The sequence below is a fragment of the Variovorax sp. genome (genome assembly GCF_965279555.1).
Taxonomy (GTDB): domain Bacteria; phylum Pseudomonadota; class Gammaproteobacteria; order Burkholderiales; family Burkholderiaceae_C; genus Variovorax.
Genome location: NZ_OZ257247.1, coordinates 4878344 through 4936014 on the forward strand (window position 1 = coordinate 4878344; position 57671 = coordinate 4936014).

The window sequence follows — 57671 nt, forward strand, 5'->3', positions numbered from 1 at the left end:
CGCCGCGCGTGCAGAAGCTGGTCGATCTGCTCAAGAGCGCCGGCATCGACACCACGCTGTCGCCGCAGATCCAGAAGGACGTGTGGTTCAAGCTGTGGGGCAACATGACGGTGAACCCGATCAGCGCACTGACGGGCTGCACCACCGACCTGATCATGGGCGACGACTACGTGCGCGGCTTCATCTCGGCGGTGATGCTGGAGGCCAAGGAAATCGGCCGGCGCATCGGCATCGAGATCACGCAGAGCCCCGAAGACCGGCACGCCGTCACGATGAAGCTCGGCGCGTTCAAGACCTCGATGCTGCAGGACGTGGAAGCCGGCCGCTCGGTGGAACTCGATGCGCTGGTGACCGTGGTGCGCGAGCTGGGCGAACTGACCGGCGTGGCCACGCCGTTCACCGATGCGCTGCTGGGGCTGGCGCGCCTGAGGACACGGCAGCTCGGCCTGTACTGAAGCGCACCCATCGCAAAATCGCTTGACCCGGCCCCTGCGGCCGCCTTGATAAAGGCGCTGTCCGTTCCAAGCCAATAGGTGATTTTGTGAATTCTCCAGCCGTCCGATTCCTGAACCCTGCCGAGGCCGCCCGGCGGCTCGGCGTTTCCGCCAAGGCGCTGCGCCTGTACGAGCAGCGCGGGCTGCTCACGCCGGCCCGCACCGAGGCCGGCTGGCGCTCCTACGGACCCGGCGAAATGGCCAGGGGCGCGGAGATCGCCGCGCTGCGCACGCTCGGCCTGAGCCTTGCGCAGGTGGCGCGTGTTCTGCAAGGCGACGCCGAGGGGCTGGAGCCGGCGCTGGCGGCGCACCAGGCGCTGCTCGAGGAGCGCGTTCGCCAGCTCGGCGACACCGTGGAGAAAGTGCGCGGCCTGCGTGCCGACCTCGCCCGTGGCCGGGCGCCGGGTGCCGGCGAACTGGCGCGCCTGCTGAAGCCGGCCGAGGGGCTTTGCATCGCCTTCGAACTGCCGTGGCCCTGGGGCGGCGAACGCTTCGAGCTGCGCGACATACGGCCGCTGAACTACATCGTCGGCCCGTTGGGGAGCGGCAAGACACGGCTGGCACTGCGCCTGGCCGAGACCATTCCCGGCGCTGCGTTCCTCGGGCTGGACAGGACAGCGAGCCCAGGCGCGGCGCTCGCGCCGGCGGTCGCCGAAGCACTGGCGTGGCTGGCGGAAGACGGCGCCACGGCCTCCGATGCGCTGGTCGCCCTGCTGGCCGGGCTGGCGGCAGAAGAACCATCGGCGCTGGTGGTCGACCTGGTGGAACAGGGGCTGGACCACGCGACCCAGCAGGCGCTGGTAGCGCACCTGCGCCGGCGCGGCGCCGGGGGCAGGCCGCTCTTCATGCTCACGCGCTCCTGCGTGATCCTTGACCTTGCCGCGGTGGGCGAAGACGAATCGATCATCCTCTGCCCCGCCAACCACAGCCCGCCGACGCTCGTCGCGCCGTACCCGGGCTGCGCGGGCTACGAAGCCGTAGCTACCTGCCTCGCCACGCCGGAAGTGCGGGCGCGCACGGAGGGCGTCATGGCCTGGCGGCCAGAAAGAGAAGCCGCCTGAATCAAAGGCGATCCGGCCGGGGCAGCGTCACCCACCACGCCGCCGCCACGATCAGCAAGCCCCCGGCCCATCCCCAGGGCCCGATGCGCTCGCCGAACCCGTACACCGCGATCAGCGCGCCGAACACCGGCTCGCTGCCCATCAGCAGCGACACCCGGCTCGGGCTGGAGCGCGAGGCCGCATGGTTCTGCGCGAAGAACGCGAACACGGTGCACAGCAGCACCAGGTACGCCATGCCCCACCAGAAAGACGCGGTGGCCGGCGGCACGTGCCACGTGCCGTCGGGCGGCGAGGCAACCAGCGCAATCGCCGCCGCGCCGAGCGCCATCACGCCCGACTGCACTGCCGTCAGCGTCAGCGCCGGCAGCGCGTGGCGGCCGGCCAGCCGCCGCGTCAGGCACACCATCACGGCGCGCAGGAAGGCCGCAGCCACCATGAGCCCGTCGCCCCAGCCGAGCGACAGGTCTGCGGGCGAAGTGGCCGACAGCATCGCCGCGCCCAGCGCCGACAGGCCAGCCGCCCAGAACACGCGCCGCGCCGGCCGCCGACCCAGCAGCCACCATTCGACGAAGGGCGTGATGGCCACGCACAGGCTGATGAGGAAGGCGGCGTTGCTAGCGCTGGTCAGCGACACGCCGAAGGTCTCGCATACGAAGATCGCCAGCAGGTTCGCACCGAGCAGGCCACCCACCGCGAGGCCCTGCCGCCACTGCGCATCGAACAGCGGCCTCAACGCGGGCAGCAGCACGACGAAGGTCAGCCCGAAGCGCAGCGCGATGAACTCCAGCACCGGCAACTGCTGCGTCGCCTGCTTGGCCACCGCATAGCTGCCGCCCCACACCGCGGCCACGAGCAGCAGCATGACTTCAGCAATGCCGATGCCCGCCCACCTCCCGCCGCCCGGGCCGCCCCACGCGGCCGCGCCATTCCCCTGCTTTGAATCCATACTGTCGGCCCGCCGTCCATGAACAACACACAAGGAAGAATTGTTCTGGGCATCACACGGGCCGGGTAGCCATCGGCCGGAACAGGACCCTTGCGTCGTGGGAACGAATTCATTTCTCAAAGTGCTGCCGGAGATGGTGACCTTCCTGCGGGTCGCCGAGCTGGGCAGCTTCTCCGCGGCGGCCGATCTGCTGGGCATGACGCCCTCGGCCGCGAGCCGGCAGGTGAAGCGGCTCGAAAAGGAAATCGGCGTGCAGCTGCTGCAGCGCACCACGCGCCAGTTGCGGCTGACCGAGCCCGGCGCCGAAGCCTTCGCGCGCTGCCGCGAACTGGTGCTGGCGGCGCAAGGCACGATGGACATCGCGCAGCGCTTCTCGAAGAAGCCGGCCGGGCTGGTGCGCATCAGCGCGCCGAAGGCCTTTGCGCGGCGCGTACTGCATCCGCACATCCTCGATTTCCTGGAGCGCTACCCCGAGGTCGACGTGCAGCTCATCGTGGCCGACCGCGACGTCGACCCGATCCGCGAGGGCGTGGACCTGGTGGTGCGGCTGACCACCGAGCCGCCAGAGGGGCTGGTGGCACGCCGGCTGATGCCGGTCGAGCACATCCTGTGCGCGACACCGGCCTATTTGGCTCGGCACGGCGCCATCGCGCATCCGCTCGATTTGCCGGCGCACAGCTGCCTGTCGCTGGGCGAGCACGAGCGCGACAACCACTGGCGCTTCAGGCAGGGCGACGAAGAGACCGAGGTGGTGGTGCGCGGGCGCTATGTGTCGAACCACAGCGAGGTGCGGCTCGACGGCGCGCTCGCGGGGCTGGGCGTGGCCTGCCTGCCGGCGTTCGTCGCCAGGCCTGCGCTGGACGACGGCAGCATGGTGCGCGTGCTGGCCGACTGGGAGTTCCAGGGCAACTATCGCGGGCACGCATACATCCTGTACCCGCCCGATCGCTTCATGGCGCCCAAGTGCCGGGTGCTGATCGAGCACCTGCTCGGCGCGCTCAGTGCGTCTTCGTCAGGACGCGCACGGCCTCGGGCAAGGAGTTGACCTGCGGCATGAAGTGATCGAGCAGCGCGCCGAGCGCGACGGCGCAGATCACCGAGCCCAGCAGCGGCTTCCAGGTGAGCCGCACGGCGGCCATGAGCCAGCCTTCGCGCGCCACGCGCACCGCGGCGCGGGCCGACACGTAAGAGAACGCGATCTCGATCGCCACGGCCAGCAGCGCGTCCCAGCTGAAGTACAGCAGCACCAGCGACCCCGCGCCGAGCACCACGGCCACGCAGATCAGGAAGACCGCGACGATCGGCACGACGATGATCGCGCCCTCGTCGGCACTGCCCGCGACTTCGAGCGCGCCGCCGGCCATGTCGGATAGGCCGCCGTCGCTTCCGCCGCCTCCTCCATCCCCCAGGTTCACGTGGCTGTGCGAACTGCTGCCGCCGCGTCCGCCGCCGAAGTCGACATCGGGCGCATCGAGGTCGACATCCAGCTCCCGGCCCTCGACCAGCCGCTTCGCCCACCAGCGCAGCACCAGCAGGTAGCCCAGGTATCCCACGCCCAGCGTGAGGAAGTAGCGCACCGCCAGCGAATCGACGTGCAGCAGGTGCATCTGCAGCGCCGACACGCACCACATGAGCAGCAGCGTGAAGCTGCCGATCAGGATGCCGTGCGTGCGCAGGCTGTAGTTGCGATGCAGGTCGCGTTCGACCTGCGTTTCCCAAAGGCGCACGGAGCGCCAGTTGGAAAGAACCTTCATTCGCCTTCGGTGGCGGGGGCGAAGGGCACGCGCTGGGCCACGGCGCACATCAGCTCGTAGCCGACGGTGCCGGCGGCCCGCGCGACTTCGTCGATGGGCAGCACCGCGCCGGTCTTCGCCGAGTTGCCCCACAGCGTGACCTCGCTGCCGAACCTGGCGTCGGGCACCGGCGTGAGGTCGACGGTGATCATGTCCATGCTCACGCGCCCGACCATGCGGGTGCGCACGCCGTTCACCAGCACCGGCGTGCCGGTGGTGCAGTGGCGCGGATAGCCGTCGGCATAGCCGACCGCCGCCACGCCGATGGTGAGCGGGCCCTCGGCCGTGAAGCTGGAGCCGTAGCCGATGGTGTCGCCGGCCTTCAGCGTCTGAACCCCGATGAGCTGGGTCGACAGCGTCATGGTGGGCTGCAGCTGCCAGTGCGCGGCGTCGTGTTCGGGGTAGTCGGGAGCGCTGCCGTACAGCACGATGCCGGGGCGCACCCAGTCGCCGCGCGTCAGCCTGGCGTGGCGCAGCGTGGCCGCGCTGTTGGCGACGGAGCGCTCGCCCGGCAGGTCGCGCGTGAAATGCTCGAACACCTCGAGCTGGTGGGCGATGCCGCGCGGGCCGTCGGCGTCGCTGAAGTGCGTCATGAGCGAAATCTCGTCGACCTGGGTCAGCGCGTTGAGGCGGGTCCAGGCGGAGCCGAAGCGCTCGGGCGTGAAGCCCAGGCGGTTCATGCCCGAATTCATCTTCAGGAACACGCGCTGCGGCTTCAGGGTCTTGTGCGCGGCGAGCATGTCGATCTGCTCGTCGCAGTGCACCGCGTGCCAAAGGTCCAGGCGCGAGCACAGCTCGAGGTCGCGCGCGTCGAACACGCCTTCGAGCAGCAGGACCGGGCCGCGCCAGCCGAGCGCGCGCACGCGTTCGGCCTCGGCCAGGTCGAGCATCGCGAAGCCGTCGGCCCCGCGCAGGCCTTCGTAGACCCGCTCTATGCCGTGGCCATAGGCATTGGCCTTGACGACGGCCCATACCCGGGCTTCGAGGGCCGAGCGGCGAGCGCGCTCGAGGTTGTGACGCAGCGCGTCGGTGTGGACGGTGGCGAGAATGGGGCGCGGCATGGGGTCTCTGGCAAGTCGGAGAAAATGCAGACCACGTTTTAGCACCTTCGGGAATGGGGTCGAACACCGTGGGGATGCGCAATTGCGCGTCGCACCCCCGTGCTATAACCGCCCATTCGCCTCGGACGCGACACTTTTTCACTACCGCCAGCAGACCCTCTGGCCAGCCAGCCCATCGATGAAGCGCGGTTTCTACACGATCATGTCGGCCCAGTTCTTTTCGTCGCTGGCCGACCAAGCGCTCTTCGTTGTTGCGGTCGACCTGATGCGAACTTCGGGCGCACCCGAATGGCAGCGCGCCGCCCTGGTACCGATCTTCGCCGTCTTCTACGTGGTGCTCGCCCCGCTGGTGGGCGCCTTCGCCGACGCCTTGCCCAAGGGCAAGGTCATGTTCATCAGCAACGCGATCAAGGTGCTCGGCTGCCTGATGATGCTGTTCGGCTCGCACCCGCTGCTGTCCTACTCCATCGTCGGGCTGGGCGCGGCGGCGTATTCGCCGGCCAAGTACGGCATCCTGACCGAGCTGCTGCCGGCATCCCAGCTGGTCAAGGCCAACGGCTGGATCGAGGGCCTGACCATCGCCTCGATCCTGCTGGGCATCGTGCTCGGCGGCACGCTGGTGGGCCACGCGGTGTCCAGCAAGCTGCTGGCGTTCGACTTTCCGTTCATCGACACCGGCGTCAACTCGCCGGCCGAGGCCGCGATCAGCGTACTGATCTTCGTCTACGCGCTGGCCGCCTGGTTCAACACGCGCATTCCGCACACCGGCGTCGAGATGCGCCCGCTGCGCTCCAACCCCGAGCACGGCCTGGCGCGCAACATCGCGGCGCTGCTGCCCGACTTCTGGCACTGCAACGCCCGCCTCTGGCGCGACCGCCTCGGCCAGATCTCGCTGGCCACCACCACGCTCTTCTGGGGCGCGGGCGGCAACCTCAAATACATCGTGCTGGCCTGGGCCGCGCTGGCGCTGGACTACAACACCACCCAGGCCTCGGCGCTGACCGGCGTGGTGACCATCGGCACGGCCGTGGGCGCGATCGTGGCGTCCATGCGCATGCGGCTCGACATGGCCACCCGCGTGATCCCCATGGGCATCGCGATGGGGCTGATGGTGATCGCCATGAACTTCATCGGCAACGTCTGGCTGGCGGTGCCGTTCCTCATCATGCTGGGCGGCCTCGGCGGCTTCCTGGTGGTGCCGATGAACGCGCTGCTGCAGCACCGCGGCCACAACCTGATGGGCGCGGGCCGCTCCATCGCGGTACAGAACTTCAACGAACAGGCCTGCATCCTGCTGCTGGGCGCCTTCTACAGCGTGTGCACCGGCCTGGGCCTGTCGGCCTACGGCGCGATCAGCGCATTCGGCCTCGTGGTGGCCGGCTGCATGTGGATCATCAAGCGCTGGCACGAGAACAACCTGAAGAAGTACCCGGAAGAAGTCGAACACCTGCTGGCCATCGCCCGCAGCGACAAGCATCATTGAACTCCCCCAGGCTGCGCGCACTTCGTGTCGCTTCGCCTCCCCCCTCGCCGGGGGCGACACCGGCGGCCCGGCAAAGCCGGTTCCGCAGTGTTCCTGAAAAATACGCGCCGTCATGCCAGCCATAGCCCTGATGTTCAACGCCTTCGTCTGGGGCGTTGCCTGGTTTCCGTTCCGCCAGATGGCCGGCCATGGGCTGCATCCGCTGTGGACCACCTGCCTGATCTACCTGGCGATCGCGGTCGTGATGGGCCTCGTGCGACGCCACGCCTGGCGGGGCTTCGCGGCTTTTCCGGGGCTGGTGCTGCTGGGGCTGGCGGCCGGGCTCACCAACGTGGGCTTCAACTGGGCGGTGACTCAGGGCGACGTGGTGCGCGTGGTGCTGCTGTTCTATCTGATGCCGCTGTGGAGCGTGCTGCTGGGCTGGCTGCTGCTGGGCGAACGGCCCACGGGCGGCGCGCTTGCGCGAGTGGCGCTGGCGCTCACCGGCGTGGTCGTTGTGCTGAAGGCGCCGGGCACCGACTGGCCGGTGCCGTCGAGCCTGCCCGACTGGCTGGGCGTGGGCGCCGGCTTCAGCTTCGCGGTGACCAACATCGTGCTGCGCCGCCTGCGCGCGGCACCGGGCGAATCGCGCGCGCTTGCCATGTTCTGCGGCTGCTCCGCGGTGGCAGGCGTCGCCGCGCTGGCGGGCACGGCCTTCGGCGCCATCGATTCGCCGATGCTGGCGTCGCCCGGCTGGCTCGGCTGGGCCGCACTGCTGGGCACGGGCTTCATCGTCGCCAACGTGTGCCTGCAATATGGCGCGTCGAGGCTGGCTGCCAGCGCGACCTCCGTGATCATGCTGTCGGAAGTGCTGTTCGCGAGCGTCTCGTCGGTGGCGCTCGGCGCGGCCACGCTGGACTCGCGCATCCTGACGGGCGGCGCGCTGATCGTGCTGGGCGCTCTCTGGTCGGCGTTTGCACGAACGCCTGTGCCGCGCGATGATCGCGCTCCCGCTCCCACCTGAGGAAAAACCGCATGACCAGCATCTACGACTTCGAGGCCAACCAGATCGACGGCAAGCCGGTGAAGCTCTCTGCCTACAGGGGCAAGGTGCTGCTGATCGTGAACACGGCCAGCAAATGCGGCTTCACGCCGCAGTTCGCCGGCCTCGAGGCGCTGCACGAGAAGTACGCGGACCAGGGGCTCACGGTGCTGGGTTTTCCGTCGAACCAGTTCGGCTCGCAGGACCCGGGCAGCAACGAGGAAATCGGCGCCTTCTGCACCAGGAACTACGGCGTGAGCTTTCCGATGATGGAGAAGATCGACGTCAACGGCAGCAATGCCGCCCCGCTGTACCAGTGGCTCACCAAGGAAAAGCCGGGCCTGCTGGGCAGCACCGCCATCAAGTGGAACTTCACCAAGTTCCTGGTCGGGCGCGACGGAACGGTGCTCAAGCGCTATGCGCCGCTCGACACGCCGGCTTCGCTCACGCGCGACGTGGAAGCAGCATTGGCGGCGGCGGGCTGAGCCGGCCGCAAGCCGTCAGAAGCGGAAGTCGGCGGTCTTGGAGCCGCCACCCACCGTCACTGTCTGGGACTTCGCGGCGCCACCGGCCGTGGAAGCATCGATGACATAGCGCCCGGCGGGCACGTCGACCAGGCAGACCGGGCCGTTGGCGCGGAACGCCAGCGCCGCGGCGTTGTTGGCGTCGCCGCCCTTGATCGTGACTTCCACATTCGCCAGGTAGGCGCCGTCGGCGCGTGCGAACAGCAGCGCCAGCGGATGCTCCTTCATGGCGGCGCGCATGGCTTGCGATTCGTCCGAGCCGATGCCGCCGCACACATAGCGCGCCGAGCCCGCGCCCTGCCACGCCGGCATGGCGCCCTGTGCCTGCGCCGCCACGGCGCCGGCCGCGCAGATGCCTGCGAGCAGCATGCGCCGCAGCAGCCTGGATGAAACGAGGGGGACGGAAACATGGGACATGGCACTGGCTCCTTGCGAATTCGGTGCCGTCATGATGCGCCGCCGACCGCTTTCGCGCGAGTCGGACCGCGCCCTCCCCTGCTGTGCGATCAGGCCGCGTCCAACGCGGCGTCCAGCAGCTCGATCCAGTGCCGCACCGGGGTGTCGCCGCTGCCGCTTTGCAGGTGCGTGATGCAGCCGATGTTGGCCGAGGCGATGACGCTCGGCTGCAGCTGTTTCAGGTGCCCGAGCTTGCGGTCGCGCAGCGGATAGGCCAGCTCGGGCTGCAGCACCGAATAGGTACCGGCCGAGCCGCAGCACAGGTGCGATTCGTTCATGGCCACGCGCATGTCGAAGCCCAGCGCGCGCAGCTGCGTCTCGACGCCGCCGCGCAGCTTCTGGCCGTGCTGCAGCGTGCAAGGCGGGTGATAGGCCACCACGCCCGCAGGTGCCTTCACGCGGGCCTTTAGCAAGGGCACGAGGTCGGGCAGCAGTTCGCTCAGGTCGCGCGTGAGTTCGCTGATGCGAGCGGCCTTCAGCGCGTAGGCCGCGTCGTGCCGCAGGATGTGGCCGTACTCGCGCACGGTGACGCCGCAGCCCGATGCGTTCATGACGATGGCCTCGACCTCGTTGCGCTCCACGAAAGGCCACCAGGCGTCGATGTTGGCGCGCATCTGCGCCTTGCCGCCATCCTGGTCGTTCAGATGGAACTTCACCGCGCCACAGCAGCCGGCCTCGGGCGCGATCACCGCCTGGATGCCGGCCGCGTCGAGCACGCGCGCGGTGGCGCTGTTGATGTTCGGCATCATCGACGGCTGCACGCAGCCAGCGAGCATCAGCACCTTGCGCGCATGCGTGGCGGCGGGCCAGGCGCCGGCCTCCTGTTTCGCGGGCACCTTGGCCTTCAGGGCATCGGGGAGCAGGCCGCGCACCGCCTGGCCGAGCTTCATCGCGGGGCCGAAGAGCGGCGACGGCAGGCCTTCCTTCAACAGCCAGCGCTTCGCCGATTCAGCCGCGGGGCGCGGCACTTTCTCGTCGACGATCCTGCGGCCGATGTCGACGAGGTGGCCGTACTGCACGCCGCTCGGGCAGGTGCTCTCGCAGTTGCGGCAGGTAAGGCAGCGGTCGAGATGCAACTGCGTGCTGCGCGTCGGCGCCTTGCCTTCGAGCACCTGCTTGATGAGGTAGATGCGGCCACGCGGGCCATCCAGTTCGTCGCCGAGCAACTGGTATGTCGGGCAGGTGGCCGTACAGAAGCCGCAGTGCACGCATTTGCGCAGGATGGCTTCGGCTTCGCGGCCTTCATCGGTGCCACGGAATTCGGGGGCGAGTTCGGTTTGCATGGTCGTTCTTGTTTTGCTCAGGTGGGCGCGAGCAGGCGGCCGCGATTGAAGAGTCCGTGCGGATCGAACTCGCGCATCAGCGCGCGGTGGATGCGTTCGATGGGCGCGCTCATGCTGTCGAAGCGCGGCACGCCGTGGCCCGGCGCGCCCGCGGCGGGCAGGCGGAACAGCGTGGCATGGCCGCCCGCCGCGCGTGCGATCTCGCGGATGCGCGAGGCCTGCCCGGGCGGCGCCTTGTACCAGCGCTGCCCGCCATGCCATTCGACCAGCGGCGCGGCGGCGCCGTCGAGCGCCAGCACGGGCGCGGTCTGCGGCACGCTGAGGCGCCACAGCGCGTCGCCGCCTTCGTCGGTGGAAAACCACGGCAGTTGCTGGTCGCGCAGCGACTGCCAGTCGGCGGCCGCGCGCATGTTGTCCTTGCGCTCGCCGCCGAGATGCGCGCATGCGGCCTCGACGGCAGCGACAGCGCCGCGCAGCCGCAGGTACAGCACGCCCGCACCGGCGTATTCGAACCAGCAGCTCGCATTCAACGGCAGCGGCCGGCCGCCCCATTCGTTGAGCAGCCGCAGCGCATCGGCCTGGCCGCAGGCGAATTCGAGCGTCGCCTCGGCCGGCGGAACCGGCAGCACCTTGAGGCTCACCTCGGCGATCACGCCCAGCGTGCCGAGCGAGCCCGCGAGCACGCGCGACACGTCGTAGCCCGCGACGTTCTTCATCACCTGCCCGCCGAAGCTCAGCACCTCGCCGCGTCCGTTGACGAGCGTGGCGCCGAGCACGTAGTCGCGCACTGCACCCACGCTGGCTCGCGCAGGCCCGCTGAGCCCCGCCGCGACCATGCCGCCGACGGTTCCGTCGTTACCGAAGCACGGCGGCTCGAACGGCAGGCACTGGCCTTTTTCGGCGAGCGCCGCTTCGAGCTCGGCGAGCGGCGTGCCGGCGCGCACGGTGACGACAAGTTCGCTCGGTTCGTAGCTGGTGATGCCGGTGAGGCCAGCAGTGCTCAGCACTTCGCCTTGCGGTGCTTCGCCGTAGAAGTCCTTCGTGCCACCGCCGCGAATGGACAGGGGTGTTGCGTCGGTCGTGGCGGCACGGATACGTTCGACTATCTGGTGGAGGGCGGTGTCGATGCTCATCGGGCTTGTTGTCTTTGATGTTGTTCTTCGGGGGGCGTGCACAGGCCACCGGGTACTCCCCTCCGCGAATGTCCCCCGCCTTCGGCTCCTCCTTTATTTCGCTGCGGGGAGCACCCGGCGCCCTGTGCACATCGGGCGCTCTCCTCGTGCTGTCGGATCAACCGCTGCGTCCATCGATCACGCCGGCGGGGTACCTTGCGCAGCGAAATAAAGGAGGAGGCCGCAGGCCGGGGGACATTCGCGGAGCAAGGTACCCCGTCGGCGTGAGCGCGCCCCGAACGCCCCCCACGGCAAGAAACAAGACGAGCCCTCATCAGAACCTCGGCAGATCCGGATGCGACAACTTCCCCCCCCGCACCACCTGCTTGCCGTACTCGGCGCAGCGCTGAAGCGTGGGAATCACTTTGCCGGGGTTCAGCATCCCTTCGGGATCGAACGCGCGCTTCACCCCGAACATCTGCTCGTTCTCCGCTGCGGTGAACTGCACGCACATGCTGTTGAGCTTCTCCACGCCCACGCCATGCTCGCCCGACACCGTGCCGCCCATCGCGACGCTGGTCTCCAGGATGTCCGCGCCGAAGAGCTCGCAGCGGTGCAGCTCGTCGGGGTCGTTGGCGTCGAACAGCACAAGCGGGTGCAGGTTGCCATCGCCAGCGTGGAACACGTTGCAGCAGCGCAGGTTGTATTTTTTCTCCATCTCCTGAATGGCCAGAAGAATGTCCGCGAGCCGCTTGCGCGGAATCGTCGAGTCGAGGCACATGTAGTCCGGGCTGATGCGGCCCGACGCGGGAAACGCGTTCTTGCGTCCGCTCCAGAACTTCATGCGCTCTTCTTCGCTGTTGCTGCACGTGATGGCAGTGGCGCCACAGCCGCGCAGCACGTCGGTCATGCGACCGATTTCTTCTTCCACCTCTTCGGGCGTGCCGTCCGATTCGCACAGCAGGATGGCGGCGGCATCGAGGTCGTAGCCCGCGCGCACGAAGTCTTCGACCGCGGCGGTCATGGGCTTGTCCATCATCTCCAGCCCGGCCGGGATGATGCCGGCCGCAATCACCGCGGCCACCGCGTCGCCAGCCTTTCGCACGTCGTCGAAGCTGGCCATGATGCAGCGCGCGAGCTGCGGCTTGGGCACCAGCTTGACGGTGACCTCGGTGGTCACGGCCAGCATGCCTTCGCTGCCGATGACCAGCGCGAGCAGGTCGAGCCCCGGCGCGTCGAGCGCGTCTCCACCGAACTCGATGGGCTCGCCCTCGGCCGTGAAGCCGCGCACGCGCAGCACGTTGTGCAGCGTCAGGCCGTACTTGAGGCAGTGCACGCCGCCCGAGTTCTCGGCCACGTTGCCGCCGATGGTGCAGGCGATCTGGCTCGACGGATCGGGCGCGTAGTAAAGGTTGAAAGGCGCAGCGGCCTCGCTGATCGCCAGGTTGCGCACGCCGCACTGCACCACCGCCGTGCGGCTCACCGGGTCGATCTTCAGGATGCGGTTGAACTTGGCGAGCGACATCGTCACGCCCATGGTGTGCGGCATGGCACCGCCCGACAGCCCGGTGCCCGCGCCGCGCGCCACCACGGGCACGCCGAGCTGGTGGCAGGCCTTGAGCACGGCGGCCACCTGCGCCTCGGTCTCGGGCAGGGCCACCACCAGCGGACGGGCACGGTAGGCGGTGAGGCCGTCGCACTCGTACGGCGTGGTGTCTTCGGCGTGCCAGATCAGCGCGTGGGCTGGCAAGTGTGCCTGCAGCGCGCGGACCACCTGGGACTGGCGCTCTGTTTTCTGTAGCAAATCTTGTTGCGTGGGGGTGAGCGGCGCGTTCATCGGCGGGCCTCTTTTCTTCTGTTCGCGGATGTCTCGGGTGTACCGCACTCTACGGACATTCCGGCAGCCCCGGGTTGATGGATTTTTGCCGGGTGCTTGAGAGAACTTTGCCGGCGTCGTCAGCGCAGGCTCTGTTCGAGCCAGTCGGCAAAGGCCGCGCACTCCCAGCGCTCCAGCGTGCCCGGCTGCCAGCAGATGTAATGCCGGTGCGGCGACGCCACCGCTTGGTCGGACAGCGCCACCAGCCGCCCCGACTCGAACCACGCCGCGCCCATCTTCTGCCGCACCAGCGCCACGCCGAAGCCGCTGGCGGCGGCGTCGTACACCAGCCCCAGGTCGTTGAACTGCGAGCCGACGTGCGGCTCTGGCTGGTCGAGCCCGCAGCTCGCGAACCAGGTGCTCCAGGGCTCGAGCGGGCTGCGGATCAGCCGCGCGCTCGCAATCTCGGCCGCGCTGCGGAAGCCATGGAACGGACCGAATTCGTTGAGGTAGCTCGGGCTGCAGGCGGGCACCACCTGCTCCTCGAGCACGAGGCGGTGCTCGCAGTCGGCGTAGCCGCCAGGGCCGTAGCGCACTTCAAGGTCGGCCTGCTCTGCCGTCACGTCGAGCAGCGGGATCGACACCTGCAGCACCAGCTCGATGTCGGGGTAGATGTTGCGAAACAGCTCGAGCCGGGGCATCAGGAACTGGCGGCTGAAGGTCGGCGTGACGGCGATGCGCAGGCGCGTTGCGCGCTGGGCCGCGCCTGCGCCCAACGGCGTGGCCTGCAGTGCGGCAAGCCCGGTGCGCACGTTCGCAAGATACGCCGCGCCGTCGGCCGTGAGGCTGAAGTCGCTGCGCCCGAACAGCTTGAAGCCCACGTGCGCCTCGAGCTGACGAATGCGGTGGCTCACCGCGCTTGGCGTGACGCACAGCTCGTCGGCCGCACGGCCCGCATGCCGCAGCCGCGCCACGGCCTCGAAGGTCAGCAGGCACTGGATGGGCGGGATGTGCTGCAGGGCCATGCGCGCCTGGGAACCCTCGTCGGCCTTCAGTCTTCGAAGAAGCTCACCGGCAGGCCCGGCGTGTCGACCCGCATCGCGATCACCGTGCCCGAGGCCGGGCGCTGCGCGATCTCGTCGGCGGGCCGGCCCTTGCGGGCGCTGGTGACGAACAGGGTTTTCAGGTCGTCGCCGCCGAAGCAGGGCATGGTCGGGCACTGCACCGGCACCGCAACGGCCGCCACGCGTTCTCCCGAGGGCGAAAAGCGCAGCAGCTGCGCGCCTTCGAACATGGCCACCCAGTAGTGGCCCTGCGCATCGATGGTGGCGCCGTCGGGGCGGCCGTCATAGTGCAGCGGCGACGCGGGCGTCCAGCCTTCGGGCTTGGCGTCGAACTGCTGGAACACGCGGGCATGCGAGAGCGAATTGGCCTCGGCGTCCCAGTCCCATGCGTGCACCACGTGCGCCGCGGTGTCGGCCCAGTAGAGGGTGCGGGCGTCGGGCGAGAAGGCGAGGCCGTTGGCGGTGGTGGCCTGGTTGGCCATCTGCGTGATGGTGGGCGAGATGCCCGTGTCGCTGCGCGCGTCGAGGCAGTACAGCGCGGCGTTGGGCCGGTCCTTGGCCTCGTTGAGCGAGCCGCCCCAGAAGCGGCCCAGCGCGTCGCACTTGCCGTCGTTGAAGCGCATGGTGCGCACGTCGTGCTCCACGCGCGCCATCGCGACCAGCTCGCCGCCCCATTCGCGCGCGCGGTAGAAGCCGTCGCGCAGCGCAATGACGAGGCCGCCGCTGCGCGCCGGTGCCATGCAGCCGGGCTCCGTGGGCAGCGCCCAGCGCTCGACCGTGGCGCCCGTCGTGCCGATGTCGCCGCGCGTTCGCAGCACGGCGCGGCCAGGAATGTCTAGCCAGTAGAGCGATCGTTCCTGAGGGTGCCAGAACGGCGATTCGCCGAGCTCGCAGAGGCTGTCTTCGATGGAGGTCCACATGGTGGGCTGATTGTGCTCCCGCCCATTGCGTCGACGGGCAAAAAAAAGCCCGCCGGCGCCGGAGCGCTTGCGGGCTGAACATCCAAAGGAGACCTCGCTTGAAAAACTCGTTCTTCAATTCAGGAGCACCGCGGAACCGGCTCCGCCGGGCCGCAGGTGCTGCCCCCTGCAAGGGGGTTGGCGTAGCGACACGAAGTGCGCGCAGCCTGGGGGTTTACCTGTTATATGCGGTCTCGCCGTGCGAGGAGATGTCGAGGCCTTCGCGCTCTTCTTCTTCCGACACACGCAGGCCGAGGGTCAGGTCGGCGATCTTGTAGGCGATGAAGGCCACCACGCCGGACCACACGACCGTGAGCGCCACGCTCTTGATCTGGATCCAGACTTGCGCGCCCATCGAGAAGGTGTCGGGCGTCGCGCCGCCGGTGCCGCCGAGGCCCTTGGCAGCGAACACGCCGGTCAGGATGGCACCCAGGATACCGCCCACGCCGTGCACGCCGAACACGTCGAACGCGTCGTCCGCACCCAGCATGCGCTTCAGGCCGCCCACGCCCCACAGGCAGACCAGGCCGGCCAGCAGGCCCAGCACGATCGAACCCATCGGGCCGACGAAACCGGCGGCGGGCGTGACGGCCACGAGGCCGGCAACGGCACCGGACGCAGCGCCCAGCATCGAGGCCTTGCCCTTGTGCAGGCTCTCGCCCAGGATCCACGACAGCGCGGCGGCAGCGGTGGCGAGCACCGTGTTGATGAAGGCCAGGCCGGCCAGGGCGTTGGCGGCACCAGCCGAGCCGGCGTTGAAGCCGAACCAGCCGACCCACAGCAGCGAAGCGCCGACCATGGTGAGCGTGAGCGAGTGAGGCGTGAACGCTTCCTTGCCGTAGCCGACGCGCTTGCCGACCATGTAGGCACCCACGAGACCGGCCACACCGGCGTTGATGTGCACCACGGTGCCGCCGGCGAAGTCCAGCGCGCCGTCCTTGCCCAGCAGGCCGCCGCCCCACACGATGTGGGCGATCGGCACGTAGCTGAAGGTGAACCACAGCACCGAGAACAGCAGCACGGCCGAGAACTTGGCGCGTTCCGCGAAGGCGCCGACGATCAGCGCCACGGTGATGGCCGCGAAGGTGCCCTGGAAGGCGACGAACACGTATTCAGGAATGGTGGTCAGCGCACCGAAGGTTTCCTGCGTGATGCCCTTCATGAAGATCTTGTCGAAGGTGCCGAAGAAGTTTCCGTCACCCGAGAAGGCCAGGCTGTAGCCGTAGATGGCCCACAGGATGCTGATGAGCGAGAAGATCACGAAGACCTGCATCAGCACCGACAGCATGTTCTTCGAACGGCCCAGGCCGCCGTAGAACAGCGCGAGGCCGGGGATGGTCATCAGGATCACGAGGAGGGTCGAAGTCAGCATCCAGGCGGTGTCGCCGGAGTCGATCTTCGGAGCCGGTGCAGCGGCGGGTGCGGCTGCAGGCGCAGCAGCAGCGGGTGCCGCAGCTGCATCGGCCGCCGGAGCCGCAGCGGGCGCTGCCGCTGCGGGAGCCGTTGCGGCCGGTGCCTCGGCAGCAGGCGCTGCCGGGGTCTGTGCGAAGCCGGAGGTACCGGCGGCGAGCACGCTCAAGCCGAGCGCAAGAGAGACAAGCAGTTTTTTCATAATCGTTGTTCTTTCGGGCCTGGACTCGATCAGAGGGCTTCGCGGCCCGTTTCGCCGGTGCGGATGCGAACGACCTGCTCGAGGTTGTAGACAAAAATCTTGCCGTCACCGATCTTGCCGGTGCGGGCGGCGCCTTCGACGGCTTCGATCACGCGATCGACGAGGTCGTCGGAGACGGCCGCTTCGATCTTGACCTTGGGCAGGAAGTCGACCACGTACTCCGCGCCGCGATAGAGCTCGGTGTGGCCCTTCTGGCGTCCGAAGCCCTTCACCTCGGTGACGGTGATCCCCTGCACGCCGATGGCCGACAGTGCTTCGCGCACCTCGTCGAGCTTGAACGGTTTGATGATGGCTGTGACCAGCTTCATGAGTTTTCTCCTTTGGATGGAAATGAAACGATGCGGCAGCTTGGGCCGCACCTCGTTGTTCTGCTGCTTACAGCGTCTTCGTCAGCGTGAGGATGAAGCGCGCCTTGTTCGGCGAGTAGGTGGTCTGGCCGATGGGGCCGAAGCCGAGGTCGACGCCGGGGTTGGACACCGCGAGGTACGAGCTCTGCTTGTTGGCGCCCTGCACCGAGCCGGTCAGCGACAGGCCGTTGCCGAAGTCGTAGCTCGCGCCCACGTTGTAGTCCACGTAGCTCTTGTAGCCCAGGCTGCGGATGTCGCTGGACATGTTCGTGTAGCCCACGGCTGCCTTCAGCGTGACCTTGGGCACGATTTCCTTGCTGTACGACAGGTTCAGGTAGCCGGTGTTGGTGCCCTTCAGGCCCGAGCCGGCCTTGTTGCCGGCGTAGCCGAAGTAGTCCTTCGACACGGTGTGCGAGTACTTGGCGGTGAACGAGCCGAAGGTTTCGTTGGCATAGGTCGCGCCGACGTACAGCTCGGTGGTGTTGCCCGCCGAGTTGCCCGGGTAGATATAGGTGAGCGCGCCCACGTCCATGTCGAGCGGACCGGCCTTGAACTTGTAGCCGCCGTAGAGGTCGCTCTCGATGCTGTTGCCCTTCTGCCAGTTGACGCTGGAGTTCCAGTTGCCCACGTAGAAGCCGCTGCTGCCGAAGGCATAGTCGAAGCCGCCCTGGATCGCGGGCTTGAAGCCCTTGGTCTTGGCAAAGTCGTTCTTGCCAATCATGTCCTGGTCCTGGCCGCGGAACTTGTAGTTCGAGGTCAGCGAGATGTTGCCCGTGAAATCCGGGGCGGGCGCGGGCGCTGCTGCTGCGTCGGTCGTCGCCTGAGCCAGGGCTGCGCCCGAAGCGGTCAATGCAGCGGCCAGAACGATCATCGCCTTGGCGGCGGTACGGTGCGTCATCGGGAAACTCCTCGCGTGTGAAGTGTGTTGTTGGACCTGAGAGGCTCAAAGCAGGGAGCGTGCCAAACTGCACAAATACCTGTGCCCCATGCGACTCGCTTGCGTCGCGTTGTGAGCGAAATCGTTACAACGCTTGTTTCGAGCGGTTGCGGCTTTCAACAGGTCCGCACCACCGCGGACACACCAAAGATGGACGCACCATCTTGGGGACAGGGAGAGAAATGAGTTTGTCTTTGGTGCAGGGCCGAGCCTTGCTGGGGCTGGAAGCGGCCAGTGTCACGGTCGAGGTGCATCTGGCCAACGGCCTGCCCAGCTTCACGCTGGTCGGCCTGGCGGAAACCGAGGTCAAGGAAGCCCGCGAACGGGTGCGCTCGGCCATCCAGAACGCGGGGCTCGAATACCCCAACAACAAGAAGATAGTGGTGAATCTGGCCCCCGCGGACCTTCCCAAGGACTCCGGGCGCTTCGACCTGCCCATCGCGCTGGGCATCCTCGCGGCCAGCGGGCAGATCGACAACGCCAGGCTGGCCGGGCATGAGTTCGCGGGCGAACTGTCCCTGTCGGGCGAGCTGAGGCCGGTGCGCGGCGCCCTGGCAATGGCGCTGGCCCTGCACACGCGCGGCGTGGCGACGCGGCTGGTGCTGCCCCTGGACAGTGCGCACGAAGCCGCGCTGGTGCCCGACAGCGAGGTCTACGGCGCACGGCACCTGCTGGACGTGGTGCGGCAGTTCGTGGTCGACACCGAAGCGGCCTCGCAATGGCCCGATCCGCCGCCCGACGGCTGGGCGCGGGTCCACGCGGCGCCCGGCGCGAACGCACCGCGCTACGCCGACCTGGCCGACGTCAAGGGCCATGCGGGCGCCAAGCGCGCACTGGAAATCGCCGCGGCCGGCGGACACAGCCTGCTCATGATGGGCGAGCCGGGATCCGGCAAGTCGATGCTCGCGCAGCGCTTTGCGGGGCTGCTGCCGGCGATGAGCATCGACGAGGCGCTGGAGAGCGCGGCCGTGGCCAGCCTGGCTGGCCGCTTCGCGACGGAGCGGTGGATGCTGAGGCCTACTTCTGCGCCCCATCACACATCCAGCGCGGTGGCGCTCGTAGGTGGAGGCTCTCCGCCCAGGCCCGGAGAGATTTCGCGCGCGCACCACGGCGTTCTCTTTTTGGACGAATTTCCGGAATTCGCCCGCTCGGCGCTGGAGGCACTGCGCGAGCCGCTGGAGACCGGCACCATCACCATTGCCCGCGCCGCGCGAAGCGCCGAATTTCCGGCGCGCTTTCAATTGATCGCCGCGATGAACCCCTGCCCTTGCGGTTATCTGGGTTCCGCGTCGAAGGCCTGCCGCTGCACGCCCGACCAGATCTCGCGCTACCAAGGGAAGCTCAGCGGCCCGCTGCTGGACCGCATCGACCTGCACATCGAGGTGCCCGCGGTGTCGGCGCAGCAACTGCTCGATGCGCCTCCCGGCGAATCGACGGAGAGCATCCGCGGCCGGGTGATCGCCGCGCGCGAACGCGCGATGCAGCGCCAGGGCTATGCCAACCAGTCGCTGCAGGGCAGCGCGATCGACAAGCACGCCGGGCTCGACGATGCGGCCCGCAAGTTCATGTTCAACGCGGCGGCCAAGCTGGGATGGTCAGCGCGCAGCACGCACCGTGCGCTGAAGGTGGCGCGCACGATCGCGGACCTGGGGTCGGCGGAGGCGGTGCAGGTGGAGCATCTGGCGGAGGCGGTGCAGTATCGGCGGGCGCTGCGCGGTAGCGCCTGAATCCGGACGCAGCTGCAGCCTCCTACTTGAACTCGTGGCTCACCACAGGCGCCGACTTGCTGTCCTGCACAGTCACCCGTTGCCGATACACCTCGAGCTCGCCGTTGCGCACCTCGATGTTGTAGATGCCGGGCCGCAGCGGCAGCGACTTGAGCGGCGGGCTCACGCCGCGGTCGGCGCCGTCGACGAATACCTGGCCCCACGGGCGGATGTTGAGCACCACGCGGCCCATGCCCGGTGCGGTGGCGGTCGCGTCGGGTGCGACCGCCACCGCGGGTGGCGACAGCCGGTTCAGCTCGGCGATGGCGTTGCGCGCGTCGCGGGCGTGCAGCCCGCGGCGGTAGCGGCGCAGGTAAGCCTCGTAGCCTTCGCGCGTGTTCTCGGCCTGGGCCAGGCTCCAGTCTTCCGCCTCGGCGGTCGCGAGCGCTGAATCGGCTGGCGTCGTGGTCGGCGGATTGACCGGCACGTTCTCGATGGGGGTCAGCGGTGTACCGGCCGGCGTTGCAGGCGCGGCAGCCGGCGCACTGGCGACCGTTGTGCCGGCACTGCCGCCAACAACGGCAGGGGCAGTGGTCGGGCCGGCATCGGTGACAGGCGCGGTGGCTGGTGGCGTACCGGATGCAGCACCCGCATCGGTGGCCGGCGGCGGCATCACAGCAGGGGGCGACGTGTTGCTCGACATCGGCCCAGCCGGCGGCGGCACCGGCACCATCGCGGTCGAGGTCTGCTGCTGCTTCATGCCCGAAGTCAGGCGCAGGCCGATCCAGCCACCCACGGCCACGAGCGCGATGAACAGCACACCCACCATGACCCAGGGCGGACGGCGCGATGCGGCCTTCCGCGCCTTCGTCTTCTTCACGGCGGGGGCCGGGGCCGGCGCCTCCACGGCAGCCACCGGCACGGGCTCCAGCGGCACCGGCGCCGACATCGGCGAGAACTGCTGCGGCACCAGCGGCGGAGGCGGCGGCGTCGCCGACACGGGTGCCGCGGGAATGATCACCGCCGGCACGCCCATGCCGCTCACATAAATGTCGCCCAGCTTCACCAGCCCCAGCTCCGCGGCGAAGGTAGCCACGGTCTGCGTGCGGTCCTTGCTGTGCACGGCCAGCGTGTGGTCGACGGCGGCGCAGAAGCCCGGGCTCAGGTCGTCGCGGCCCATCGAAGACAACGGCACATAGGCATCCTGCACGCTGCGCACCACGGCCGAGGGCGGCGGATGGCCGGTCACGGCACGGTAGAGCACGGCGCCCAGCGCGTACAGGTCGGTCCAGGGCCCCTGCAGCAGGGTGTTGTCGTCGGCGTACTGCTCGATGGGCGAGTAACCCGACTTCACCATCACCGCCACCTCGTCGACCAGGTCGGCGATCGACTTGCGCGCCGCGCCGAAGTCGAGCAGCACCGGCAGGTCATCGGGCTGGATGAAGATGTTGTCGGGCGCGATGTCGCGGTGAAAGCACTGGCTGCGATGCAGCGTTTCGAGCGCGCCCAGCAGCGGCCCCAGCATGCCGAGCAGCCAGGCCTCGTTGATGCGGCCGGGCTCGTCCTCGGCGAGGCGCCGCAGGGTGCGGCCCTTGTAGAGCTGGATCGCCATGTAGGCGGTCGAGTTGGCCTCCCAGAAGCGATGCACGCGCACCAGCGCGGGATGGCTGAACTGCGCGAGGGTGCGCGCCTCGTTGATGAAGCTGCGCAGCCCTGCCTGGAAGGTGGCCGTGAGGCGCTCGGAGCGCACGAGCACGCTGTCGTCGCCCACGCGGCGCGCGAGCATCGACGGCATGTATTCCTTGATGGCCACTTCGCGCTGCAGCGAATGGTCGTACGCGCGGTAGACGATGCCGAAGCCGCCCTCGCCGATCACCTCGAGCAGTTCGAATTCATCGAGCCGGTGGCCCAGCTCCAGCGGATGCGGGCGTTCGTCGGTTGGCGTGTCGGCCGCAGTGCCTGCGGTGCCGTGCGTGGTGCTCATGCGTCTTCTCCTCCCTCGGGATGTCGGCTTTTCATGCCCATGGCACATGCCCCTGCGAAAACAACTTGGAAAACAGCGGTGTGTTGAGCCCGCCGCCATGGGCCGCGGTGCGCAACGGCGAACCGTCGGCCTGGTTGGTCCACCAGTAGCTGGTGCTGCCGGACGGGTCGAAGCACAGTGGAAGCTCCGGCCAGCCGAGCCGCTGCTGGGCGCTCGCGCCACCCGCTGTAGGCCCGAGGATCGAGAGAATGTCGTCCGAGCCGCCGCTGGCGGTCTGGAAGCCGGCACGGCCAGCGGCCAGCACCTGGCTGTCGAACTGGTCCGGCGCCACGCCGTGGCGTATGGCCTGCAGCAGCGCGCTGCCGCATTGCCAGTACCAGGCGGCCGAGCCCTCTAGCACCGACGGCCGGTAGTTGCGCGCGGCCACCTGCAGGGTGACGCACACCGGGTAGTAGCGGCCCACGCGGTCGCAGCTCGGCGCGATACAGCCGAACTGCACTGCATCGACGCCCTGCGTGGCGGGTATCGCGAAGTTCCACACCGGCGCCACCGCGTAGTGCCGCGTCATGGCGTCGGGCCAGCGCTTGAAGCTGCCCAGGCCGTTCTGCATCCAGCGATCCCACCAGGCCTGCAGTTCGTGCGGCATGCGGCGGTAGAGAAAGTCGCCGGCGGCGGGCAGCTTGCCGTACCAGCCGATCTGTTCGTCGACGGGCACCCAGGCCTGCGGGGGAATGCTGCTGTTCATTGCGTATGCCTCCCGACAACCTCGCGGCATATGCCAGGAACACCACGGAACCGGCTTTGCCGGGCCGCTGGTGTTGCCCCCTGCAAGGGGGGAGGAGAAGCGACACGAAGTGCGCGAAGCCTGGGGGTGTTCATGATTTCCCGGGGCACGAGAAGCTGGTCATCTGCGGCAACCGCAGCGGGTTGTAGACGCTGTTGGCCGTCACCGCCAGCACCACCTTCTTGCCTTGCAGGTCGAAGGTCGCGTTGAAGGATTCGGGCGAGCTGCCCGACGAGATCGATGCCTTGTCGAACAGGCGGTGCAGCGCCCACGGCCCTTCGGTCACGATGCCGCCGGCGGGCGTGCCGTTGGCCGTGGTCACCTGCAGGCGCACCTGGTTGCTGTTGCGCGGGCCCGGCCACTTGACGGTGCTGGGCGCCTGCGGGCCATGTGCATAGCGCACCGTCTGGCCGTCGACGTCGAGCGTGAACTGCGTGAGAGCGGCGTCCATGTCCTCGGGCCGGATGTCGAGCGTGAACGACGGCGTGCGCCCGCCCGCCATGCCCGAGAAGAACACGTCGCGGATCGCCTGCGCCTTCTGGAACGAATCGAGGTAGGCCGAACGCCCCGCCGCGCTGCCGTCCACGCCGCGCTTGAAGGCCCATGGGTTGACCGAGGTGTCGACCTGGGTGATGAGGTTCTTCTGGAAGAAGTCGTCCATCATCCCGCCCGGTGCGAACAGCTGCGCGAAGTCGCCCGAGGCCACGTCGCGGTTGGAGCCGCGCGTGAACGGGTAGCGCCCCGCGATGGCCTGGTTGCAGAACGAGCCGATGCTGGCCGCCGCGCTCTGCCCGATGTTCTGCCGCGTCACCGCCGCCGCCTTCGACGACGCGGTGGCCGACAGGTCGTTCAGCATGCCCTGGAACGGCACCGGCAGGCGTCCCGCTTCTGCCTGCACCTTGGTGACGGCGTCGCTCGACGGCGGGATGTTGCCGCTGCGCAGCGCGGTGTCGGTGGCGGTGAGGAAGGTGTAGAGCTCGTTGATGAGCGCGGCGGTCGCGTCGATGGGGGCCTGCCCGCCCTGCTTGGGCGCGGTCACCATGCGGCGCAGCGGTTCGAAGTGGTTGTCCACCAGCGACTCGGGCCGGTCCACCTGCGCATTGCGGCGCTGGCTGCCATCGGGCTGGCCGATGAGTTGCTCGATGCGCTCGCGCGTGCTGGCCACGCGGTTCTGCGCCTGGTCGAGCAGGCCGCGCGCAGCCTCGTCGTGGTTGCGCAGCAGGTCGGTCTCGCGCGCCGCGCCGCGGATGATGCGCGACATCGGCGACTCCGAGGTCGAGAGCACACGCGTCATCTGGATGCTCTGCAGCAGCGAGCGGCTGTCGGCCAGCCGGATGTCGGTAAGGTACTCGTCCCACACCCGGATGTAGTCGGTGAGATAGAGCCGGCGCACTTCGCGCAGCAGCAGCTCGCGCGAGGTGATGTCGGCAATGCCCGGCGCGCGGATCTGCAGCACCCAGCGGTCTTCCTGCTCTAGCGACAGCGTGGTCTCGGCCATGCGCTTGTCGAAGATGTCCCAGTAGCCGCGGTAGGTGAAGAGCGTGGGAATGCCGTCGGTCAGCGGCTTCCCGCTCGCACGGCGGATCACCAGCGCCGACTCGGCCCCGCCCGCCTCCGCGATGGTGAAGGCGTTGGGCGGGCTGGTCTGCAGCAGGATGCGCCGCAGCCGTGCATAGGAGCGCTGGGCCAGCGGCACGCCGGCCAGGCGCTCGCGAGTCTGGGTGACGAGGCGCTCGTCCTTCGCGAAGGGCGAGGTCAGCACACGGCCCGCGAACAGCGCCTTCAGGTGCGACTCGAGGTTGGTGCGCTGCTCGCGCGTGAGCGACGCGCCGATCTTGCGGTCCACGTCGCTCAGCAGCCAGGCCTGCAGGAAATCGGCGTCGTAACGCTCGGCGTCGAACAGCATGAGATAGGCCTTGAGCGCCTCGTAGCTGTATTCGGCGTCGTTCTTCGAGGCTTCGCGCAGAGACTGCTCCACGCGCTGCGCGGCCTGCGGCAGCAGAACGGTTTCCAGCGCGCGTTGATAGACGCCGTCGGTCGCGGCCTGCAGCTTCTCGCCCTGGTAGAGGCCGAAGCGGTATGACAGCGGCGGATCGCCGACGTCGAAGTGGCTCGACTTCGGCAGGTCGCGCAACCGGTCGAGGATCAGCAGCGAACTCGCGATGTCGCCGCCCGAATCGACCACCGTCGGCAGCTCGCCGCGCGCCGCCGCCTTGTTGAAGGCCTTGGCATTGCCGTCGACCTCGGCCACGTAGTCCTTGTTGTTGCGCCAGCTGTTCACGCATGCGCCCAGCAGCAGCACCAGCAGCACGCCGATCAGGCTGTAGCCCGCGATGTCGATGGCGCGCTTGCGCCGGTACCAGCGCAGGTTGGTGCCGGCCACGCCCGCGTCGCGGAAGATCACCTGCTGCAGCAGTTCCTTCAGGAAGTAGCTCTTGCCCGGGCCCGGCGGCGGCGCGGGCGGCGCGTTGACCTGCAGGTAGCGCTTGATGGCGCCCATCACGCGGTCGAAGGCCGTGCCTTCCTGCGTGCCGCTGGTGAAGTAAACGCCGCGCAGCATCGACGCGGCCTCGAACTTCGACGGATTGAACACGTCGGCCAGGAAGGTGCCGAGGATGTCCTCGAAGCTCGCGAACTGCTGCGGCAGCAGGTAGGCCTGCGCGCGCCGCATCGGGTCGGGCTCGGCGGCCAGCAGTTCGGGCAGGCGTTCGTCGAGCCGCTGGTGCAGCAGCCTGTATTCCTGGTGGAAGCGCTCGCGCAGGTCGCCGCCTTTCAGCGGGGCAGCGCCCTTGCCGGCCTTCGCGCTCTTGTTTGCGGCATTGCCTTCGATGGGGAAGGTGAAGCCCCACACCTGCTGGCGCTCGGCACGGCCCAGCGAGCCGAAGTATTCGTTGAAGCCCGCCAGCAGGTCGGTCTTGGTGACCAGCACGTAGACCGGGAAGTCGATGCCCAGGTCGTTGCGCAGCTCCAGCAGCCGCTTGCGCAGTGCCATTGCGTGGCGCGCGCGCTGTGCGTCGTCGGCCAGCGGCAGGTCGGCGATGCTGATGGTGAGGATCGCGCCGTTGATGGGCTGGCGCGGGCGGAACTTCTTCAGCAGTTCGAGGAAGCCCTTCCACTCGCTCTCGTCGGTCTCGCGGTTGCTCTCGTGCGTGGTGTAGCGCCCGGCGGTGTCGATGAGCACCGCCTCGTTGGTGAACCACCAGTCGCAGTTGCGCGTGCCGCCGATGCCACGCACCGCGGCCTTGCCGAGCTGGTCGGCCAGCGGAAAGTCGAGGTCGGAGTTGACCAGCGCCGTGGTCTTGCCCGAGCCCGGCGCGCCGATGAAGATGTACCAGGGCAGCTGGTACAGGTACTGCCGGTCGAACACCGAGAAGCGGCTCGCGGGCTTGCCGTCTGCCCCCTGCCCGAAGCGCATGTTCTTGAGGATGGCCGTGGCGTCGGTGAAGCCGCTCTGCAGCTCCTTGATCTCGGGCGCATCCTCGGGCTTGGCCTCCTTCTCCTTCTTGGAAGGCGTGCGCAGCTGGTTCAGCAACTGCGCATTGAGGCGGCGCTCGCGCCACTTGCGGTACACCAGCCGCGCGAGCCAGACCACGAACATCAGCGCGATGAAGGCGATGCGCACGATCTCGTCTTCGAGCGGACGGTAGCGGCCCACCGCGATCGCGGGGCCGATGATCCAGATCAGGAACGCGAGCGCGATCAGCCCCAGGAAGACCCAGAGATCGCGGCTGATGAGAAAACGGAAGATGGCGCGCAGCATCAGCGAGCTCCTCCCGGCTGTTGTGATGCAGGCGCGGGCACGCCGGCCACCGGCGCCACCAGCAGCGTGACCTCGACGCGGCGGTTGCGCGCGCGGTTGGCCGGCGAGTCGTTGGGCGCGATGGGGTCGGCGTCACCCCGGCCTTCGGCGCGCAGGCGCTCGGGCTTCGAAAGGCGCGTGGCGATCATCTTCTTCACCGCGTCGGCGCGGGCCTGCGAGAGTTGCCAGTTGGACGGAAAGCGCACGCTGCGGATCGGCTGGTCGTCGCTGAAGCCGCTGACCAGCACGTTGCCTTCGACGGCATTGAGCGCATCGGCCACGCGCGCGAGCACCGGGGCGTAGCGGTCGAGCACACGGTCGGAGCCCGATGCGAACAGGCCGTCGCCGCGCAGCACCACCACGCTGCGGTCGGCCTCGTCGCGCACGGTCAGCAGGCCGTCGCGGATTTCGGGTTCCAGGAAGCGCTGCAGGCGTGGCGTGGGCGCGGGCATGACCACGGCGCGCGCGGTCTGCGGCAGCCGTACCGCATTGACGGCCGCGAAGGCGCCGTCGGAAGTGCCCGCCAGGTTGAACGTGAGCAGCGCGAACGCGACGAGCAGCAACACCGCCGCCACCGCCCCCACGGCCCAGACCGGCAGCCAGTTGCGCGTGCGGCGCACCGGCGCGCTCGCGTCCTGCCAGTGCGGCGACAGCGGCACCGCGATTTCGCCGCGCGTCTGCCGGATGATCTGCAGCAGCCGCTGCTTGAGCGTCTCCAACTGCGAGCGACCGTTGTCGATGACGCGGAAGCGCCCCTCGAAGCCCAGGGCCAGGCAGAAGTAGATGAGCTCGATCAGGTGCAGGTGCTGCTGCGGGTTCTGCACCAGCCGCGACAGCAGCTGGAAGAATTTCTCGCCGCCCCAGGTCTCGTTGTGGAACATCACCAGCAGGCTCTGCGACGACCAGATGCTGCCGCCCCACGGCGTGAGCGCGGCGGCCTCGTCCACCGCCGTGCACAGGCAGTAGCGCGCGCCGATGATCACCTCGGGCGCGATGCCCGCCTGCTGGGCGCGTGTCTCGAAGCGGCGCACTTCGTCGACCAGGTGTTCGCGCAACTGTGCCGGCGCAGGGTGATGGCCGGTCGCGCGGATCTGCGGGATCAGGTCGAGCAGCGGATTGGCCGCCGCCACCAGCGGGTTGTTGCCCGCGAGCGCCGTGTCGCCCGCATGCGGACGACGCGCGTCATGCCATGCGGTGAAGGACTCGGGCTGCGCGCCCATTCCGCGTTGCGCCGCGGGCATGCCGCCCTCGTCAGCAACTCCGCCGCCACCTGGGTTGGGCGGCACGAAGCCTCCCGCGCCGACGGCCATGTCGTTCACACCGTTCATAGAGTCCCTCACGGACGGATGGCCCAGAACTCCATGGCCAGCCCGGGAAAGTCACCGGCCAGGTGCATTGCCACGCCGCCCGACTTCTCGAGCTGGCGCCACATGTCGCCGCTCTTGTCGAGTTCGAAGTAGTGGTAGCCCGCGTTGTACGGAATCTGCCGCGGCGCCACCGGCAGCGGACGCACCGTCACGCCCGGCAGTTGCAACTGCACGAGGTCGCGGATGCGCTCGACCGAGCCGATCTTCACCTGCGTGGGGAAGCGCTGCTGGATGGCGTCGGCCGGCAGGTCGGCATGCACCGCGAGCACGAAGCCCGCGTTGCGCACCAGCACCGGGTCGGGCATGCGGCCCACGCGCACGCCGTGGCTGCGCTCCTCGAGCTCGATGGCGATCGCGCTCTGCTCGAGCACGGCCGACAGCGAACGCCGCAGCTCTTCCATCAAAGGACGAATGCTTTCGTTGAGGTTGTCGTGGTCGTACACAGGCCACAGCACCGGGCGACGCGTGGGCGAAGTGTGCGTGGCCAGGTGGCAGGCCAGCTTGAGCCAGTCGATGAACAGCTGCTCGGGGTGCACCTGCACCGCCTGCTGCGCATGCCACGTGAGCGCGAGATAGCGATTGACCAGCTCCAGCAGCAGGAAGTCGGACACCTCGCTCACGCCGCCGCGCCCCGGCTGCGACAGCCGCGAGGCCAGTGCTTCGGAGCGCTGCGTGAGCAGGCCGTGCAGCTCCGCGATCATGCTGCGCAGCATGGTGTGCGCGGAAGCATCGAGCACCGGCGGAATGTAGTTGGCGTCGATCACCAGCTTGTGGTCGGTGCGGCGCTCGATCACGCGCACCGCGCCGATGGCCTGCCACTCGGCGGTGAGCGAAGACGCGCGCGCAAGGCGCAGGCGTGGCGCGGCAAGCTGCAGCACCGCGGGGCCCAGCGCGACTGCGTTGCCGTCGTTCACCTCGCGCTCGATCACGCCGAAGCGCGCGGCCGAACCTTCGTCTTCCGAGAAGATGACCTCTTCGCTTCCTGGCCTGCGCAGCGGCAGCGCGAGCACGATGAGCTCATCGGTCAGGTCATTGGGCACTTCATAAGGCAGCGGCGCGTCTTCGGCACCGAATGAAAACGGCGTTCCATCGGGCAGCACGCCTGCGCCGCCGAGCAGCGACACGCGGCCGAGCGCATAGGCATCGCGATCTATCTCGAGATGCAGCCAACCCCAATAAGCGCCTTGCAGGCCGGCAGTGCGACGCGTCACGTATTGCTCGACGTAACGCTCCAGCTGCTGGAAATGCTGTGGCCGCAGGTACATGCCTTCGGACCACACCACCCTATTCGCCAACGCCTGCGGATGAGCGCCGTTTCTTCCAGCGCCCTGATTGCGAACTGTCACCAAAGAACCTCCTGGGAGTGCTCACATGGAAGCGGAAGGCGCATGCACGGACGCCCTCCCATCGAACGATTTTTTTGCTCCGATGCTACACGGCGCGTCTTACGATTTGCACCGCATTTCGAGCGCGAATTTCTCGCACTTTCGTACTAGGGAGTACAGAAAATTAACGACTTGGTAGCACCTCGATGCCACTCTTGCGGACCACGACCTGCACAGCCTGTTCGCTCGGAGAGAACTGCCAAACCTTGTACAGGTTTGTTTGCTTTGGCTCCTTGAGCGGCAGCACGATGCGCCAGCGCGCGGCTTCCAGCTTGCGATAGCCCGCGATGATGCCGATGGCGCGTGAATCGAGACCCGCCTCGCGTTTGAAGACACGCTCTTCGCCGCTGCGCATGATGGCCTGGTCGGCGTTCACGAGTTCCGCAGCCAGCGTCTCGCGGTCGCGATCCTGTAGTGCAAAGTAGTCTGCTGTCTCGAAGTTACCGGAAGATTTCAGCTCGAAGACCTTCACCAGGATGGGTGCGGCCTGGCCGCGTCCGTCGGGGTTCACGCCGTCGTCGATGCGCACTGTGACGGCATAGGGCGTGGGCAAGGACTTGGCTGTGGAAGCGCATCCACTGAGGCCCGCCAACAACGGTGTGGATGCAAGTGCGCCTTGCAGCAGGCTTCGTCGATGCATTGAGATCTCCCCGGCTGGTTCGCGGCCTATATTATCGAAGTCATGCGCATCCACGAAGCGCATCGCGTCGTTGTCGCAACACTGCGGCACACTGCCTCAAACATTGCTTTCGCAAAGTAGGAGAGAAGATTGAAGTCATGTCTGCCTGCTCTGGCGTTCACACTTTGCGTGATAACGGGTTGCACGACCCCGCCGCCGCCCGAGCCCGCACCGCAACCCGAGCGCCTGAGCCAGCAGGTTGCGCGCACGACCCTCGAGCGCGCGCAACAGACCTATGACGAAGGCGACTACGCCAAGGCCATCAGCACGCTCAAGAGCGGAGGCGTGTCGGTGTTCGAAGGCGCGGAGCCTGCCACGCGCCTCGACGCGATGAAGCTCGAAGCCTTCAGCTACTGCGTGGCCAACCAGGTGCCCGAGTGCCGCGCGCAGTTCCGCAAGATCCTCGACGCCTTCCCGAGCTTCGACCTCAACGTGGCCGAGCGCAAGCACCCCGTGTGGGGCCCGGCCTTCGAAGCCGCGAAGCGAATGAAGCGTTGACCGGCTACGCCGGTCCCCGCGCCCTGCGCACCTTGCGCGGGCGCCACAAGAACATGGAGATGCCATGCGTTGGACGGTGATCGAACATGCCGGCAAGCCGGTGGCCTCGGGCCCCTCGGCACTGCTGGCCGCACCCGGAGGAACGATCGGGCGCAGCCCCGACAACCACCTCGTGCTGCCCGACGAGCAGCGACAGATCTCGCGCCTGCAAGCCACCGTGCGCTTCGACGAAGACGGCGCGGCGGTGCTTCGCAACATGAGCGCGGTGCTGCCCATCAGCGTCAACGGGCAGACGCTGGTGCATGAGCAGGAAGCGCGCGTGGCCGATGGCGACCGCGTGGCGATCGGCAGCTACGTGCTGGAGGCCGCGAGCGCGCTGTGCGCCGCGCCGGCCGTGGTGGCTGCGCCGCCACCGCCTTCTCCTCCGATGCCGGCGCCACAGCCGTTCGCGCAAGCGCCGGTTTCGTCCGCGCCCATCGACGCCTTGCTGCCGGCTTCTTCAGGCTCCGACGTGTTCTCCGACCTGTTCGGCGAAGGCGCGCTGCCCATCGGCGATACGCAGCCCACCGTGGCAATGCCGCCGCCGATGCCCCGCGCGCCCGTGCAGCCGCCACCTCCTTCGCCTGCTGTTCAAGTGCATGCGCCGGTACCGCCTCCGCCACCCATGCCCGTGCAGGTACCGCCGAAGGCAGCCCCGGCCTCGTCGCAGATTCCTTCCGCCGAAGATTGGGACGCCATCCTCGCGAATGCGCCGCGCCGCATCGACAGCACGCCCGCGCCCATGCCAGACCCGATGGCGCACGAGCCCTTCGAGCTGCCGTCGCAGGCGCGCCGCAACCCGGTCGATCCGCTCGCGGAAATGAACCCGCAGGCGGCCCACGACATGTCCGGCATCGCGCTCAGGCGCGGGGTCGATCCGCTGTCTTTCTTCGCGGCCGACGACAGCGCGCATTCGCCGCTGTCCGACCCGCGCCCGACCGCGCTGACGCAACACGACGCAGGGCTGCCCGGCGACGTGCATCCCGCGCTCGACCTGCTGCAGAACAACAAGCCGGCCGCGCCGGGGTACAGCCATTCGAACCATGCGCGAGAGGTGACGGCGCAGTTCCGTCCGCCGTTGCCGGTGGCGCCCGTGCCGGCGCCGCCTACTGCGCCTGCGCCGGCACCTGCCGTCGCCGTGGAGAAGATCGACCAGGCGCCTCCGCCTCCGCCTCCGCCTCCGCCTCCGCCACCCCCACCACCACCCCCTCCTCCTCCGCCGCCCGCGCCACCACCAGTGGTCGCCGCACCGGTCACGCCAGCTGCCGCCATCTCGCCGCCGCCTGCAGCCGTTACCGCGCCATCACCGCAGCTCATTGCGCCCACCACCGACCCGTCGTCGTCCGAAGCCCTCTTCAAGGCTTTCCTCGAAGGCGCGGGCGTGCCCGAGATCGCCGGCCAGCAACCGCTCGACATCGAAGCCATGCAGCGCCTGGGTCGCATCATGCGGGCGTTCACCGACGGCACCATCGAGCTGCTGTCCTCGCGCGCCATGCTCAAGCGAGAGGTCCGCGCCGAGATCACGATGATCGTGGACGAGGAGAACAACCCGTTCAAGATCCTGCCCAATGGCCGCGCGGTGCTGATGCAGATGTTCGGCGCGCGCATGCCCGGCTTCCTGCCGCCCGAGGCCGCCGTGCACGACGCGCTCGGCGACCTGCAGTCCCACCAGCTCGGCATGGTCGCCGGCATGCGTGCAGCGCTGCTCACGCTGCTGCAGCGCTTCGACCCCGCGGCGCTCAGCCGCGACACGCCGAACGACGGCGGCATCGGCGAGAAGCTGCTGCCCGGCGGCCGCGAGGCGCGCCTGTGGCGCCAGCTGCAGGCGCTGCACGCCGAGACCACGTCGGCCGTCGAGGACGACTTCCAGGCCGTCTTCGGCCGCGCCTTCCAGCAGGCCTACGACAAGGAAATGGAACGACTGAAGGAGGCGCGCCGTGGTTGAAGCCGCCCGCTTTTCCTCGTCGTCCTTCGCCGTGCCGATCTCGACCTCGCAGTTCTCCTGCGTGGGCGAGCGCAGCGGCAACCAGGACGCCATCGGCTACCACCTCGACGAGCGCAACGGCTGCTTCGTGGTGAGCGACGGCGTGGGCGGCAACGCCGGCGGCGAGCTGGCTTCGCGCATCGCGGTCGACACCGCGCTCGACACCTTCGTCGACGACCCGTCGCTGGCCGCCGACAACATCCAGCGCTGCGTGAAGGCGGCCAACGACGCCATCCTCGCCAAGCAGCGCGAACTCGCCGACCAGAGCCGCATGAGCGCGACCTTCGTGTCGCTGTTCGTCGACCGTGCGAGCAACCAGGCCTGCTGGGCCCACGTGGGCGACAGCCGCCTCTACTGGTTCCGCCGCGGCGCGCTGATGCAGCGCACCGAAGACCACAGCCTGTCGGAACGCTCGGGCGACGCCGCCGCGAGCCAGCACCACGGCGGCGAGCGCCTGGTGAAGACCAATCTGCTGTATCGAGCCCTCGGCGCGCGCGCCACGGCCGAGGCCACCATCACCGCGACGCAGCGCCTGGCCGACGGCGACGCGTTCCTGTTGTGCACCGACGGGCTCTGGCAGCTGATCTCCCAGCAGGTGATGGAGCGCTCGCTGCAGTTGGCCGACAGCGCGGAAGAATGGCTCGCGCTGCTGCGCCGCGCGGCCGAGGCCAAGGCGGACGAGACGCAGGACAACTACTCGGCGCTGGCCGTGTGGGTGGGGTTTCCGCAGCAGGTGACGCTGGCGGGGGCCGCGACCACAACGGCCACGGCAACCAGAACACCGCCGGTGGAGTTCAGGCCGCCAGTATCAACACCTTGAACTGGCTCGGCACCAGCCGCAGGCCGACGATGTTGCATCGGTTCTGCGTGGTGATGCTGGTCATGCGCGTGGCCGGAGTTCCCTTGAGCAGCATCGTGAAAGCGCCGGTGATGTGGCGCGCCTGCTGCATGAAGGTCTGGGAGATCATGCCGCCGAGCGCGCCGGGCTGATCGCCCAGCGTGATCGGGATGAAGGTCGCCATGTTGTGGGCGGGCATGCCCATGTACAGGATGTTCCAGGCGTTCGGGATGGCCATGAAGCCCATGCCGAAGTTCGGGAAGGGAAAGGGAACGGGTGTTCTGCAGACATCGGGAATCGCGAAGTCCATGCCCATGAGCTGGCAGTTTCCGAACATGCGGGTCTCCTTCGTCTTCAGCCCATGTGGATCTGCGCGGCGTCGACCTTCACCAGGTCCTGGCCGGTCACCACCGTGTGTTGCCCGTGCAGGCGCACCGTGCCCGTGGCCTCTTGGTCGAGATGGCCCACGCGCGCGCGGTCGGTCTCGTCCACCAGCCGCAGCGCATTGCGCGCCATCTGCACGACGCGGTCGGCCACGCTCTCGAACACCTTGCCTACCAGCCGCAGATGACCGATCGTCGCATCGGCGGCTTCGCTGGTCAGGCGCGAGTGCGCGAATCGCGCTTCGGCGCGCTCGGCCCGCATTTGCAGCATGGCGGTGCCGTGCAGACGCAAGTCGGCATCGCTCTCGATCGACACATTGCCGCCCCGCGTCGTGGCCAGCGTCAGGTCGCCGGCGGCCTCGATGCGGCTGGCCGATGGATCAGCCTGTTCGATCACGGCAATCAGGTACACGCGCAGCCGGTCGGGGCCGCTGAGCATCACCGTGTCGCCGGTGCGGGGCACGAGCAGGCAGCTGGCCGCCCGGCGGCAGGCCCAGGTGGTACCTGCTTCGTCCTCCACGAGGATGCGGCCATCGGCGCGAAAGCCGGCCAAGCGGCCGATGAAGTGGACCGGCTCCTGTGCTTGCGCACGAGAGGGCGGCTCTGCATGAAGTGCGACGACGTTCATGGCGTTTTCTTCCTTTCTTTCAGTGCTTGCGTTGCTTGCATGGGGTTCCCGCGCTCGCCTTGCATCATCCCGGGGCCTGCCGGCCGCCGCGCGTGTCGGACCAGGACTGCGCCTTGTGCAGTTCCACGTCCTGTTCGATGAGACCGCCGCGCCCCGAGAAATGCGCCCCCTCCTGCAGCGCGCGATGCATGCGCGTGCGCAGGAACTGCGCGCCCCGAAGGTCTGCCCGCGTCAGGTCGGCATGGGAGAAATCTGCATCCTGCAGTGCGGCGCGCGCAAAAGTCGCGCCGGCGCAACGCGCTCGGTGCCACACGCTCAGCGCGAAGGATGCATCGCTGAAATCCGCGCCCTCGGCCTTTGCATCGGCCCAGATCGACTGGTCGAAGCGCCCGCCAGTGAACACCGCGCCCGCCAGCTGCGCCTGCGGGAACAGCGTGGCGCAGGCGTTCGCACCCGCAAATCGCGCCGCGTTCAGCGTTGCGCCCTTGAAGTTGCTCTGAGTCAGTACCGCGTCGCTGAAGTCCACCTCGTCCATCCGGCTGTCGGTGAACTGGCACAGCACCAGCTCCTGGGCCGCAAAGCGCATCCCGCGCAGGTCGCACTCCATGAAGGTCGTGCTCTCGCAACGCGCACCGGCAAGCACCACGCCGCGCAGGTTCGCGCGCAGGAAGGTCGCGAAGGTGAGCGACGCCCCGGTGCAGTCCAGCCCGTCGATCTCGCATTCGCCGAAGGTCACGCGGTCGAACTGGCGCGTGCGCATGCGGGTGCCGTGCATGCGGCACTTGAAGAAGGACACGCGCTCCAGGTGCGCGTCGTCGAACGCGGCATCGTCGAGCGCGCACTCCATGAACGCGACGTCCTGCACGAATGCATGGTCGATCCGCGCGGCTTCGAGCCGGCTGCGAAAAAGCCGCGCGTCCTTCAGCCGCGCATGGCGAAGGTCCGCCTGCGCGAATGTGCAGTTCGACAGGGTGGCGTCCTCCAGGCTGGCGTGCGCGAGAAGCGAGCCGCTGAAGTCCACGCGCTCGAACACCGCGCCCGACAGGTCGAGCCCGCTCAGGTCCCAGCCCTTGCAGTCCAGGTTCGTCAAAGTCACTCCATGTCGGATCTTGTCCAGCAGCTCGTCGCGCGTCATCTATCTTCAGGTACGGCGCGCCGGGCCGGCAGCACCTTGGCATGGTGGGTATAGGCGCCGTCCAGGCGCGTCGTGCCGTCGATGAAGGCCTGCGACACGTCGGCACGGAACAGGTTGGCATCGTGCAGGTCGGCCAGCCGCAGGTCGGATTTCGACAGGTTGCTGTCGATGAAATTCGCGCCCGCCAGCGAGGCACCCGTGAAGTCGGTGCGGATGAACAGGCTCTCGCCGCCGGCCAGCCGGTCGAGCTTCGCGCCGCGCAGGTCGCAACCCGAGAAATCACAGCCTTCGAGCTGCACGCCGCGCAGGTCGGCACCGGCCAGGTTCACGCCGCGCAGGCCGCAGTGCCTGAGCACCGCGTCGCGCAGCACCGCGCCAGCCAGCGAGCTGCGGTGCCCGAAGCTGCTCGACACCAGCGTAGCGCCGGTGAAGTCGAGCCCTTCATGCCCGGCCAATGTGGTGAAGCCGCAGCTATCGAGCGAGGCGCGCGCGAACGACACGCCAGCCAGCGTGCACTCGATCCAGCCCATCTGGCGGAACGACGCTTGCTCGAACGACACGTCCTCGAAGCGCATCTTGATCATGGCCACCTGCAGCCAGCGGGACTTCCGCAGGTCGCACTGCTGCCAGATGCTTTCGTGCACATGGGTCTGCTCGAACACGGCCGAGCCCATGGCGCAGGCGCGGAACACGGTCTTGCTGCAGTTCGCATGGCGCAGGCTGGCACGGCTGAAGTCGGCGCCGTCGCACAGGGCCGCGCCCAGGTTGGCGTGATCGAACCTGCAGTCGGAGAGCACCGCGCGCTCCAGCCGCGCGCGCGCCAGCACCGCCTGCGTGAAGTTGCAACCCGCCAGCCGCGCGCCCTGCAGGTTGGCGTCTCCGAGGTTGGCGCCGCTGAAGTCGGCTCCGCTCAGGTCCATGCCCGACAGGTCGGCGCCGATCAGGTTCATGCGCGCGAAGTTGCGGCGGCCGGCTTCGGCGCGGCCCAGGCGCCGCCGCAGCTTGGCGGTGCGAAAGCTCGATGCGGGTGGGGCGGCATCGAGCAAGTGCGCGGTGTACAGGTGCCCCTGCCGGATCTGCGCGGCCATGCGCTCGCGCGCCTTCGCGGCATCTGCCCTGGCGCCGGCCTGTGCTTCGGGCGGGAGCCTGTGGACCTGCTCGTCGAAAGCTTCAAGCCGGGCGAGTTCCGCGATCACCTTGTCGGGGTCGAAGCGGTTGCGCTGCGGCGGACCAGGTGGCGGGCTGCCGTCGTGCCGCGACGCGGCAATGGCCTGCTCGCTGCGCGTCCTGAGGTCCTCGCGCGTGCGGGCGATCTCCGCTTCCATGCGTTCGCTGTACTCGGGCAAGTCGTCGAGCGTGAGGGATCCTTCGATCTTCACCGGCTCCGGCAGCAGCTTGTCGGGGTCCAGGCCCTCGCGCAGCAGCCGGGCGCGCTCCTGTTCGTGCGCGCGCAACTGGCCGGCGCGCTGGTTGCGAACCGAAGGCTTGGCGGCAGCGTCCGGCAGCCGGTCGCCGGCCCAGGCGCCCATCACGGCCCTGGGCACGAGGTCGCTGTCGCGCACCGCATGCACGGCGGACTTGGGATCCAGGCGCAGCTGCAGCACCGACTGGTAGTGCGCGAGCGGCCTGGCCTCGCTTTCCAGTTCGAGCGCCGGCATGATGTGCTTCATGTCGGCGGCGTCGTCTTCCGCAATGGCGAAGCTGCCGTGCCAGATCAGGATCGCGCGCCGGCGATGCGGAAAGAACCACGCCGTGCTCAGGCGCAGCGGCGTTTCCTGCAGTTCGCTGCCATCAGCGTGCCGGCTTGCGAAACAGCGTGTGCGCCAGCGCGGCAGCGCACCGCGCAGCACCGGCTCGTCCGGATGCATGTTCCAGATCTCGTAGGGCGCACCGGCGGGCAGCTCCGGCATGCCGGGCCAGCGCTGGTCGGGCGGCGCGGCGTTGAAGTAGCGCCAGTCCATGTCGTCAGCGGGGCCGGGGTACTGTGTCTGGAGCCATTGCTGGTCGTAGGAGCGGCCGAGCAGTTGCGCCCGCTGCGGCCAGTCGGGCGGAATCGCGCCCAGGCTCGCGGGCCGCACGGCGCGCCCGGGCGCCGACATCCGGGCATCGGGCGACTCCACGTTCGGCAACCGGCGCGTGCGCACGCCGTTGACGATCTCGTCGGCGCTGCCGATGCCCTGCGGGTTCTGCGGCACCGACGCGCCGCCGTACGCATGCGCCCAGTCCAGCGGCATGCTGTCGAAGGGCTGGGGCGGCGTGATGCGGCCGTCGAGCCAATAGCGATCGCCGGACACATGAAGGCGCTTCTCGCTGCCGGCCACGACCATCTTCACCGCGCACATCGTCCTGTCGGCCTGGTGGGCGGTGTAAGCATGGCCGCTGGCGAGCCACTCTGGTTCGTGCTTGGGCATGCCCAGGTCGAGCACGTTGCCGGGGCCGATGTCCTCGGCCGCCAACTGCCAGAGCTCCTGCTCGGGCATCAGCCTGGGATCGTCCTCCAGGCTCACCAGCCCCAGCACCGCCACGCCGAGCATGTCGTTGCCGCGCCAGCGCTGCGGCCGCGTGAGGACGCTCAGGCGGAACGGCTTGACGGTCTTCATTGACGGGGCTGGTCGATCGCCACGTGATGCGTTGCCGGATCGACCTTCACCTTGACGATCTGCCCCGGTGCGAACTGCGGCAGCCTGACCGGGCTCAGCGGCACGTCGATGCTCGTCTCGAAGCCCGGTACCGCGCCTGCCGCGTCGACCTGCAGCCGCAGGTGCGTGATGATGAAGATGCGGTCGACGCGGGTGCCGGTGTCGTTCGCGTCCAGCACCCGCGCGGTGGTCGGCAGGCCGACGCGCAGCACATGCTGGCTACGCCCCGCGCCGGAGACCGCGTCGTTCGACATGCGCTGCAATTTCATGATGCCGACCGCACCGCCGACGAACACCGCCAGAACCGCTGCCGGAATGAGGATGAACAGGTACCAGTAGTCGCCGGCGCTCATGATGGCATCAGGCGAAGCCCGTCAGCAGCTTGAAGTACAGCGCCACTTCGCCCATCTCGATGTCGTAGCCCTTGTTGGCGGTCTGCGCCAGCGTCTGCGTGGTCGCATAGAGGCCGAAGGCATAGCCGAAGCCGAAGAATTCCAGCCGTGCGCCGTTGGTCGAGACCTGCACGAGGTTGTTGAAGTTGGCCAGGCCGCTGCTGCTGGTGGCGATGGCGTTGAAGTTGACGTTGATGCCTGTGTTGGACAGGCGCACCGGCGCGGAATCCCAATGCAGCTCGCGGCTGATCTTCTTCACCCAGTTGGCTTCCAGCGTCATGTCGCCGGACGCGGTGATGACCACGTCGCCGCCCGTGGACTTGATGGTGACGGTCTTGGCTTCGCCGTCGTAGGCGTCGCTCACCGTGGACTTGTGGGTGCCGGTGATCGTCTCGGTCAGCCCGGCCTTGAGCGTGTCGGTGGACGCCCCCGTCACCTCGCGCGTCCAGGTCGACTTGAAGGTGTCCTCACGCGCATCGTCGACCGTGACGCTCGAAGGCCCGTGCACGGTCTCGCTGCGCACGCCGTTGATGACGACAGTCTCGTACGCGGTGACCGTATCCAGCCGGCCCGCGACCACCGTGCGGATCTCGTTGGCGAGCACGGTGTCCACGCGCGGACCGTTGATGGTCTCGGTCTGCAGGCCGTTGACGGTCTGCGTCTGCGGCCCGTTGATGGTGATGGTCTGCGGCCCGTTGACCTCCAGCGTGTCGGGGCCGTTGACGGTCGCGTCGCGCAGCGTGTTGTCCGTGAGCACGTCGGGGCCTTCGATCACCGTGGTGCGGGAGCCGCCGGTGTCGTGCGTCTCGTCGGCTTCGACCGACACGTCCAGGTTGCGCTCGGCATGCAGCGCCACGAACTCGGCGCCCATCCTGTCCTCGAACACCAGCGAATTCGCCGTGGCCGGCGAGCCGCCCTGCGTGGAGCGCGTGACGAAGCCGCTCTTGGTGTCCTCGCCCGGCAGATCGAAGGGCGGCATGTGGCGCGGGTTGTACACGCGCCCCGTGATGATCGGCCGGTCGGCAAGGCCGCCGATGAAATCGACGATCACCTCCTGCCCGATGCGCGGCGTGAACACCGCGCCGAAACCGTCGCCCGCGAAGACCTGCGACACGCGCACGAAGCACGAGCAGTTCTCGTTGCGCCGCCCGCTGCGGTCCCAGCGGAACTGCACCTTCACGCGGCCGTACTGGTCGGTCCAGATCTCCTTGCCCTCGGGCCCCACCACCACAGCCGTCTGCGGGCCGCTCGTTCGCGGCACGCTCGTGACCCGGGGCGCGCGGTACGGCAGCGAGGTGGGCTGCACCACGAAGCCGAAGCCGTACTCGCCCGGCTCGACGCCCGAGGCGTAGCCGCCCTCGCGCAGCGCATACGTCACCGAAACGATCAGGTACTCGCGGTTGTCGTCCTCGCGGCTCGAACCGCGCATGCTGAACTTGTAGCCCGGCGCCATGCCGCGCACCGTGGCGTGGCCCTCGCTGCGCTCACCCAGGGCCTGCGCCTCCTCGAGCCGCACGCGCGCGTAGTGCTCGCCCTCGCCGGCGTTGGTGAACTCGCCCAGCCATTCGTACATTTCGTAGTCGGCATGGTCATGCGGCTGCGGCTGGGAGCGCACGTTGGTCAGGTCGCTGCCCGGCGTGGTGAAGTTGAAGTCGTCGACCGTGTAGCGGCCGGTGCGTACCTCGCCGGTCACGCGCCAGTCGTCGATCACCTCGACGTCTTCCGTCACGTCGCGGTCCGACGCGAAGTAGTCGATGGTCTCGTAGCCCGGCATCGGCTCGTGCGCGCCGATATCGTCCACCAGCACCAGCGTGTGCTCGTTCTGCTCGTGCTTGAAGTAGTAGTAGATGCCTTCGAGTTCCATGAGCCGGCTCACGAACGCGAAGTCGCTCTCGTTGTACTGCGCGCAATGCTCCCACTGGCGGTAGGAAGCGGTGAGCTTCTTCTCGAAGGCGAAGCTGTAGTCCGCGAACACCTCCTCGAGCATCTCGACAACGGTCTTGTTCTGGAAGATGCGATAGCCGCTCGTGCGCGTCAGATACCAGAGCCAGGGGCGCACGATGGCGCGATAGACGGTATGGCGCGAGGTGCGGCCCTCGCGCCCGATCATCGAGAAGCGCACCACCTGCCCGCAAAGAAATCGCGGTGCCCCGGCCGTCTTGATTTCCAGGGAAAGCGGCTTGCCCAGCACCGACTGCAGGTCGATCGAAGCGCTCGGGCTCAGCAGGTCGACCTCAAACTCGAAGAGCCGCGACAGGCCTTCGGTGCCGTTCATCGAACGGAACATGAGCTGGTCTTCCGCGAGCGGGGTGTGGGCGATGACGATACGGTCCATGGCTGCTCCCTTTCTTGGCCCGCCGTGCGCTCTCAGCGTTCGGCTTCGGAAAATTCGTAGTGGAAGTCGTCTCCCGCCGCGCTCAGCCGCACGGCGGCGAGCTTGCGCGCACTGACCGTGGCGCCGATGACTTCCTCGCTCAGACGCGGAAGGATCGTGTGCGTGAGGATCGCGTCGATCATCCGGCCACCCGACTCTATGGCCGTGCAGCGCCTTGCGACCAGTTCCACAGCGCTGTCGTCGTAAGCCAATGCAATGCCGTGGTTCGCCTGCAGGCGCGCGGCGATGCGGTCGAGCTGAAGGCGGATGATGCGATGCAACGCTTCCGCGTGCAACGGGTAATAAGGCACTACAACCAGGCGGCCGAGCAGCGCGGGCGCGAACACTTTCAGCAGCGGCTCGCGCAGGGCAGCGGCCAGCGGCTCGGGATCGGGCCGCAGGGTCGGGTCTTCGCACAGTTGCATGACCAGGTCGGTGCCGACGTTGGAGGTCATGATGATCACGGTGTTGCGAAAGTCGATGTGCCGGCCTTCGCCGTCTTCCATCCAGCCCTTGTCGAAGACCTGGAAGAAGATCTCGTGCACGTCGGTGTGCGCCTTCTCGATCTCGTCGAGCAGCACCACGCTGTAGGGCCTGCGTCGCACGGCCTCGGTGAGCACGCCGCCTTCGCCATAGCCCACGTAGCCGGGCGGCGCGCCCTTGAGCGTGGAGACGGTGTGCGACTCCTGGAACTCGCTCATGTTGATGGTGACGAGGTTCTGCTCGCCGCCGTACAACGCTTCAGACAGCGCGAGCGCGGTCTCGGTCTTGCCCACGCCCGAGGGGCCGCACAGCAGGAACACGCCGACGGGCTTGTTGGGGTTGTCCAGTCGCGCACGCGCCGTGCGGATGCGCCGCGAGATGGTCTCCAGCGCATCGGGCTGCGCAACCACGCGGGCCGAAAGAATTTCGCCGAGCTTGAGTACCGACTGCGCGTCGTCTCGCACCATGCGGCCGATGGGAATGCCGGTCCAGTCGGCAACCACGGTGGCGATGGCCTGCGCATCGACAGCCGCAAGAATGAGCGGCGACTCGCCCTGCAGTTGCACGAGCCTGTCTTGCGCCTGGGCGAGTTCGGCGCGGATCTCTTCCGCGGTCTTCGCGGGTTCGGTATCCGATGCCCTGGCATCTTCCTGGGCATCCTCTTGTGCATCGCCAGCCTGTGCCTGTGGCACAGCGGCAGGCGACAGCTGCTTGCGCAGAGCCACGATGCGTTCGACCAGCGCACTTTCTTCCACGCGCCGCGTCTCCAGCAGCGCAAGCTCTGCCTGCGCCGATGCAACCTGAGCCGCGATGTCTTCCACGCGCTGGTGCTCACCCACGCCGATGGCGGCCTCGCGCCCCGCAATGCCCGACTCTATGCCCAGCACCTCGATGCGGCGCTGCAGGTCTTCGATGGCGGCCGGCAGCGCATGCTGGCTCAGTGCCACGCGCGCGCATGCCGTGTCGAGCAGGCTCACCGCCTTGTCGGGCAGCTGGCGCGCGGGAATGTAGCGGTGCGACAGGCTCACGGCCGCCTCGAGCGCGGCGTCGAGAATGAGCACGCCGTGGTGCTTCTCGAGCTCGGCCGAAATGCCGCGCAGCATCACCACCGCCTTCGGCTCGGTGGGCTCGTGCACCTGGATGGTCTGGAAGCGCCGCGTGAGCGCCGGGTCTTTCTCGATGTACTTCTTGTACTCCGACCAGGTGGTCGCGCCGATGGTGCGCAGCCGCCCGCGCGCGAGCGCCGGCTTGAGCAGGTTGGCCGCATCGCCGGTGCCGGCGGTGCCACCCGCGCCCACCAGCGTGTGCACTTCGTCGACGAACAGCACGATGGGCTTCGGGCTCTTCTCGACCTCGTCGATCACCTGCCGCAGCCGCTGCTCGAACTCGCCCTTCACGCCAGCGCCGGCCTGCAGCAGCGTGGGGTCGAGCACCCACAGCGACACGTCCTTCAGCGAAGGCGGCACGTCTCCGGCCGCAAGGCGCGAGGCCAGCCCCTCGACCACCGCCGTCTTGCCGACGCCGGCTTCGCCGGTCAGCAGCGGATTGTTCTGGCGCCGCCGCATGAGGATGTCGATGATCTGGCGGATCTCGTCGTCGCGGCCGTACACCGGATCGAGCTCGCCCGCGCGGGCCTTGGCCGTGAGGTCGCTCGCGTACTTGGCCAGCGCGGAGCCGCCGGCCGGCGGGCCCTCGCCCTGGTGCGCATTCGCGGACGCGACGGCCGGCACGCCTTGCGCGGCGGCCACGTCGTAGTCGTCTTCGGGCGAGCCTTCGGTCCACGCCGCGAGCTGTGCCACCAGCACGTCGGGCACGATCTTGTCGAACTCGCGCGAAATGCCCGACAGCACCTGCCGCAGCCCCGGCGTCTTGATGATGCCCGCGAGCAGGTAGGCGCCGCGGATCGAGGTGGCCTCGAAGCGCAGGCTCGCATAGACCCACGCGCGCTCGACCGCGTTGTCGACATGCTCGGAGATGTCGCTGATCGACGTGGCGCCGTGCGGCAACCGGTCGAGCGCGCGCACCAGGTCGTTCTCGACCGCGTCGAGGTTCAGGCCCGCGCGCTTGATGATGCGCAGCATGTCGCTGTCCTGCAGCTGCAGGATCTGGTGCAGCCAGTGCACCAGCTCCACGTAGGCATTTCCGCGCAGCTTGGCGAAGGCGGTGGCGGTTTCCAATGCCTTGTAGAGCATCGGGTTGAGCTTGGAGAAGAGCGAGACGCGTCGGATATCAGTCATGGGATCGAGTCGATGGGAGCCGCCGATGCGGAACGGGAAAACAAAGCCTCGGGCTGGAACACCATGTCGCCCGCGTCGGTGTCCTGCAGGCGGGTGCCGAGCCAGCTGCCCCAGCCGAGCTGCTGCCTGCCGCCGAGCTGCATGCCGTGGGCATCCTGCTTGCGCAGCACGAGCCGCAGCTCCCACGCGAACTCGATGCCCACGTACTGGCGCACCCAGTCGACCACCTGGTGCAGCCGCCTGGTACCGGGCAGAAGCTCCTGGAACTCCTGCTGCGACAGCGGACCGAGCTCGACGCGGAACTTGCTCTGCGCATCGCGCACCGCGATGCCGACGGTGGCGCCGCCGCCCAGTTGATGGTTGCGACCAGACAGGCCGAGCGTGCTGAGCTGGCGCTCGTCGATGCGCACCCAGTCGCTCACGAATTCCTCGATGCGCACGGGCACGTCGAAGTACAGCCGCAGGATCTGAATCAGGCCCTCGGGGTTGCGCGTCTGGCGCACGAGATGGCCGGCCATGAAAGTGCGCGCATGGTCTGCGATGCGGTCGCGCCCCTTGAGGCCCGGCTGCCCCATGTTCATGAGGCTGGCGACGTAGTCGACGAAGCGATGGCCGTCCGGGCGGTCGAGGCTGTTGACCGACTGCGCGTCGGCCCAGGCCCGGTAGAACAGCAAGATGAGCCGGTGATGGAACAGGTCGGCGAACGCGCTCAGCGTGTCGTCGGCATGGTGGCGCTTGCGCTCGCGCGCATATTCGGTCATGTGCAGCGGCAGCGGGCCGTTTGGACCGAACAGGCCGAAGCCGTAGATCGAGATGCGCGGCGGACCGTCTTGAGACGCATCGACGCCCGCCACGTTCGACGGCGCGAAGGCCATCGATGGCTCCTGTCCGAGCCGCAGCGGTTCGTCGATGGGGCGTGGCGCACGGCCGAGCAGCGGATGGTCGCTCTGCGCGTCGAGCCGGCGCAGCAGCATGAACAGGTCGTGCCCGAAAGGCTGGTCGACCAGTTGCGCCCACAGCTCGGGGTCGGCCTCGGGCAGGCCGCGCGGCAACGGCGTGGATTGCAGCGGCTGCGGGATGCTGTAGCAGACGTCGGCCGTGTCCTGTGCAGCCTCGCCGTCGCGGACCGGCAAGGCCGCCATGTCGTCGGTGAAGCTCTCTTCGCTCATACGGCGGGGCGGCGGCCCACGCGGGGGGTCCAGCGCGCGATTTCTCCGCGCTGCAGGCTGGACAGCGCGAACTCGGTGAATGCATTGAGCGACACGTGGCGGCTGAAGAACTGCTCCAGCACAGCGCCGAACAGGTACGGGCTTGCACCCGAGAACGCGACCTCGTCGATCTTCAGCGCGATCTCCACGCCGCGCCCGAACACGATCGGCCCCGGCTCGGGCAGGCGGCGGAACACCGGCGCCAGCGCCATCGAACGCACGCCCTGGATCTGCCGGCGGACCGACGGATCGGCCAGGTTGCCATAAAGGTCGAGCATCTCGCGCAGCGCGGCTGCACCCTGCGTCGCGTCGACATCGGTCAGGCTCAGGTAGTTGAGGCCGAGGTGGCTGATGAGCCGCCAGGTGAGCGCGCCTTCCGCCAGTGCCGGATAGGGCCGCGACGGGCCGCGCAGGATGCGGATCGAGCGCACCGGCGCCGACACGCGCAGCGTGAAGTCAGACTCCAGCCCGGTCGGCAGCAGCAGCGGCAGGTCGCGGTTGGTGCACAGCGCGTCGAGGGTGATGTGGCGCAGGCTGTGCGGAAACGGCGCGTCGTGCTGGTCGACCAGCGACACATACACCTCGCTGCCGGTGTAGCTGGTGCGCGTGCCCTGTGCGCGGGCGCGGTCCGACACCAGGCGCGGTTCTCGGCGCAGCGAGAAGTAGGCGCCGAAGTCGCCGTCGTCCGCCGCGAACGAACCAAGGAAGGGCCGGAACTCGCGCTCTTCCGATCCGTTGGCCATGTGGCCGGTCACGCGCTCGACGGTGAAGATCTCGAAGTCGCGCGGCCGCGTGCGGTCGATGACCGCATGGTGCTCGTGCTGGCCCGGGCCCACCGGAATGCGGTCGCTGCGGCGCGGCACGAGGTTGATGATGGGCGTGCAGAACAGCGAGAAGTGCCTGGCGTCGACCAGCCGCTCGAGATCGGCATCGGCGCGGTCGAGCAGGATCACGATTTCCATCGTGGTGCCGCCCATGGCCTGCGCTGCGGCGCGAAGCTTGTTGACGCTGAAGAAAAGGTATCGGTCGGGAAACGCGAAGTACTCGTGCAGAAGGCGGTATCCCTGGAACGAACGCGCGTCGTAAGGCAGCAGCGCCTGGTCGGGCGCGAAGCCTTCGTGGCGGATGGCATCGTCGCCGAGCGGCACGATGCGCGCGGTGCTGCCCGGGCCGCTGCGGCATACGGTGCCCACGGCGTGGTGCGCCACGAGCTCGAGCACGCGCAGCGCATGCAGTTCGGCGCCCGAGAGGAAGAACTCGAGCCGCTCCAGCGGCATTTCAGAGAAGCGCGCGCCGCCCACCGCTTCGAGCCGGATGGTGAGCGCGCTCTTCGCCTGCCGCGCAACCGCAGGCATGGCATGCGCGATCTCCGCCGGCACCGGGCCGATGCCGGCCTCGGCAACACGCACCGGCCACAGCGTGACGGCGTGGCCCGTGCGGAACTCGCAAGCCGTCTGCTCGCCCTTGATCATGCGCCCGCGCAGGATGGTGTGGCGCGGCAGCTCGTAGCCGGCCTTCAGCGAGCCTTCGTTGAGGTTGCCGTCGATCTGCACCACCGCCATCGCGGGCAGCGGTGCGAGGAAGTTGGGGTACACCACCTCCAGCAGCCGCTGCGAGAAGCGCGGAAACTCCGCGTCCATCTTGAGCTGGATGCGCGCGGTGAGAAAGCTGAAGCCTTCGAGCAGGCGCTCGACGTACGGGTCGCTGACCTCGATGCCGCGCATGCCCAGGCGGCCCGCGATCTTGGGATAGCGCTGCGCGAACTCGGCCCCGAGCTCGTGCATGTAGGTGAGCTCGCGGTTGTAGTAGTCGAGCAGCCGGGCATCCATCAGTAGCTCACCCCCAGGCTTCGCGCACTTCGTGTCGCTACGCCTTCCCCCTCACCGGGGGCAACACCGGTGGCCCGGCAAAGCCGGTTCCACGGTGTTTCTTGAACAGAAGGCAAGAGCCACCGCATCACAGGCCTCCCGTGGGCCGCAGCACCATGTGGCCGCTCTCCAGGTCCAACTCGGAACGCAGATGAATTCGATCGGATATGGCACCGACCACAGCGTGCCGCGAATTTCGAGGGCGAGCAGGTTGTGGTGCTCGAGGTCGGTCGCGTCGGTCACGCAGCGCACGTCGATGCTGTCCTTCATGATGCGCGGCTCGAAGTCGATGATGGCGGCACGAATGGCGGCCTCGACATCGGCGAAGTCGACTTCCGACATGCGCCCGCCGGCCCAGCCGCGCACGCCGTAGTTCACCACCGAGCGGCGCGCGCGCGGCATGGCGTTGATGTCGTGGTCGGCACCGAAGTTGGTGGTGTTGAGCAGCCACTGCAGGTCGCGCAGAACAGAGTCGCGCAGCAGCTTGCCGCTCATGAGGAACGCGCCCGCGCGCTCCTGCCGGCTTTGCGGCGCCTTGTCGGTGAGGCGGTCGAGCAGCACAGGCTGCAGGCGGTCGCGCGCAACGCTTTCCTGCGAGTCGCCGTCGATGTGGTTGTCCATCAATGCGCTCATGCCGCGGCGCCCTCGTGCGTGATCTCGATCAGCCGCAGGTCGAGCAGGGAATGGTCGCCGGCCTCGCTGATCAGCGTGCGCTGGCCAACGCCCGCGTATTGCTCTTCGCCGGCCAGCGGCAGCCAGTCGGTGCGGCGGCCCAGCGTGGTTTCGTCGTCGAGCCCTTCGAGGCTGCCCGGGTAGCGCACGGGCACCAGCCCGTTGAGCGCGCGGCCGTCCTGCAGTTCGATCTCGGCCGGCGCCCACAGCAGGTCGACCAGGTGCTGCGGACGCGAGAACTTGATGCGGCGTACCTCCGGCAGCGGCAACCATGCGTAGCCCGAAGGCGCGAGCAGCTCCAGCACCGGGCCGATGCGCACGTCGCCGTCGCAGAGCCATTCGAAATCGCTGCGCTGCACCGGCTCGCCGTCGAGCGCCTGCACGGCGCGTGCGTCGGAGCGATCGACGCCAGTGAGCGCGCCGCGCAATGCGGGCGCGGCCTGGCGTGCGGTCTCGCGCAGGGCCGCGGCTTCTTCTGCGCGGGTCGCCGGCAGCGCGGCGGCGGCAACGAGCTGCTCGACCCATTCCGCATTGCCGCCGACGATGGCCGGCGCGCGTCCGCCGGCCCAGAATTCGGCGCGATGCCGTTCCCCCGCGAGCGCCATCGAACAGGTGACGCTGGCGGGCGTGAACGTGGGATCGAGCTTTGTAGCGAGCTTGAGCTGGTCTTCGGCCCGTTGCCATTCACCGCGCAACGCGAGAAAGTGGCACAGGGCGAGCCGCAGGCTGGCGTTCTGGGGATTGGCGCGGATCTGCCGCTGTACCCATTCGGTGTGCTCGGCCACGGAACGTTCGCCAAGCACTGCAAACCCATCGCCCATGAAGTGTCCTCATTGACTGACCTGCACCACGGCGCAGGGCCGTGGCGCGAGAAAGAGGGAAAGGGAAAAAGGCGGCCGCGCGGGCGGACCGCCGAAGGAAATCAGGCTTCCTTGTTTTCCTTGATGTTCCAGCCCAGCACCGTCTCGGCGCCCTTGCCGCCCTTGTCGGTCTGTTCCCAGTACTGCTGCTTCACCTTCGCGGCCTGGAAGGCGTACTGCACGAACACGGCGTCCGAACCCTGCTCCGCCGTGTACTGCACCGAGGTGACCAGCACTTCTTCGAGCGTGACGCGCGTGTATTCGATCTGCGAGCCGCCGGCCTTGCACACCGACACCTCGACCTTGCTCAGGTGCTTGCCGCTGGCGCAGTTCTTCATGACCGAAGGCGCCGCCTTGTCGATGCGCGCGAGCACCTGCAGGTCGTTGAAGCTCGCCTTGCCCACGCCACCGCCACCGCCGCTGACCATGTTTCCAGGCTGCGTCGCTCCCCATGCAAACGACTTGATGTCGGTCCAGTCCTTATGGTTCGAATCCTTCGATTCGCCGTTTGCACCTTCGACGCGCATGAACATGTCTACTGCCATGATTAACCCCCAAAGTTATTTGCGCCCGGATTCGGGACGCTGTTGAATTAGCTGCTGTCCTTCTTGTTGGATGGCAGCTTCGAAACCAGCCGCAACGACACCGTCAGCCCTTCGAGCTGATAGTGCGGCCGGAGAAAAAACTTGGCAGCGTAGTAGCCGGGGTTGTCCTCGATGGCTTCCACCTGGACCTCAGCCGCCGCCAGCGGCTTCATTGCCTTCGTGTCCTGCGACGAGGTGCCGGGGCTGCCGTCGACGTAGTTCATGATCCAGTCGTTGAGCCAACGCTCCATGTCCTCGCGCTCGCGGAACGAACCGATCTTGTCGCGCACGATGCACTTCAGGTAGTGCGCGAAGCGGCAGCAGGCAAACAGGTACGGCAGGCGCGCCGCGAGGTTGGCATTGGCCGTGGCGTCGGCGTCGTAGTACTCGGCCGGCAACTGCAATGACTGCGCGCCGATGAAGGCCGCGAAGTCGGAGTTCTTGCGGTGCACCAGCGGCATGAAGCCGTTCTTGGCCAGCTCGGCCTCGCGACGGTCGCTGATGGCGATCTCTGTCGGGCACTTCATGTCGACGCCGCCGTCGTCGGTCGGGAAGGTGTGGGTGGGAAGGTTCTCGACAGCGCCACCCGATTCGACACCGCGGATGGACGTGCACCAGCCGTACTGCTTGAACGAGCGGTTGATGTTCACGCCCATCGCATAAGCCGAGTTGGCCCAGGTGTAGCGGTTGTGCGCGGCCGAGTCGGTCTCTTCCTCGAACTCGAACTCGTCCACCGGGTTGGTGCGCGCGCCGTACGGCAGGCGCGCCAGGAAGCGCGGCATGGCCAGCCCGATGTAGCGCGCGTCTTCCGAATCGCGCAGCGAGCGCCATGCGGTGTGCTCGGTGTTCTGGAAGATCTTGGTCAGGTCGCGCGGGTTCGAAAGCTCTTGCCAGGAATCCATCTGCATCACGGTGGGCGATGCGCCCGCGATGAAGGGGCAATGCGCGGCAGCGGCGATCTTGGCCATTTCGCCGAGCATCTCGACGTCGGGCGGGCTGTGGTCGAAGTGGAAGTCGCCAATGAGTGCCCCGAAGGGCTCGCCGCCGAACTGGCCGTACTCGGCCTCGTAGATCTTCTTGAACAGCGGGCTCTGGTCCCAGCCGATGCCCTTGTGGCGCTTGAGCGAGCGCGCCACTTCGCGCTTCGATGCGCACATCACGCGGATCTTCAGCTGCTCGTCGGTCTCGGTGTTGTTGACGAGGTAGTGCAGGCCGCGCCATGCGCCTTCGAGCTGCTGGAAGTCTTCGTGGTGCAGGATCTGGTTGATCTGCTCGGAGAGCTTGCGGTCGATCTCCGTGATGATGGCCTGCACCGAGCGGTAGGCATCGTTGGAGATGGTGACCGTGTTCTCGAGCGCCTGCACTGCCAGCGTCTTGACGGCGTTCTCCACCGCCTCGCGGGCCTGGTCGGTCTTGGGCTTGAACTCGCGCTGCAGCAGGTCGGAGAACTCGTTCGGCTCGAGCGCCTCGACGGTGGCCTGTGCGCGCGCGGCGCCTTGCTTGGGTGCGGTACTCATGGTGGCGGTGTCCTTGCTGCGTGCGCTTATTCGGAAGAGTTGCCGGGCGTGGTGCTGCCGACCTTTTCGTTGGCCGCTTCCACGGCCTTGGCCACCGCGGGGTTGGGTGCGGAAGCCAGCGACTTCAGCAGCGCCGGGTTCTGCAGCGCCTGCGCGATGAGTTGCTCGGCGCCGTTCTTGCCGTCCATGTACGACAGCAGGTTCGACAGCTCCGTGCGTGCTTCGAGCAGTTGCTGCAGCGCGTCCACCTGGCGCGCGATGCGCGCGGGCGAGAAGTCGTCCATGCTGTCGAAGGTGATGTCGACGTTCATCTGGCCGTCGCCGGTGAGCGTGTTGGGCACCTGGAAGGCGACGCGCGGCTTGATGGACTTCATGCGGTCGTCGAAGTTGTCGATGTCCACCGCCATAAACTCGCGCTCGGCGAGATCGGGCATCGGGTCGATCTGCTTGCCCGCGAGATCGGCGATGACGCCCATCACGAAGGGCAGCTGGATCTTGCGTTCGCTGCCGTAGATCTCGACGTCGTACTCGATCTGCACACGCGGCGCGCGATTGCGCGCGATGAACTTCTGACCACTGTTCCTGACACGGTTGTCTGCCATATGCGTCCTCTTGAATCTGAAATGCGTGCGGATCTCACCCCTGCCGCGCGCTGGCACACAGCGGCGCGGCGCCCTTGCCTGTTTCCTCTTATTGCGTGCCGCTCCCGCCGTTGAGCGGACGCCCCGCGAGGCTTTCAATCTTTTGCAATCCCTCGGGCACGAGTTCTTCGATGATCTGGAAGAAGTTGAGCTCCAGCAGCCGCTGTGCGCGACGTATCAGCATGGGCGACGGATGGCTCGGCTCCGTGCGCTCCAGATACTGGCAGGCTTTCTCCAACAGCACTTGCACATCATCACGGCTCGATATTTCAATATCTTTAATGCGAACCGAGCGTAGTCCTACGCCGACATTTTCGGCAGTGCCGTTCGTCATGGTCTGCAGGCTGCCATTTCCTTCCGTACCCACTGTGGCGTGGGGTGAAACGGATTCGGCCCGGTCTTGCGGAGACTGTTCCGGCAGCAGCTGGACCACGGTGCGCAGCGATTTCTCGAGCCGCGAGAAGTCGGGCGCCCAGCTCTGTCCGAGCGCACGCTCGGAGGTCTCCCGAATGCGCTGCAGCAGTTCGAGCGCCTCGCGCAACGCCACCACGGGCGCCGCTGCCTTCTCGTGCGCTCGGCGCGCGGCGTCGCGCAAGCGGCCGATGCCGCCGGGGTAGTCGATCTGGTCTGTCTTGCTCGAATCGAGCAGCGCCTCGACCTGCCGCAAGGTCATGGACGCACCACCATCGTCGAGCAGCCGCGCATCGCGAACGCTACGCCCGAGCCCTTCGGCTTCGGTCAGCGCGGCCAATGCGTTCATGCGCGGCAGAGGGTCTTCGAAGCCGTCGTCGATCACGCGCGGATGCACGTCGTCCCAGAATTTCTGCAGTACCGCATCGACGAGTTGCAGGCCTTCGACATAGCCGGGCAATCCGCGGCTCTCGGTCCAGGCCAGAGTGAGTGGCACCAGCACGCGAAGGTCTCGCGTCCGCGAGCACAGCTGCTTCGCGATGCGCTCCACGCGCGCCCAGTCGGGCGGCTCGGCGGGGATGATGGTCGTGCCGAACTGCTGCTCGCGCTTGCCTGTCGTTGCCTGTTGCAACGCCATGAAGTCGGGGTCGTACTCCAGGTCTTCACCGCACGGATGCGGGCCTTCCACAGGCGACTGCAATAGTTCGATCTCGCTTGGCGACAACCTCAACTCCCTGTTCAACCATTCTTAATGCTCGGTATCTTGATGGGAAGCCAAGGCGTGGTCAACAACAACGGAGTGCAACGTACTGCCTCTGAATCACAAAGGAGTACAACTCCTCGCAAACATCAAACAGAACGTCTACAACTCCGGTGACAGCAATCCACGCGCACCCAAATTGCGCATCAACGCACTGATACCGAAAGTCCACATCGGCGCCTGGTCCGCATGAACCACGCGATTGACCAGTGCACCCAGCTCCGGCGCGGCAATGCGCACACGGTCGCCTACGACATGGGTGAATCCTTGCCCAGGCCCGTGACGGTCTTGTGTCGGAGCAAACATGGTTCCCAGAAACAACATGAATCCGTCCGGGTAAGCGTGATGTTTTCCCACTGTTTGCGAAACAAGATCGAGCGGATCGCGGCTGATCTTCGACAGCGAACTCGATCCCTGGAGCGTGAAGCCTTCAGGCCCGGTCACTTCCAGCGCAACGGTGATGCGTCGCACATCGTCGATGCCGAAGTGCGCATCGAACAGCCGGATGAAAGGGCCGATTGCGCAGGACGCGTTGTTGTCTTTCGCCTTGCCAAGCAGCAGCGCACTGCGGCCTTCGAAGTCGCGCAGGTTGACGTCGTTGCCCAGCGCGGCGCCGAGCGTCTCGCCGCGGCTGTTCACCGCAAGGACGACCTCGGGCTCGGGGTTGTTCCACACCGAGCCCGAATGAATGCCGACGTCTGCACCGGTGCCTACGGCCGCAAGTACCGGCGCCTTGGTGAAGATCTCCGCGTCAGGGCCGATACCGACCTCGAGGTACTGCGACCACACGCCCTGCGCGATCAGCACTTCCTTGACCTTCATCGCTTCGGGCGAGCCGGGCACGATGTCGGCAAGGTTGTCGCCGAGCACGCTGCCGATGGCCGCGCGCGTGGCCTCGGCCTTCGATGCGTCGCCGCGCGCCTGTTCCTCGATCACGCGCTCCAGCAGGCTGGCAACAAAGGTTACGCCGCTGGCCTTGATGGCCTGCAGGTCGCAGGGCGCGAGCAGCCAGGGCTTGGCCGTATCGCGCACGCTCTCGTCGCTGTTGGCGATGGCTTCGTCGATCGAGGCGATGCGCGGCGCGCCCTGCAATGCGCGGCGAACGGCTTCCGCAGGCGATCCCTTGGCTTCGAGCAGGTCGCTCATGGTGGGTGCGACCTTCGACAGGTCGTACAGGCTGCCGTCGTGCACGCCCACAAGCACGGGGCCCACGCCTGGTTGCCAGAGACGGCCGACGAGGGTGGCGCGCTCGGCGTCGCGGGGGAGGCTGGAAGAAGTGGAAAGATTCAAGGGCATGGCGTGATGTCTCTGTGGATGGTGCTACGTGGCATCGTAGCGGCGCATCCGGGAAACGGCAGCCAAAGCCCCTGTCAGTGCCCTGTGCCGTGCGCGGGCGCGGCGCGCACGCGTGCCACCTGCGCGGGCAGGTCGGTCCACGCGGGCTCCTTCGGCGCAAAGCGCGCGCGCATGTAGCCGGCCAGCTCTGCGATCTGCCGGTCGTCGAGCGCTTCCCGGAACGCGGGCATGAAGCCGATGTCGCGCGTGGCGGGCTCGCGCACGCCGTCGAGGATGGTGCGCAGCAGGTTGTCGGGCCGCGCGCTCGTGAGGTTGCTGTTGAGCGCGAGCGGCGTGTTCACGCCGAGCAGCGTGGGACCGTTGCCGTCGTGATGGCAAGAAGCGCAGGCGCTGTCGAACATGCGCTGCGCGGGGCCGAGCAACCGGCCCTGCGTGCGCGCCGCGTTCTCGACCGCCTGCCGCGCCACGGCCTCGGGCGCAGCAGCAGGCTCCGGGTTGAAGGAGCCGAGGTAGGTGGCCATCGCGCGCACGTCTTCGTCGGGCAGCTGCTGCATCTCGCGCACCACCTCGGCCATCGGGCCGCCGGCGATGCCGTGGCGCTGCGTGTGGCCGTGGCGCAGGTAGCGATAGAGCTCGTCGGCGTCCCACGGCACGGCGGACTTCGACAGATGCGTGAGCGCCGGCGCTTCCCAGCCGTCGACCATCGCGCCCGATAGGAATGCGCCGCCGCCCTGTTCGGCGCCCAACGCATTGCGCGGCGTGTGGCAGGCGCCGCAATGGCCCAGGCCGTTGACGAGGTAGGCGCCGCGGTTCCACTCGGCGCTCTGCGTGGCAATGGGCTGCATGGGCGCGGGGTCGTGGAAGAGCGCGTTCCAGCCGGCCATCAGCGGCCGCATGCTGAACGGGAACCTGAGCTCGGACTTCGGCGTTTCCGCGCGCACCGCGGGCATGGACATGAAATACGCATAGAGCGCCTGCAGGTCGTCGTCGCTGGTCTTGGCGAAGGCCGTGTAGGGGAAGGCGGGGTACAGGTAGTGGCCGTCGCGCGAGACGCCTTCGCGCATCGCGCGCTGGAAGGCGCTGAACGACCAGCGGCCCAGGCCGGTGTCGGCATCAGGCGTGAGGTTGGTGGTGTGGAGCGTGCCGAATGGCGTGTCCATCGCGCGGCCGCCCGCGTTGGGCACGCCGCCGGGCGCGGTGTGGCACACGGCGCAGTCGCCGGCGGCGGCGAGCACCCGGCCGCGCTCGATGGTGGCCTGGCTGTAGACCGGCGCGATGAGCGACACGGGCGCGATGGCCGAACGCCAGCCGAGCAAGCCGGCAATGACGCCGATGCCGCCGACGACGAGGGCTGCGCCGGTCGCCCACACGCCCTTGCGGCGCGGCCAGACTGCATTGCTCCTTCCCTCTCTGGGGGAAGGCCGGGATGGGGGCACGGCAGTGTCACCATCAGAGCGCCGCATGCCCCCACCCCCGCCCTCCCCCGGAGGGGCAGTGAGCAGACCCCGGTTCAATTCAGCCAGCACCGTCTCCGGCGTGAACGGCGGCGACCTGAACCGCACCCCCGTCGCATCGAAGATCGCGTTCGCGATCGCCGCCGTGCCCGGCACCGACGATGATTCGCCCGCGCCCAGCGAGGGCTCGCCCGGCCGCGGCATGTGCATCACCTCGATCACCGGCACTTCGCGGAAGTTGATGATCGGGTAGCTGCCCCACTCGCGGCTCGCGACCACGCCCGAAGGCAGCACGCCCGGCAACTGCACGCCGCCCTGCCCTTGGTGATGCTGCTGTTGCTGTTGCTGTTGCTGCTGCGGCGCGAACTGCACCTGCTCCTTCAACGCCCGGCTCGTGGTCTGGATCACGTTGCCGTGCACCTGGTGCTCCACGCCCGCCGGGTTGATCATCAAGCCCGCGTCGTGCCCCACCACCACGCGGCGCACATGCACCTCGCCGGTCTTGCGGTTGACCTCCACGTCGGCCACCCACGCGGCCCACGCCGCGCCGAAGCCCGGCCACTTGCTATGGATGTAGCGCGCGTAGGCAAAGCCCTGGCCGAAGAGGATGTCGCCGCCCTCGCCCAGCCCGCCGTCGGCGTTCTCCTGCGGGCCGGTGCGCATGCGCCAGCCGGCCTTCTGCGCAGTGGCCTGCACCAGCTCGGCAGCGCGCGGGTCCTGCAGGTAGCGCAGGCGGAACTGCACCGGATCGACGCCCGCCGCCGTGGCAAGCTCGTCGATGTACGACTCGTGCGCGAACGAACTCGGCAATGCCGACACGCCGCGCAGCCAAGAGGCGCGCACGATCGGCGCCATGTCGTTCACCTTCACGCGCAGGTTGTCGTAGCTGTACGGCGGGCGCGCGGTGCGGTCGCCCATCTCGTAAGCCTGCGCCACCGGCTCGATGGTGCGCGTGAGCAGCAGCGCCAGCGTGGGCGCGCCGTTCGACGGGTACGAGGTCTCGAAGTCGTAGGCGGCGACGCGGCCGTCGGCCATGAGGCCGCCGTCGATCTCCATCAGTTGCGCGGCGCCCTTGGGCTCCCACGCATGCTCCTGCTCGCGCGTGAGCTGCACCCGCACGGGCGCACCCACGGCGCGCGCGAGCAGCGCGGCATCGGCGGCCACGTCGTCCGCGCCGTTGCGGCCGTAGCAGCCGGCGGCCTCCATGCGGACCACGTCGACCTGAACGTCTTCCACGCCCATGAGCTTCGCGAGATCGGCGCGAAGCACGTGCGGGTTCTGCGAACCGGCCCAGCAGCGCAGTTGCATGCCGCTGCCGTCGGCCGGCTGCCACTCGGCCAGCGCGCACGACGGGCCGATGGACGCATGCATCTGGTACGGCCAAACGTAGGTGCGGTGCATCGGCTGCGCGGCGGCGGCGATGGCGCCGTCGACATCGCCTTCGTCGACCAGCAATCGCTGCGTCGACGGGTTGTCGCGCAGCGCCTGTGCCACGTCGCTCAGGTCCGGCATGCCGGGCCACGGCTTCCAGGTGACGCGCAGTTCGCGCAGTGCCTGTTCGGCATGCTCCTCGCGCTCGGCCACGACGCCGACGAAGTCGCGGATGACCACCACCGCGCGGATACCGGGGATGTGCGCGATCGACGATTCGTCGACCGCCTCCAGCGTGTTGCCGATGAACTCGCCGTGGTCAGCGCCCGCATACGGCGGACGCACCACGCGGCCGTGCAGCATGCCAGGCACGCGCATGTCGTGCACGAACACCAGCTCGCCGGCGAGCTTGGCCGGAATGTCGACGCGCGCCTGCCGCGTGCCGACCACGCGATAGTCCGCGGGGTCCTTGGGCTGTGCCTTGGGATCGAGCCGCAGCACGGTGCGCTGGCCCGCGACGAGATCCGCGTAGCTGACATGGCGGTCTGGCGCTTCGGTGACGCGCACGATGCCGTTGCGCACCCGCAGCGCATCGACAGGCACGCCGAGCCGTTCGGCCGCGCGCGCCAGCAGCCATGCGCGCGCCTGCGCGGCCGCAAGGCGCAACGGCTGCGCATGGAGCTGAATCGATGCGCTGGCGATGGTCGCGCCCTGGTTGGGCGCGCGCGCGGTGTCGCCGAGCATCATGCGCACGCAGGGCATGCCGAGGTCGAGTTCCTCGGCAACGATCTGCGCGAGCGCGGTCTGGATGCCGGTGCCCAGGTCGACGTGGCCGTTGAGCGCCGAGGCGCTGCCGTCGTCCCACACGGCGAGCAGTACCTCGTCGCCTTCGGCGGGGTTGCCGGCGATGAAGGCGGGCTGGCCCTTGGCCGGAGGCGGCGGCGGCGGCGTCTCGCGCAGCACCAGCAGCACGCCGGTGGCGGAGAGGAACTCGGCGCGCGTCTGCGGCAGGTCGGCGCGGCGCGTCATGGCTCTTGCCCGACGCGCATGCGCAGGGCAGCGCGTTGCACGGCATCGAGGATTTCGATGTGCGTGCCGCAGCGGCACAGGTTGCCCGACAGCTCGCTGCGGATGCGCGCCTCGCTCGCATGCGGATCGCGCGCCAGCAAGGCCGCGGCCTGCATGACCATGCCGTTGAGGCAGTAGCCGCACTGCGCGGCCTGCGCGTCTTCGAAGGCGGCCTGCACCGGATGCCAGTCGCCGCGCGAGCCCAGCCCTTCGAGCGTGGTGATGGCGCGCCCGGCCACGCCGTGCGCGGGAATCACGCATGAGCGCGCAGCCACGCCGTCGACGTGCACGGTGCAGGCACCGCACTGCCCCAGCCCGCAACCGTACTTGGGGCCGTTCAGCCCCAGGTCGTTGCGCAGCAGGTGCAGCAGCGTCGCCTCGCGCGGCACGCCCTCGATCGATTGCGCCTGGCCGTTGACCAGCAGGTGCAGCGGCTCAGCGCCGCAACTGGCCGTCACGGGTGTACATCTCCAGGTCCACGAAGGTCGAGCCGTTGTGGTTCTTCGCGCTGTATTCGACGGGGAAGTCGCCGAAGCGCGTGCTGCCGATGCTCTCGAGCCCGGCGATGAAGCTGTCGCGCGTGAGCGTCTTGCCGGCG

Annotated in this window: 46 protein-coding genes and 1 pseudogene (2 of these 47 running past the window's edge); 10 read left to right on the forward strand and 37 right to left on the reverse strand. The window is 68.2% G+C overall.

The window, feature by feature from the left end; translation table 11 throughout:
• Both ACQY8B_RS22835 and ACQY8B_RS22840 read left to right on the forward strand, forming a co-directional pair.
• Positions 1 to 455 carry the 3' end of a 2-dehydropantoate 2-reductase gene (locus ACQY8B_RS22835; RefSeq protein WP_422088799.1) on the forward strand. It extends 523 nt beyond the left edge of the window, so only the last 455 of its 978 coding nucleotides appear in the window; its start codon lies beyond the left edge, outside the window; it ends in the stop codon at positions 453 to 455.
• 86 nt (positions 456 to 541) lie between these two features.
• A complete protein-coding gene (locus ACQY8B_RS22840; RefSeq protein ID WP_422088800.1) occupies positions 542 to 1555 on the forward strand; it encodes a MerR family transcriptional regulator in 1014 nt (337 codons plus the stop codon).
• Between the two features lies 1 nt (position 1556).
• Here the strand turns inward: ACQY8B_RS22840 and ACQY8B_RS22845 are convergent, their stop codons facing one another.
• On the reverse strand, positions 1557 to 2501 hold the full coding sequence (locus ACQY8B_RS22845) for a DMT family transporter (RefSeq protein WP_422088801.1): 945 nt from the start codon (positions 2499 to 2501) through the stop codon (positions 1557 to 1559).
• A gap of 97 nt (positions 2502 to 2598) precedes the next feature.
• On the opposite strand from ACQY8B_RS22845, the gene ACQY8B_RS22850 reads away from it, so the two are divergent.
• Positions 2599 to 3546, forward strand: a complete 948-nt coding sequence (locus tag ACQY8B_RS22850) for a LysR family transcriptional regulator (RefSeq protein WP_422088802.1) — start codon at positions 2599 to 2601, stop codon at positions 3544 to 3546.
• Here the strand turns inward: ACQY8B_RS22850 and ACQY8B_RS22855 are convergent.
• Positions 3500 to 4255 carry a hypothetical protein gene (locus ACQY8B_RS22855; protein ID WP_422088803.1) on the reverse strand — a complete coding sequence of 252 codons (756 nt, stop codon included), beginning with the start codon at positions 4253 to 4255 and terminating at the stop codon, positions 3500 to 3502. The genes ACQY8B_RS22850 and ACQY8B_RS22855 overlap by 47 nt on opposite strands.
• On the reverse strand, positions 4252 to 5355 hold the full coding sequence (gene alr, locus ACQY8B_RS22860) for an alanine racemase (protein WP_422088804.1): 1104 nt from the start codon (positions 5353 to 5355) through the stop codon (positions 4252 to 4254). Before alr ends, ACQY8B_RS22855 begins: the two co-directional genes overlap by 4 nt.
• 178 nt (positions 5356 to 5533) lie before the next feature.
• Between alr and lplT the strand changes: the two genes are divergently transcribed.
• From lplT to ACQY8B_RS22875, 3 genes are all read left to right on the forward strand, one after another.
• On the forward strand, positions 5534 to 6838 hold the full coding sequence (gene lplT, locus ACQY8B_RS22865) for a lysophospholipid transporter LplT (protein WP_422088805.1): 1305 nt from the start codon (positions 5534 to 5536) through the stop codon (positions 6836 to 6838).
• A gap of 112 nt (positions 6839 to 6950) precedes the next feature.
• Positions 6951 to 7841 (forward strand): DMT family transporter, encoded by an 891-nt coding sequence (locus tag ACQY8B_RS22870; protein ID WP_422088806.1) that lies wholly within the window; start codon positions 6951 to 6953, stop codon positions 7839 to 7841.
• A gap of 11 nt (positions 7842 to 7852) precedes the next feature.
• Positions 7853 to 8344, forward strand: a complete 492-nt coding sequence (locus ACQY8B_RS22875) for a glutathione peroxidase (RefSeq protein WP_422088807.1) — start codon at positions 7853 to 7855, stop codon at positions 8342 to 8344.
• Positions 8345 to 8359: 15 nt separating this feature from the next.
• On the opposite strand, the gene ACQY8B_RS22880 is transcribed toward ACQY8B_RS22875, so the two are convergent.
• The 9 genes from ACQY8B_RS22880 to ACQY8B_RS22920 form a co-directional block, all read right to left on the reverse strand.
• Positions 8360 to 8800 (reverse strand): carboxypeptidase regulatory-like domain-containing protein, encoded by a 441-nt coding sequence (locus ACQY8B_RS22880; RefSeq protein WP_422088808.1) that lies wholly within the window; start codon positions 8798 to 8800, stop codon positions 8360 to 8362.
• Between the two features lie 89 nt (positions 8801 to 8889).
• On the reverse strand, positions 8890 to 10122 hold the full coding sequence (glcF, locus tag ACQY8B_RS22885; RefSeq protein WP_422088809.1) for a glycolate oxidase subunit GlcF: 1233 nt from the start codon (positions 10120 to 10122) through the stop codon (positions 8890 to 8892).
• Positions 10123 to 10139: 17 nt separating this feature from the next.
• The gene (glcE, locus tag ACQY8B_RS22890) at positions 10140 to 11255 is read right to left on the reverse strand and encodes a glycolate oxidase subunit GlcE (protein ID WP_422088810.1); all 1116 of its coding nucleotides are present in this window, start codon (positions 11253 to 11255) and stop codon (positions 10140 to 10142) included.
• A gap of 313 nt (positions 11256 to 11568) precedes the next feature.
• A complete protein-coding gene (locus tag ACQY8B_RS22895) occupies positions 11569 to 13071 on the reverse strand; it encodes an FAD-linked oxidase C-terminal domain-containing protein (protein ID WP_422088811.1) in 1503 nt (500 codons plus the stop codon).
• A gap of 119 nt (positions 13072 to 13190) precedes the next feature.
• Positions 13191 to 14075, reverse strand: a complete 885-nt coding sequence (locus tag ACQY8B_RS22900) for a LysR substrate-binding domain-containing protein (RefSeq protein ID WP_422088812.1) — start codon at positions 14073 to 14075, stop codon at positions 13191 to 13193.
• A gap of 26 nt (positions 14076 to 14101) precedes the next feature.
• Positions 14102 to 15034 carry an SMP-30/gluconolactonase/LRE family protein gene (locus ACQY8B_RS22905; RefSeq protein WP_422088813.1) on the reverse strand — a complete coding sequence of 311 codons (933 nt, stop codon included), beginning with the start codon at positions 15032 to 15034 and terminating at the stop codon, positions 14102 to 14104.
• Positions 15035 to 15248: 214 nt separating this feature from the next.
• A complete protein-coding gene (locus tag ACQY8B_RS22910) occupies positions 15249 to 16685 on the reverse strand; it encodes an ammonium transporter (RefSeq protein ID WP_422088814.1) in 1437 nt (478 codons plus the stop codon).
• Between the two features lie 29 nt (positions 16686 to 16714).
• A complete protein-coding gene (gene glnK, locus ACQY8B_RS22915) occupies positions 16715 to 17053 on the reverse strand; it encodes a P-II family nitrogen regulator (protein WP_007833403.1) in 339 nt (112 codons plus the stop codon).
• A 67-nt stretch (positions 17054 to 17120) separates the two neighbouring features.
• Entirely contained in the window at positions 17121 to 17990 is an 870-nt protein-coding gene (locus ACQY8B_RS22920) for a TorF family putative porin (RefSeq protein ID WP_422088815.1), read from the reverse strand.
• 221 nt (positions 17991 to 18211) lie between these two features.
• On the opposite strand from ACQY8B_RS22920, the gene ACQY8B_RS22925 reads away from it, so the two are divergent.
• The gene (locus tag ACQY8B_RS22925) at positions 18212 to 19756 is read left to right on the forward strand and encodes a YifB family Mg chelatase-like AAA ATPase (protein ID WP_422088816.1); all 1545 of its coding nucleotides are present in this window, start codon (positions 18212 to 18214) and stop codon (positions 19754 to 19756) included.
• Between the two features lie 22 nt (positions 19757 to 19778).
• Here the strand turns inward: ACQY8B_RS22925 and ACQY8B_RS22930 are convergent, their stop codons facing one another.
• The 6 genes from ACQY8B_RS22930 to tssJ all read right to left on the reverse strand — a co-directional run bounded on the left by ACQY8B_RS22930 (position 19779) and on the right by tssJ (position 29757).
• The gene (locus ACQY8B_RS22930; RefSeq protein WP_422088817.1) at positions 19779 to 21719 is read right to left on the reverse strand and encodes a serine/threonine protein kinase; all 1941 of its coding nucleotides are present in this window, start codon (positions 21717 to 21719) and stop codon (positions 19779 to 19781) included.
• A 31-nt stretch (positions 21720 to 21750) separates the two neighbouring features.
• Positions 21751 to 22464, reverse strand: coding sequence for a type VI secretion system-associated protein TagF (gene tagF / locus ACQY8B_RS22935; protein WP_422088818.1), 714 nt, complete (start codon positions 22462 to 22464; stop codon positions 21751 to 21753).
• 130 nt (positions 22465 to 22594) lie between these two features.
• The gene (gene tssM, locus ACQY8B_RS22940; RefSeq protein ID WP_422088819.1) at positions 22595 to 26263 is read right to left on the reverse strand and encodes a type VI secretion system membrane subunit TssM; all 3669 of its coding nucleotides are present in this window, start codon (positions 26261 to 26263) and stop codon (positions 22595 to 22597) included.
• Positions 26263 to 27630 carry a DotU family type VI secretion system protein gene (locus tag ACQY8B_RS22945; protein ID WP_422088820.1) on the reverse strand — a complete coding sequence of 456 codons (1368 nt, stop codon included), beginning with the start codon at positions 27628 to 27630 and terminating at the stop codon, positions 26263 to 26265. Before ACQY8B_RS22945 ends, tssM begins: the two co-directional genes overlap by 1 nt.
• 8 nt (positions 27631 to 27638) lie before the next feature.
• Positions 27639 to 28934 carry a type VI secretion system baseplate subunit TssK gene (gene tssK / locus ACQY8B_RS22950; RefSeq protein WP_422088821.1) on the reverse strand — a complete coding sequence of 432 codons (1296 nt, stop codon included), beginning with the start codon at positions 28932 to 28934 and terminating at the stop codon, positions 27639 to 27641.
• A 244-nt stretch (positions 28935 to 29178) separates the two neighbouring features.
• Positions 29179 to 29757: a type VI secretion system lipoprotein TssJ gene (tssJ, locus tag ACQY8B_RS22955; protein ID WP_428744987.1), complete on the reverse strand. Its 579-nt coding sequence runs from the start codon at positions 29755 to 29757 to the stop codon at positions 29179 to 29181.
• Between the two features lie 105 nt (positions 29758 to 29862).
• On the opposite strand from tssJ, the gene ACQY8B_RS22960 reads away from it, so the two are divergent.
• The 3 genes from ACQY8B_RS22960 (at position 29863) to ACQY8B_RS22970 (ending at position 33074) form a co-directional block, all read left to right on the forward strand.
• Positions 29863 to 30231, forward strand: a complete 369-nt coding sequence (locus ACQY8B_RS22960; RefSeq protein WP_422088823.1) for a TssQ family T6SS-associated lipoprotein — start codon at positions 29863 to 29865, stop codon at positions 30229 to 30231.
• Positions 30232 to 30295: 64 nt separating this feature from the next.
• A complete protein-coding gene (gene tagH, locus ACQY8B_RS22965; protein ID WP_422088824.1) occupies positions 30296 to 32215 on the forward strand; it encodes a type VI secretion system-associated FHA domain protein TagH in 1920 nt (639 codons plus the stop codon).
• Complete coding sequence (locus tag ACQY8B_RS22970) at positions 32208 to 33074, forward strand: PP2C family protein-serine/threonine phosphatase (RefSeq protein WP_422088825.1); 867 nt, start codon at positions 32208 to 32210, stop codon at positions 33072 to 33074. Before tagH ends, ACQY8B_RS22970 begins: the two co-directional genes overlap by 8 nt.
• On the opposite strand, the gene ACQY8B_RS22975 is transcribed toward ACQY8B_RS22970, so the two are convergent.
• The 19 genes and pseudogenes from ACQY8B_RS22975 to ACQY8B_RS23065 all read right to left on the reverse strand — a co-directional run.
• The gene (locus ACQY8B_RS22975; RefSeq protein ID WP_081268122.1) at positions 33049 to 33429 is read right to left on the reverse strand and encodes a DUF4150 domain-containing protein; all 381 of its coding nucleotides are present in this window, start codon (positions 33427 to 33429) and stop codon (positions 33049 to 33051) included. The genes ACQY8B_RS22970 and ACQY8B_RS22975 overlap by 26 nt on opposite strands.
• Before the next feature lie 17 nt (positions 33430 to 33446).
• The gene (locus tag ACQY8B_RS22980) at positions 33447 to 34103 is read right to left on the reverse strand and encodes a DUF3540 domain-containing protein (RefSeq protein ID WP_422088826.1); all 657 of its coding nucleotides are present in this window, start codon (positions 34101 to 34103) and stop codon (positions 33447 to 33449) included.
• A 64-nt stretch (positions 34104 to 34167) separates the two neighbouring features.
• Positions 34168 to 35238 (reverse strand): pentapeptide repeat-containing protein, encoded by a 1071-nt coding sequence (locus tag ACQY8B_RS22985; protein WP_422088827.1) that lies wholly within the window; start codon positions 35236 to 35238, stop codon positions 34168 to 34170.
• Complete coding sequence (locus ACQY8B_RS22990) at positions 35235 to 37838, reverse strand: DUF2169 domain-containing protein (protein WP_422088828.1); 2604 nt, start codon at positions 37836 to 37838, stop codon at positions 35235 to 35237. Before ACQY8B_RS22990 ends, ACQY8B_RS22985 begins: the two co-directional genes overlap by 4 nt.
• The gene (locus tag ACQY8B_RS22995; RefSeq protein WP_422088829.1) at positions 37835 to 38230 is read right to left on the reverse strand and encodes a hypothetical protein; all 396 of its coding nucleotides are present in this window, start codon (positions 38228 to 38230) and stop codon (positions 37835 to 37837) included. The genes ACQY8B_RS22990 and ACQY8B_RS22995 overlap by 4 nt, the downstream gene beginning before the upstream one ends.
• A 7-nt stretch (positions 38231 to 38237) precedes the next feature.
• Positions 38238 to 40604 (reverse strand): type VI secretion system Vgr family protein, encoded by a 2367-nt coding sequence (locus tag ACQY8B_RS23000; protein WP_422088830.1) that lies wholly within the window; start codon positions 40602 to 40604, stop codon positions 38238 to 38240.
• A gap of 32 nt (positions 40605 to 40636) precedes the next feature.
• Positions 40637 to 43363: a type VI secretion system ATPase TssH gene (tssH, locus tag ACQY8B_RS23005; protein ID WP_422088831.1), complete on the reverse strand. Its 2727-nt coding sequence runs from the start codon at positions 43361 to 43363 to the stop codon at positions 40637 to 40639.
• A complete protein-coding gene (tssG, locus tag ACQY8B_RS23010) occupies positions 43360 to 44532 on the reverse strand; it encodes a type VI secretion system baseplate subunit TssG (protein ID WP_422088832.1) in 1173 nt (390 codons plus the stop codon). The genes tssH and tssG overlap by 4 nt, the downstream gene beginning before the upstream one ends.
• Positions 44529 to 46400, reverse strand: a complete 1872-nt coding sequence (gene tssF, locus ACQY8B_RS23015; RefSeq protein ID WP_422088833.1) for a type VI secretion system baseplate subunit TssF — start codon at positions 46398 to 46400, stop codon at positions 44529 to 44531. Before tssF ends, tssG begins: the two co-directional genes overlap by 4 nt.
• Positions 46401 to 46527: 127 nt before the next feature.
• Positions 46528 to 47072 (reverse strand): annotated as a pseudogene (gene tssE / locus ACQY8B_RS23020) (type VI secretion system baseplate subunit TssE).
• On the reverse strand, positions 47069 to 47932 hold the full coding sequence (locus ACQY8B_RS23025; protein ID WP_428744988.1) for a type VI secretion system accessory protein TagJ: 864 nt from the start codon (positions 47930 to 47932) through the stop codon (positions 47069 to 47071). Before ACQY8B_RS23025 ends, tssE begins: the two are co-directional and overlap by 4 nt.
• Positions 47933 to 48033: 101 nt before the next feature.
• Positions 48034 to 48516 carry an Hcp family type VI secretion system effector gene (locus ACQY8B_RS23030; protein ID WP_081268111.1) on the reverse strand — a complete coding sequence of 161 codons (483 nt, stop codon included), beginning with the start codon at positions 48514 to 48516 and terminating at the stop codon, positions 48034 to 48036.
• Between the two features lie 47 nt (positions 48517 to 48563).
• Positions 48564 to 50072, reverse strand: a complete 1509-nt coding sequence (gene tssC, locus ACQY8B_RS23035) for a type VI secretion system contractile sheath large subunit (protein ID WP_081268110.1) — start codon at positions 50070 to 50072, stop codon at positions 48564 to 48566.
• Between the two features lie 26 nt (positions 50073 to 50098).
• Positions 50099 to 50674: a type VI secretion system contractile sheath small subunit gene (tssB, locus tag ACQY8B_RS23040; RefSeq protein ID WP_422088836.1), complete on the reverse strand. Its 576-nt coding sequence runs from the start codon at positions 50672 to 50674 to the stop codon at positions 50099 to 50101.
• Between the two features lie 88 nt (positions 50675 to 50762).
• On the reverse strand, positions 50763 to 51854 hold the full coding sequence (gene tssA, locus ACQY8B_RS23045; RefSeq protein ID WP_422089096.1) for a type VI secretion system protein TssA: 1092 nt from the start codon (positions 51852 to 51854) through the stop codon (positions 50763 to 50765).
• Positions 51855 to 51986: 132 nt separating this feature from the next.
• A complete protein-coding gene (locus tag ACQY8B_RS23050; RefSeq protein WP_422088837.1) occupies positions 51987 to 53180 on the reverse strand; it encodes a fumarylacetoacetate hydrolase family protein in 1194 nt (397 codons plus the stop codon).
• Positions 53181 to 53254: 74 nt separating this feature from the next.
• Complete coding sequence (locus ACQY8B_RS23055) at positions 53255 to 57034, reverse strand: molybdopterin cofactor-binding domain-containing protein (RefSeq protein WP_422088838.1); 3780 nt, start codon at positions 57032 to 57034, stop codon at positions 53255 to 53257.
• Positions 57031 to 57531, reverse strand: coding sequence for a (2Fe-2S)-binding protein (locus tag ACQY8B_RS23060; RefSeq protein WP_422088839.1), 501 nt, complete (start codon positions 57529 to 57531; stop codon positions 57031 to 57033). The genes ACQY8B_RS23055 and ACQY8B_RS23060 overlap by 4 nt, the downstream gene beginning before the upstream one ends.
• Positions 57509 to 57671, reverse strand: partial view of an ABC transporter substrate-binding protein gene (locus tag ACQY8B_RS23065; protein WP_422088840.1) — the end only. The gene runs 1007 nt beyond the window's last position; the window shows 163 of its 1170 coding nt (coding positions 1008-1170); its start codon lies off the right edge, out of view; it ends in the stop codon at positions 57509 to 57511. The genes ACQY8B_RS23060 and ACQY8B_RS23065 overlap by 23 nt, the downstream gene beginning before the upstream one ends.

Bases quoted from the DNA above. Each gene is read 5' to 3' on its own strand.
- ACQY8B_RS22845 (WP_422088801.1), bottom strand. From the start codon at position 2,501: ATGGATTCAAAGCAGGGGAATGGCGCGGCCGCGTGGGGCGGCCCGGGC.
- ACQY8B_RS22855 (WP_422088803.1), bottom strand. From the start codon at position 4,255: ATGAAGGTTCTTTCCAACTGGCGCTCCGTGCGCCTTTGGGAAACGCAG.
- alr (WP_422088804.1), bottom strand. From the start codon at position 5,355: ATGCCGCGCCCCATTCTCGCCACCGTCCACACCGACGCGCTGCGTCAC.
- lplT (WP_422088805.1), top strand. From the start codon at position 5,534: ATGAAGCGCGGTTTCTACACGATCATGTCGGCCCAGTTCTTTTCGTCG.
- ACQY8B_RS22870 (WP_422088806.1), top strand. From the start codon at position 6,951: ATGCCAGCCATAGCCCTGATGTTCAACGCCTTCGTCTGGGGCGTTGCC.
- ACQY8B_RS22875 (WP_422088807.1), top strand. From the start codon at position 7,853: ATGACCAGCATCTACGACTTCGAGGCCAACCAGATCGACGGCAAGCCG.
- ACQY8B_RS22880 (WP_422088808.1), bottom strand. From the start codon at position 8,800: ATGTCCCATGTTTCCGTCCCCCTCGTTTCATCCAGGCTGCTGCGGCGC.
- glcF (WP_422088809.1), bottom strand. From the start codon at position 10,122: ATGCAAACCGAACTCGCCCCCGAATTCCGTGGCACCGATGAAGGCCGC.
- glcE (WP_422088810.1), bottom strand. From the start codon at position 11,255: ATGAGCATCGACACCGCCCTCCACCAGATAGTCGAACGTATCCGTGCC.
- ACQY8B_RS22895 (WP_422088811.1), bottom strand. From the start codon at position 13,071: ATGAACGCGCCGCTCACCCCCACGCAACAAGATTTGCTACAGAAAACA.
- ACQY8B_RS22900 (WP_422088812.1), bottom strand. From the start codon at position 14,075: ATGGCCCTGCAGCACATCCCGCCCATCCAGTGCCTGCTGACCTTCGAG.
- ACQY8B_RS22905 (WP_422088813.1), bottom strand. From the start codon at position 15,034: ATGTGGACCTCCATCGAAGACAGCCTCTGCGAGCTCGGCGAATCGCCG.
- ACQY8B_RS22910 (WP_422088814.1), bottom strand. From the start codon at position 16,685: ATGAAAAAACTGCTTGTCTCTCTTGCGCTCGGCTTGAGCGTGCTCGCC.
- glnK (WP_007833403.1), bottom strand. From the start codon at position 17,053: ATGAAGCTGGTCACAGCCATCATCAAACCGTTCAAGCTCGACGAGGTG.
- ACQY8B_RS22920 (WP_422088815.1), bottom strand. From the start codon at position 17,990: ATGACGCACCGTACCGCCGCCAAGGCGATGATCGTTCTGGCCGCTGCA.
- ACQY8B_RS22925 (WP_422088816.1), top strand. From the start codon at position 18,212: ATGAGTTTGTCTTTGGTGCAGGGCCGAGCCTTGCTGGGGCTGGAAGCG.
- ACQY8B_RS22930 (WP_422088817.1), bottom strand. From the start codon at position 21,719: ATGAGCACCACGCACGGCACCGCAGGCACTGCGGCCGACACGCCAACC.
- tagF (WP_422088818.1), bottom strand. From the start codon at position 22,464: ATGAACAGCAGCATTCCCCCGCAGGCCTGGGTGCCCGTCGACGAACAG.
- tssM (WP_422088819.1), bottom strand. From the start codon at position 26,263: ATGCTGCGCGCCATCTTCCGTTTTCTCATCAGCCGCGATCTCTGGGTC.
- ACQY8B_RS22945 (WP_422088820.1), bottom strand. From the start codon at position 27,630: ATGAACGGTGTGAACGACATGGCCGTCGGCGCGGGAGGCTTCGTGCCG.
- tssK (WP_422088821.1), bottom strand. From the start codon at position 28,934: ATGTACCTGCGGCCACAGCATTTCCAGCAGCTGGAGCGTTACGTCGAG.
- tssJ (WP_428744987.1), bottom strand. From the start codon at position 29,757: ATGCGCTTCGTGGATGCGCATGACTTCGATAATATAGGCCGCGAACCA.
- tagH (WP_422088824.1), top strand. From the start codon at position 30,296: ATGCGTTGGACGGTGATCGAACATGCCGGCAAGCCGGTGGCCTCGGGC.
- ACQY8B_RS22975 (WP_081268122.1), bottom strand. From the start codon at position 33,429: ATGTTCGGAAACTGCCAGCTCATGGGCATGGACTTCGCGATTCCCGAT.
- ACQY8B_RS22980 (WP_422088826.1), bottom strand. From the start codon at position 34,103: ATGAACGTCGTCGCACTTCATGCAGAGCCGCCCTCTCGTGCGCAAGCA.
- ACQY8B_RS22985 (WP_422088827.1), bottom strand. From the start codon at position 35,238: ATGACGCGCGACGAGCTGCTGGACAAGATCCGACATGGAGTGACTTTG.
- ACQY8B_RS22990 (WP_422088828.1), bottom strand. From the start codon at position 37,838: ATGAAGACCGTCAAGCCGTTCCGCCTGAGCGTCCTCACGCGGCCGCAG.
- ACQY8B_RS22995 (WP_422088829.1), bottom strand. From the start codon at position 38,230: ATGAGCGCCGGCGACTACTGGTACCTGTTCATCCTCATTCCGGCAGCG.
- ACQY8B_RS23000 (WP_422088830.1), bottom strand. From the start codon at position 40,604: ATGGACCGTATCGTCATCGCCCACACCCCGCTCGCGGAAGACCAGCTC.
- tssH (WP_422088831.1), bottom strand. From the start codon at position 43,363: ATGACTGATATCCGACGCGTCTCGCTCTTCTCCAAGCTCAACCCGATG.
- tssG (WP_422088832.1), bottom strand. From the start codon at position 44,532: ATGAGCGAAGAGAGCTTCACCGACGACATGGCGGCCTTGCCGGTCCGC.
- tssF (WP_422088833.1), bottom strand. From the start codon at position 46,400: ATGGATGCCCGGCTGCTCGACTACTACAACCGCGAGCTCACCTACATG.
- ACQY8B_RS23025 (WP_428744988.1), bottom strand. From the start codon at position 47,932: ATGGGCGATGGGTTTGCAGTGCTTGGCGAACGTTCCGTGGCCGAGCAC.
- ACQY8B_RS23030 (WP_081268111.1), bottom strand. From the start codon at position 48,516: ATGGCAGTAGACATGTTCATGCGCGTCGAAGGTGCAAACGGCGAATCG.
- tssC (WP_081268110.1), bottom strand. From the start codon at position 50,072: ATGAGTACCGCACCCAAGCAAGGCGCCGCGCGCGCACAGGCCACCGTC.
- tssB (WP_422088836.1), bottom strand. From the start codon at position 50,674: ATGGCAGACAACCGTGTCAGGAACAGTGGTCAGAAGTTCATCGCGCGC.
- ACQY8B_RS23050 (WP_422088837.1), bottom strand. From the start codon at position 53,180: ATGCCCTTGAATCTTTCCACTTCTTCCAGCCTCCCCCGCGACGCCGAG.
- ACQY8B_RS23055 (WP_422088838.1), bottom strand. From the start codon at position 57,034: ATGACGCGCCGCGCCGACCTGCCGCAGACGCGCGCCGAGTTCCTCTCC.